Below are 57,671 nucleotides of genomic sequence, written 5' to 3' on the forward strand. Positions count from 1 at the left end.
TGAGATGCATGTAATCCGTTTGATTTTAGTAATGGATGATCCGCACCTTGAACGGCAATCAATACGTTACGCTCAAGATCTTTTTCAGCGACATACCATGGGTCTTCGTTACCGCCGCCACCTTTCTGGCCACCGATATGTAACCCTTTACGTTGACCTAACGTGTGGTACATCAGACCTTGGTGTTCACCAATGACTTTACCTTCCGGCGTTTCGATTTTACCCGGTTGTGCTGGCAAATAGCGAGACAAGAAGTCTGTAAATTTGCGCTCACCAATAAAACAAATACCGGTAGAGTCCTTTTTCTTCGCGGTGATTAAGCCTTGTTCTTCAGCAATGCGACGTACTTCAGGTTTCTCTAGCTCACCTACTGGGAACAAACTACGCGCCACTTGATCGTGGCTTAGGGTGTAAAGGAAGTAGCTTTGGTCTTTGTTACTGTCCAATCCACGAAGCATTTGCGGCTTGTCACCATTCTCTGGAAAAGTACGACTGACATAGTGACCCATTGCAATATAGTCAGCATCGAGAACTTCGTCTGCAAACTCCAAAAATGCTTTGAACTTAATTTCTTTGTTACAAAGGATGTCTGGGTTTGGTGTGCGACCCGCTTTGTATTCTGCTAAAAAATATTCAAATACATTATCCCAATATTCAGCAGCAAAATTGATCGTATGTAGGTGGATACCTAACTTATCACAGACCGCTTGTGCGTCGGCCAGATCTTCCGCTGCAGTACAATATTCCTCATTGTCATCTTCTTCCCAGTTCTTCATGAACAGGCCTTCTACTTGGTAGCCTTGCTGTTTCAGAAGGTAGGCAGAAACAGAGGAGTCTACACCGCCGGACATACCGACAATCACTTTCTTTTGGCTGTTATCAGACATGTTAAAATACCACCTATATCAATTGGACGCAGATTCTAGCAGAAACCGAAGGCGCAATACAGATCCGCGAACTAAATCACACTTTCTAAGCGCATGAATGTGTGTATCAGAATAGTAAAAAACAAGGGTTGAGATAAAAATATTACTGCGTAAACGATTGCTAAGGTTGCCTATGTTGCCGAGGTAAACTATACAGAGTTAGAATTGTCGCCTTACGTTTCCTGATACGAAGATATCCTTATGAAATTTCCCGGCCAAAGAAAATCGAAGCATTACTTTCCGGTTCACGCTCGTGATCCATTAGTCAGCCAATCTCAGACTAGTAAGAAAATGTCGAGAACCCATATTATTGGTATTGATCAAACTCTAGTTGATATAGAGGCACGAGTAGATAGTAGTGTGATCGAGAAATTTGGGCTGAGTAAAGGGCATTCATTAGTTATTGATGACCAAGCTGCAGAGAATTTGTATAACGAATTGAAACAACAAGAGCTTATTACAAATGAGTTTGCAGGTGGCACCATAGGGAATACATTACATAACTTCTCCGTCCTCGCGGATGATAAGTCGGTATTGTTAGGCGTAATGAGTGCTGATATTCGAATCGGTAGCTATGGATATCGTTACCTGTGTAATACCTCTAGTCGTATGGATTTAAACTATTTACAGGGTGTAGATGGTGCAATCGGACGCTGCTTTACATTAATTACTGAAGATGGTGAGAGAACGTTCGCAATTAGCGAAGGTCAAATGAACCAACTTCGTCCAGAGAGTATTCCAGAGAAGATTTTCAAGAAGGCATCAGCTTTAGTATTAACTGCCTATTTAGTACGTTGTAAAGATGGCGATCCAATGCCAGCAGCGACCATGCAGGCAATAGCGTATGCGAAGAAATATGATGTGCCAGTAGTATTAACATTAGGAACTCGTTTTGTTATTCAAGATGATCCGCAATACTGGCAAGACTTTTTGCAACAGCATGTTTCTGTTGTTGCTATGAATGAAGATGAAGCAGAAGCATTAACGGGTGAAAAAGATCCGTTAGCAGCGGCCGATAAAGCGCTGGATTGGGTCGACCTTGTTTTATGTACTGCTGGACCAATTGGTTTGTTTATGGCGGGATATACAGAGGATGCTGCAAAAAGAGAAACTTCTTTACCATTATTACCTGGATGTATTGCCGAATTTAACCGATATGAATTTAGCCGACCTGCTATAAAGTTGGCATGTGAAAATCCAACTAAGGTTTATTCACATATCGCACCATATATGGGTGGGCCAGAAAAAATTAAGAATACCAATGGTGCAGGCGATGCGGCCTTGTCAGCATTGCTTCATGATATGGCAGCGAATAAATACCATAAAGAAAATGTGCCAAACTCAAGTAAGCACCAGCATCAATATCTGACGTATTCATCGTTTTCTCAAGTCTGCAAATACTCAAACCGAGCGAGCTACGAAGTCTTGGTCCAGCATTCTCCGCGCCTTTCTCGTGGTCTACCAGAGAAAGAAGATAGTTTAGAAGAAGCATATTGGGAACGATAATAAAAAAAGCGCCGAAAGGCGCTTTTTTTATAAAACTGATATTATTTAATCGATATTAGATTTCAAATTCTTCGAGAGATTTACCAGCATCTAATGCACTTTGGATTGCTGAAGGTGTACGACCTTGGCCTGTCCAAGTTTTCTCTGCACCGCTAGCATCTACATATTTGTATTTTGCTGGGCGAGGTGCGCGTTTACTCTTCGCTTTACCTTTTGATTCGCCTGACAGGGCGGCAATTAGATCTTCAACATCAATACCGTCTTGAGCAATCATTTGCGCGTATTCGCTTAATTTAGCTTCACGTGCTTCTTTAACTGCTCTTTCTTCAGCTTCAGCTTCTTGTCTTTCACCAACAACAGCAGTTAGCTTTTCTAGCGCTTCTTCTAGTTGTTCTAAAGTAAGCTCACGAGCGAATGCACGTAGGCTACGAATATTTAGTAGAGTTTTGGTTAATTCAGACATGACAGTTCCCATGAGATTATTATTTGGTTCGGGTTAATAATAAACAGCAAATATTGAATTGACAATATTTTCTTGGTGGATAGTAGGAGAAATATAATAATTCTTACAAAATCCTGATAATAGGAGATGCTAGAAATACAAATTGGGAGATATAGAAGATGTAGTTGGAACTTTAATAATTGCTCAATCTTGATATGAACTACACAAAAAATCGTCATCGAGTGGATTTTGTTGCATATTGTACTCTGTATGGTTTGCGGCAATTATAGTTTATTTGTAAATACTGCAAAATTGCCTGAGATTGAATTAAGTGAACTTCTATAAAATTATGTTGTCATCGACGGTCGTTCAAAAAATGGTTATCTATGATGAGGTAATAACCAACAAAACCATTTGTTGTTAACCGTGTGTTCACGGTTTTTACAGCTTGATAGCAACATTCATGTTGCAATTGATGCTTTCGTAAGTACAATGAATTTTACCTAATGCAAAAGTAAGAACATTCTTTCAACATGCTAGTGCATATTAGTGAATGATTTTCTTTTGATGTAGAGGCGCGATTGCGAAAAGTCCTTGTCGTTGGGGTGATGCCAATGAACGACAACAAAAGGCGCTGTCGCCGAAGTGAGAGTTGAATATCAGCCACTCTCGCTGGGGTTGTCTCGGAAACGAACAACACTGCCATAGTCTATTATATTGTTAAACTATGGAGCGCTACTGTAGGGTTGGGTGAAGTGTTCACTTCCCTTTCGCTTAGTTCAACGTTTGCGTATGAACTTTTAGATACGCATGTCTGCAGTAGATCTCTAGCCATAATTAAAACTGGTTTTTGAAGATCATGAATTTAATCGATTTTGCTTCGTCACCAATATCATTGCTACCGCCGATCGTAGCGTTGAGCTTGGCGATTATTACACGTCGCGTCTTACTATCCTTAGGTGTAGGTATAGTGCTAGGCGCCTTTTTACTCACTGACTATTCGGTAGTGAGTGCTACTCAATACGTATATAACACCGTTTCCGGTGTTATTATTGAAGATGGCGGTCTTAACTTAGGTAATGTGAGTATTATCGGCTTCCTTCTTCTGTTAGGTATGATGACCGCATTGCTGACGCTTTCTGGTGGTACCAAAGCATTTGCAGAGTGGGCTCAAATCCGTGTTAAAAGCAAAAGGGGCTCTAAACTTTTAGCGGCATTCCTTGGTGTCTTTATTTTTGTCGATGATTATTTTAATAGCCTAGCCGTTGGTGCGATCTCACGCCCTGTAACCGACCGTTTTTATGTATCGCGCGCTAAACTTGCTTATATTCTTGATTCTACTGCTGCACCGATGTGTGTCTTGATGCCTGTTTCAAGCTGGGGTGCCTATATCATGACATTGGTGAGCGGTATTTTGGTCTCTCACGGTATCACGGAATATTCTGCCATCGGCGCGTACGTTCAATTGATCCCAATGAACTTTTACGCGGTATTTGCGTTGCTAATGGTGTTCACCGTGGCATGGTTCCAATTAGATGTGGGCTCGATGCGAAACCACGAATTGCGTGCTAAGCAAGGTATTGGCTTCGATAAAGATAATGAAAATGACTCTGCGCAAGCTCATGAATTGAATGAAGAACTGGATATCAAAGAAAGCGATTTTGGTTCTGTGTCTGACCTGGTGATGCCGATTATTGTGCTTATCGTTGCTATGGTTGCAGCGATGATCTTTACAGGCAGTCAAGCTCTTGCCGCCAACGGTGCTCCGTTCGATGTATTTGGCGCGTTCGAAAATACCAACGTCGGTACGTCACTTATCTATGGTGGCTCTGCAGGTCTTCTGACAGCTATCTATACTGTGGTAAAACAAAAACTGGCGCTTTCTGACATTGCAGCAACCATGTGGATTGGTGCTAAGTCGATGTTTGGTGCCATTCTTATTTTGTTCTTCGCATGGTCTATTGGTTCTGTTATCGGTGACATGAAAACGGGTGCCTACCTTTCTTCAACGGTACAGGGCAACATAGATGTTCATTGGTTGCCAGTGATCCTGTTTATGCTGTCTGGTATCATGGCTTTTTCTACTGGTACTTCTTGGGGTACGTTCGGTATCATGTTGCCTATTGCTGGCGATATGGCTGGGGCGACTGATATTGTAATGATGCTGCCTATGCTAGGCGCTGTTTTGGCAGGGTCAGTATTTGGTGACCACTGTTCACCAATCTCCGATACGACTATTTTGTCATCAACAGGTGCACGCTGTAACCACATTGACCACGTATCGACACAGTTACCATACGCGTTGTCAGTGGCATTGGTTTCGTGTATTGGCTTTATTACCCTAGGTATGACGACATCTGTTGCATTGTCATTTGGTGCAGCAACGGTGGCTTTTGTACTTGTGTGCTTCATTTTGTCTGTTTTATCGAAAGCGAGAATGACCAAAGAAGCGAACGCATAATCCTATCGTTTATGTATTAAGGAGCCTAATAAGGCTCCTTTTTTTATGTCTTCTCGAATATTTTTTGCCACAACGAGTCATAACCAACCGCATTGACGAGCGAGTGTTAAAAAAAAATGCAGCGATCTGTGAAATAGTGGTTGAAAATCGTAATCAGCTTCGTTAGTGTGAAGGTATAGACACAAAGGACCTAAACATAAGTATGCTAAATTTTGATATGAACATTCATCATCACCATCATCACCCAGCTTAATCTTTCGGGAGATGAACGCATACCCGAGAGATAGGTAAAACTCTCGGAGGTTCGATTTAAGATTTAAAGAATTAAACCCTCGGGAGACCAAAGCTCCCGAGGGTTTTTTCTTTTTATATTTTAAAAATCAATATCTTGCACAGGGATACAGCATGCAAACACAACGCCTAAGAATCGCTATTCAGAAAAAAGGTCGTCTTAGCAGAGAAAGCCAAGACCTTCTTAAAAAATGCGGAGTTAAATTCAATGTGATGGGTGAGCGTCTTGTTGTTCATTCATTAAATATGCCAATTGATCTCCTTCTAGTTCGTGACGATGATATTCCTGGTTTGATCATGGACGGTGTCGTTGATCTTGGCTTCATTGGCGAAAATGAACTTGAGGAAGTGCGCTTGGATCGAAAAGCGCTGGGGGAACCAAACGAATTTGTTACTCTTCGTCGCCTTGATTTTGGTGGCTGTCGCTTGTCAATTGCCATCAATAAGGACCAGACCTACAACGGCCCACAGGATCTTGCAGGCAAACGTATCGCAACGACTTACCCTCAATTGCTCAAAGCCTATATGGATGAGCAAGGCGTTGATTTCAGCACTTGTATGCTTACAGGCTCGGTAGAAGTCGCGCCTCGTGCAGGTCTTGCTGACGCCATTGCTGACCTTGTTTCCACTGGGGCAACATTAGAAGCAAATGGTTTAAAAGAAGCAGAAGTTATCTTTCGTTCAAAAGCGACATTGATTCAACGTAAAGGTGAATTCGACGCTGATAAACAGGCGTTGATCGAGAAGCTACTGACTCGTATGCAAGGTGTACAACAAGCGAAAGAGTCTAAATATATTATGCTACACGCACCAGTGGCCAAACTTGAGCAGATTAAATCACTACTGCCTGGTGCGGAAGACCCAACAGTGCTACCTCTGTCTTCTGACAAAGAGCGTGTAGCGGTTCACCTAGTTAGTACAGAGAATTTGTTCTGGGAAACGATGGAGCAGCTTAAAGAGCTCGGTGCAAGTTCTATTCTTGTGCTTCCGATTGAGAAAATGATGGGGTAAGGCCATGAGAACCGTAGTTTGGCAATCGTTAAGTCAGTCGCAACAAGAGTCTATTCTTGAGCGTCCTGCTATCGCTGAAGGTGCCAATATAACGTCGGCGGTATCGGCGGTTATTGATCAAGTAAGAAGTGAAGGCGATAAGGCACTGTTTGATCTGACAGAGAAATTCGATCGCGTACGTCCTGATTCTATTCGACTCTCCCCGAACGAGATTGAAGCGGCTTCATCACGCCTCCCTGTAAAGATGAAGCAAGCTCTCGAACAAGCGTACGCAAATATTGCTAAGTTCCACAAAGCTCAACGCCCAGAAGTGCTGAAAGTTGAAACTCAGCCCGGAGTGGTCTGCGAACAAGTCACACGTCCTATTAATACGGTGGGGCTGTATATTCCGGGTGGCAGTGCGCCATTACCATCCACGGTATTAATGTTGGGCGTCCCGGCGCAAATAGCGGGTTGTCGTAAAGTGGTTCTTTGTTCTCCTCCACCCATTGCTGACGAAATTCTCTACGTTGCAAAACTTTGTAAAATCGATGAAGTCTATAACGTGGGTGGTGGTCAGGCCATCGCTGCGATGGCATATGGTACGGAGAGCGTATCAAAGGTCGATAAAATATTTGGTCCAGGCAATGCCTACGTTACCGAAGCTAAGCGTCAAGTGAGTAATGATTTTCGAGGCGCTGCCATAGACATGCCCGCTGGCCCATCTGAGGTTTTGGTCATTGCAGATGATACGGCAGACGCTGATTTTGTTGCCGCGGATTTACTGAGCCAAGCTGAACATGGTCCAGATTCCCAAGTAGTACTCGTGACACCATCACCGATTCTTGCTGATCAAGTGACCGAGGCGGTAAATAGGCAGTTGAAACAGCTCTCTCGCGCCGATATTGCTCAGCAAGCCTTGGCTTCCAGTCTCATTATTATCGCTGAATCGATCACCCAGTGCGTGTCTATTTCTAACTACTATGGCCCTGAGCACCTAATTGTTCAGACTAAAGCGCCACGAGAACTGTTACCGCTCCTCGATAACGCGGGCTCTATTTTCTTGGGGAACTGGTCACCGGAATCTGCTGGCGATTATGCGTCTGGAACTAACCATGTCCTGCCAACTTATGGCTATACACGTACTTATTCGAGTTTAGGCTTAGCCGATTTTTCAAAACGAATGACAGTACAAGAACTGAGCGTTGAAGGTTTACGAAACTTGGCACCAACGGTCATCACAATGGCGGAAGCGGAAGGACTGGACGCTCACAAGCGCGCCGTTACTATCCGTGTTGAAAAGCTTACTCAGGAGAGTAACTAATGGAAAAGCTCGCACGTAAACAAGTTCAACAGCTAACACCTTATATGTCGGCACGCCGTATTGGCGGCTGTGGTGATATTTGGCTTAACGCTAACGAATCGCCATTCGATAATGAATACAAGACAGATTTTACGCGTTTAAATCGCTACAGTGAATGTCAACCTAAAGCTTTGATTGAAGCTTATGCGGCTTACGCCGGTGTAAAACCAGAACAAACGTTAACATCTCGCGGCGCTGATGAAGGCATTGAATTACTTATTCGTGCATTCTGTGAGCCGGGTGAAGATAGTATCTTATTTTGCCCTCCCACATATGGCATGTATGCGATCAGTGCTGAAACTATTGGTATTGATCGTAAAACAATACCCCTTACATCTGACTGGCAGCTTAACCTACCGGAAATAGAAGCAAACCTCGAAGGTGTAAAAGTACTATTCGTATGTAGCCCAAACAATCCAACGGGTAATCTAGTTAAACGTGAAGATATTATTACTTTATTAGAGATGACCAAAGATAGAGCCATTGTGGTTATGGATGAAGCGTATATCGACTTCTGTCCAGAAGCGTCAACGGTGGACTTATTGGCTCAGTATTCGAATTTAGCCATTTTAAGAACGCTATCCAAAGCGTTTGCTTTGGCCGGACTTCGCTGCGGTTTTACGCTCGCCAATGAAGCGTTAATCAACGTATTGCTCAAAGTTATCGCACCTTATCCTGTGCCAATCCCTGTTGCAGAAATCGCAGTGCAAGCTCTGTCAGAGCAAGGGTTGGCGCGAGCAAAGTTTCAGGTGCTGGATCTCAATGCAAATCGTGCTTATCTGCAAGCTGGCCTATCAATCTTACCCGGAGTGACCGTTTATGAAGGTTGGGGCAATTACTTACTAGTCGAATTTGCCAACGGTGATGATGTATTTAAAGCGGCGTGGGATACCGGAATTATTCTGAGAAACTCGCCGATAGAAAACTGCGTCAGGATCAGCGTTGGCAATCGCGACGAATGTGAAAAAACATTGTCATTCATCCGCAATCAATTAGAACAAACAGCAACTTAAGCTAGCCATCAAGAAAAGGATTTATCAAGTGAGCAACCAACAGAAAATATTATTTATAGATCGCGATGGTACGTTAATTGTTGAGCCACCTGTTGACTTTCAAGTTGACCGTTTGGATAAACTAAAACTCGAACCGTTTGTTATTCCGAGCTTATTAGCTTTGCAAGATGCAGGATATCGCCTTGTTATGGTGACTAACCAAGATGGCTTAGGTACCGATAGCTACCCTCAGGAAGACTTTGATGCTCCTCATAATATGATGATGGAAATCTTTGAGTCTCAAGGTGTTAAGTTTGATGATGTATTAATCTGCCCCCACTTTGATGGAGATAACTGCTCATGCCGTAAGCCAAAGCTTGGATTGGTGAAAGAGTACCTACAAAGCGGCAAAGTGGATTTCAAGACATCGGCGGTGATTGGTGATCGACAAACGGATCTTCAGCTAGCGGAAAATATGGCGATTCGTGGAATTCAGTACAACCCGCAGACCATGAACTGGCCGACAATCTTAAAAGACTTAACCGTAAAAGCACGTACGGCGGAAGTAATTCGTACTACCAAAGAAACGGATATCAAGGTATTTGTGAACCTTGATGAAGCGGGGGGTAATGAAATCTCGACAGGTATGGGCTTTTTCGACCACATGCTTGATCAAATCGCCACTCACGGCGGTTTCCAAATGAAGTGCATTGTGGATGGCGACCTGCACATCGATGATCACCACACCGTCGAGGATACCGCTTTGGCTCTTGGTCAAGCATTGAAAGAAGCGTTGGGAGACAAGCGTGGTATCGGTCGATTTGGCTTTAGCTTACCAATGGATGAATGCTTGGCGCAATGTGCATTAGACCTATCAGGGCGCCCATATCTTAAGTTCGACGCTCAATTCTCGCGCGAACAAGTGGGGGATTTGTCCACCGAAATGGTGGTTCACTTCTTCCGTTCGTTAACCGATACGCTGGCATGCACGCTTCACTTATCTTCTTCTGGCGATAATGACCACCACATCATTGAGAGTTTATTTAAAGCCTTTGGCCGCACGTTGCGTCAAGCCATTAAAGTAGAAGGTAACGAGTTGCCAAGTAGTAAGGGAGTCTTGTAATGGCCAACAGCAAACAAAATGTAGTCATTATTGATACCGGTTGTGCCAACGTGTCGTCAGTCAAGTTTGCTATACAGCGTCTTGGATATGATGTGGTTATTTCTAAAGAGCCTCAAGTGGTTCTGAGCGCTGATAAGCTGTTTCTTCCAGGTGTAGGTACGGCAAGTGAAGCGATGAAAAACCTTCAAGAGCGCGATCTAATCGAACTGGTCAAACAGGTCGAGAAACCAGTACTTGGTATTTGCTTAGGTATGCAGCTGTTGGGTAAGCTTTCACAAGAGAAAGGCCAAAAAGCTGACGAGCTTGTTGAATGTTTGGGTCTTTGTGAAGGTGAAGTAAAACGTCTGGAAACAGGAGACTTACCTCTTCCTCATATGGGGTGGAATACCGTTAAAGCGCAAGCCGGTAATCCGCTGTTTGCCGGCATTGAAGAAGGTGAGTACTTCTATTTTGTACACAGTTTTGGGATGCCCGTTGGCGATTACACCATTGCCGAATGTGAATACGGTCAACCGTTTAGTGCCGCGATACAAAGTGGCAACTACTACGGCGTACAGTTTCACCCGGAGCGCTCGTCCAAAGCAGGCTCAAAACTGATTCAGAACTTCCTAGAGTTAGTGTAATTCCTCACTAACAAGAGTTATCGATAGAATTTAGCAGCTTCACACGGTCGTGAGGCTTTGAAGGAAATGATTGTGATTATCCCAGCATTAGATTTAATAGAAGGACAAGTGGTTCGCCTTTATCAAGGCGATTATGGTCAGGTTACTGAATATAAGGTTGATCCGATTGAGCAGTTCAACCTCTACCATCAAGCTGGAGCAAATTGGCTACACCTTGTCGATCTGACTGGCGCAAAAGACACATCAGCGCGCCAGCTTGATTTAATTGCCAACCTACTAGCAGGAACGCCAGCAAACATACAGATTGGTGGTGGTGTGCGTACTGAGCAAGATGTAGTTGATCTGCTTGAGGCTGGTGCTCAACGTGTTGTTGTGGGTTCGACAGCGGTTAAGCAGCCAGAGTTGGTTAAAGGGTGGATGGAAAAATACGGCGCAGAGAAAATTGTGCTAGCACTTGATATCAACATCGATGAAACCGGTACGCGCAAAGTCGCTATCTCTGGCTGGCAAGAGGACTCTGGCGTCACTATTGAAGCGTTGATTGATGATTATCTCACCGTGGGTCTAAAACACGTGCTTTGCACAGACATCTCGCGCGATGGTACGTTGGCAGGCAGTAATGTTGAGCTTTATTTCGACCTATGCAAGCAATACCCACAAGTACAGTTCCAGTCCTCAGGTGGTATCGGTAGCCTTGCAGATATCGAAGCACTTAAAGGGACGGGTGTATCTGGCGTCATTGTTGGACGAGCATTGTTAGATGGTAAATTTACCGCAGAGGAGGCATTCCAATGTTGGCAAAGCGAATAATTCCTTGTTTGGATGTCCGTGACGGTCAAGTGGTGAAAGGCGTTCAGTTCCGAAACCACGAGATTATTGGTGATATCGTCCCGTTAGCTGCACGTTATGCAGAAGAAGGGGCGGATGAGTTAGTCTTTTATGATATCACTGCCTCAAGCGATGGCCGTGTAGTCGACAAAAGCTGGGTAGCGCGAGTGGCAGAAGTGATTGATATTCCATTCTGTGTCGCTGGTGGTATTAAGTCTGCTGAAGATGCAGCACGTATCTTAGAATTTGGTGCGGATAAAGTATCAATCAACTCGCCTGCTTTGGCTAACCCTGAATTGATTACCGAACTTGCCGACAAGTTTGGTGTGCAGTGTATTGTCGTTGGTATCGACTCCTATTTTGATAAAGAAACAGGTAAGTATCAGGTGTATCAATTCACCGGTGACGAATCACGTACTAAAGCCACTAAGTGGGAAACCCGCGATTGGGTGCAAGAAGTGCAAAAGCGTGGCGCAGGGGAAATCGTACTTAATATGATGAATCAAGATGGGGTGCGAAATGGCTATGACATCGAGCAACTTAATATGGTTCGTGAGGTGTGTAAGGTGCCTCTCATTGCTTCTGGCGGTGCGGGTGCAATGGCGCACTTTGCAGAGGCATACAACAAAACCAATGTTGATGGTGCGTTAGCCGCGTCCGTATTCCATAAGCAGATCATCAACATTGGTGAGCTTAAGCAATATCTAAAACAACAAGGTGTGGAGATCAGACTATGAGTGAAGCAGCAGTAGCGCTCACCGAGCGTATCGACTGGGAAAAAGTAGATGGTCTTGTACCTGCTATTATTCAGGACTTTCAGTCTAGCCAAGTTCTAATGATGGGGTATATGAACCCTGAAGCGTTGGAAAAGACCTTAGAAACTGAACAAGTAACCTTTTTCTCTCGTACCAAATCCCGATTGTGGACCAAAGGGGAAACGTCAGGCAACGTACTCCAACTTCGTAATATCGCTCTAGATTGTGATAACGATACGGTTCTTGTCAAAGTGGACCCAATTGGACCAACGTGTCACACCGGTACGACGACGTGTTTTGATGGTGATCCACAAGAAGAGTCTCAAATGGTGTGGCTTCATCAGCTTGAGCAATTGCTTGCCGCTCGAAAAGATGCGGATCCGCAATCTTCTTATACCGCGAGTCTTTATGCCCGTGGCACCAAACGTATTTCGCAGAAAGTGGGCGAAGAAGGCGTTGAGGTCGCGCTTGCGGCAACGTCGGGTGACAAGGCGGAATTAGTCTGTGAGTCTGCTGATCTCATCTATCACTTGATGGTACTGCTTCTGGATCAAGGATTATCTATGAACGAAGTCGTGAATAAACTTAAGGAACGACATAGCTAAACCATGGTTAAGCCTTAATAAACAATGAGCCTCAACGTCACTATCCATGTCGTTGAGGCTCATTATTTATATCACCAGAACTTTCAGATATTACCCTCGGTACCGATGCTTAGCTACGGTAAAATAAGTAAAATTTGTTATATCTGGACGATTGCACCACAATTCTAATTATCAATTACACAAACAAATGGTAAACCGCCGGCCTGTGTGATGTTTGAAGAAAGTGAATCGTTAGTACGAAATACTTCTCCATTTTTTGTCCAAAACTCACCGGAGTTAAGCTTTTTCGCTTGTTCCAGAAGACGATAGTCATCGCCTGTAGCAAGCTCCGAGCTAAAATTGTTTTGACAGAACTCGGATGCTTCTTGTCGAGTTGACACAAAAATAGGCCTTTGTTCATTATCTGTTCTGAGAACCGACAAGGTATAGTTTGCTGAGGAATCGACGTGCAAGAGCAAGTTTGAAACATAGTTATATTCATTATTAGGTTTACTTGTTTTCTTGACTTCCGGCTTTACGACGGGTTGTGTCGATACTGGTCTAGTTTTAGAGGCATTAGTCTGCTGTACTTCAGTTTTTCTAGTCTTAGAAACGTTGGCCTGTACTTCGTTTTGTCTTAAAGAATTAAAGGGAAAGTAGTAACTGCCAGATGGCTTGAACTTCAGCCTTAAACTTTGGTTTACGCCACTGTTTGAAGCTCTGACATTATAAATGCCGACATAGTCTCCAGTGATGGTTACATGTTTTCCTTGGCCAACTTTCTGATTGTCAATGTAGTAAATCGTATCAGGGCTGTTGGAGCGCAGCGAGAACTTAATGCTCTGCAATCCTAGCTCCTCTCGGATATCTTGGCTTATTGATTCTGAGTAGACTAGGTTATAGGAGATGGCTGCGTCATATTGAGTGATGCCTTGCAAATTTTGAGAAGCATCAATATATTCGAACTTCCTGATTTTAACAGTATCTATACTGCCTATGCCAAGTATAAATTCCCGCTTGATAGAGCTTTCAGCGCGTCTAAGGCAATCTTGCAAGGTTTCTGTGTTACCGCATTTTTGCTTGCCAGAAAAAGTATCTTCTATTGTCCTGTTTGCATTTTGAATCAAGCGATCCTTAACTTGCTTATATAGGCTTAAAAGGTCATCGCTTTTGACTTTCTCAATAGATGATAGTTCTTGTTTCTTTGTTGACAAAATACTATTAATTTCACCAAGCTTCGTATTCAAATCCTTGATGTTTAGATTGTATTCTTCAACGTTGCCAGCCATTTTTCTAAGAGACTCTGACAACGATTCGTCAAAGTCTCCTTGTATTAGTCTTTCGTTAAAAAGATGTGCGTCTCTTTTTATATTGGCTTCATTAATCAGAGCTTGAGCTTTGACGACACCAATTCTTGATTCGGTTGTATTGTAATCATTGAGAGCGTCATAAATGTTGATCTGCTGCAACCCTTTAGTATACTGAGTGTTTATCCCTTCTAGAGTCGCTGTTTCTCTCTGATTTAGAAGATTACTAGCTTGTACGTTTGTCGCTAACAGAAAACACAGCACTAGCAATTTTTTTCTAGAAACTATCATGTAATATTTTTTCCATTATTAATATTGACCCGAAATCAGTTGGCTCATAGGTAGTATATACAGTTTTTACATTATTGGGTACAAGCCCATTACCAAATCTGTGTGCTGTGTAACGACAGGTCGTTTTCAATTGCTCAAATTGATTAGATTTCTAAAAACGACCCTTGTGAAATGAATATATCTCAATAACAAGACTACCTAGATTCTAAATATTGGAGTCGTAAGGTGCACGTTTCGGGCAGGTTGCTAAAACTTCACGACGACCAGATTCTTTTACTTCCTCCAAGATGACATCAAAGCCCCAAAGCCTATAAAGGTGCCTAAGGACTTCCTCATAGCTGTTATCAAGAGGTATACGATGATGAGGTATGTGCTGCAATGTAAGTGAACGGTCTCCTCGAACATCCACATTATATACTTGAATATTTGGTTCTAGGTTACTCAAGCTATACTGAGCTGCTAGTTTTTCACGTATCTGACGGTACCCGAGCTCATCATGAATAGCTGAGACTTCGACGAAGTTCTTTCTATCATCATCTAGAATTGAAAAGAATTTAAACTCGCGCATAAGGTGTGGAGATAAATATTGACTAATAAAACTCTCGTCCTTGAAGTTGTGCATCGCAAAATGCAGGGCGTCTAACCAGTCACTGCCCGCCAATTCGGGGAACCACTCTTTATCTTCGTCTGTTGGTTCTTCACATATGCGCTTGATATCTCTAAACATAGCGAAGCCAAGAGCGTAAGGGTTTATACCATTGAAATAAGGGCTGTTATAGGGGGGCTGTGCAACAACACTGGTGTGGCTATGCAAGAACTCAAGTATGAACTTGTCAGACACGAAACCCTCATCATAGAGGTGATTTAGAATAGTGTAGTGCCAAAACGTTGCCCAACCTTCGTTCATCACTTGGGTTTGTTTCTGTGGATAAAAATATTGGCTGACCTTGCGCACGATTCGAACGATTTCGCGTTGCCAAGATTCCAGTAGTGGTGCATTTTTTTCAATAAAGTAGAGAATGTTTTCCTGAGGTTCACTAGGGAAGCGTGCCTTTTGGCCTTCTGCAGCGGTTCTATGTTTAGGCACGGTACGCCATAAGTCGTTGACCTGGGATTGCAAATAGGCTTCGCGCTCCTCTTGGCGAATTTTTTCTTCTGCAATCGAAATTTTTTCTGGACGTTTATAACGATCCACGCCGTAATTCATCAAGGCGTGACATGAGTCTAGAATTTTCTCGACTTCTTCTTCTCCGTACTTTTGCTCGCAGTCTGCAATGTACTTTTTAGCAAACAGTAGGTAGTCGATAATAGAACTGGCATCTGTCCAGGTTTGGAACAGATAATTGCCTTTGAAAAACGAATTATGACCGTAACAGGCGTGTGCCATAACGAGCGCCTGCATAGTCACTGAGTTCTCCTCCATTAGATACGCAATACATGGATTGGAGTTGATGACGATTTCATAGGCCAAACCCATTTGGCCGTGTTTATACCCCTGTTCCGTTTGAATAAATTTCTTTCCAAACGACCAGTGATTGTAGTTTATTGGCATCCCTATGCTCGAATATGCATCCATCATCTGCTCTGACGTAATGACTTCGATTTGATTAGGGTAGGTGTCGAGACGATAATGCTCTGCGACACGTTTTATTTCCTTGTGGTAGCGTTCTAAGATATCAAACGTCCAATCTGGACCGTCTGGCAGCACCTTAGACCTCATTGTCGTATCTGTCGTCATACGCACGTCTCCCTATACGGTCTCTTTTTGAAACAACTCCCTAAACACAGGGAATATGTCTTCAACAGAACGAATGTTCTTCATTGCAAAGTTATCAAATTGATTCTCTAACTTTTCATATTCGTGCCACAGTGTTTGGTGTGTCCTACGAGTAATTTCGATATAAGAGTAATATTGGCAAGCTGGTAGAAGCTTATTCACGAGTAACTCGCGACAGCGAGGTGAATCATCAGCCCAGTTATCACCGTCTGAAGCTTGCGCTGCATAGATGTTCCACTCACCCAAAGGATAACGGTCTTCAAAAATGTCCTTCATCAATTTGAGAGCACTGGAAACGATGGTTCCACCGGTTTCTTGAGAATAGAAAAACTCGTGCTCATCGACCTCTTTCGCTTGGGTATGATGGCGAATAAACACGACTTCTACGTTCTCATACGTGCGTGTCAAGAATAAGTACAGCAACACATAGAAGCGTTTCGCTATGTCCTTGGTCGCTTGATCCATGGAACCGGAGACATCCATCAAGCAAAACATAACCGCTTGGCTGGACGGAATAGGACGTTTCTCATAGTTTTTAAAGCGAAGATCGAAGGTGTCGATAAAAGGCACGCTGTCGATTTTCTTGCGTAGTTCAGCGATCTCTTGCTTCAATCGCATCTCTTCAGTAGGTTTTGCTGGTTCACTCATTTGAACGTCATCGAGTGCTTTACATAGCTCATCGAGCATACGCCGTTTGCCTGCCGTCATCGCGGTCCGTCTTGCAATTGACTGCTGTAAAGAACGAACGATAGCAATATTAGACGGCATCCCGGCAGTTTGATAACCTGAGCGATGTGTTTTCCACTCTTTAATTTTGTTTATTTGATTCTTTTTGAGGTTCGGCAGCGCGAGGTCTTCAAACAGAATATCGAGATATTCATCTTTGGAAATTTGGAAAACGAATTCGTCTTCACCTTCACCGTCAGGACTCGCGTCGCCCTGACCAGAGCCACCGCCTTGCCCACCTTTTGGTGGACGCTCAATTTTGTCCCCAGTGATGAATTGGTCGTTGCCAGGATGAACGCGCTCCTTCACACCGCCTTGGCCTTGATGGAAAATCGGTTCGCTAAGATCTTTTGCTGGAATCGAGACATCTTCTCCCGTTTCAGTATTAGTAATGGATCGGCGATTGACGGCATCGGTAACCGATTCTTTGATTTTTTGTTTATGCCTGCGTATGAAACGCTGCCTATTGACGGCACTTTTGTGTTTGCCGTTTAAGCGTCTATCAATAAATTGTGCCATGAGTTACTCCCTGTATTCCTCTCACCGAACAGCCTCCGAGCTAATGCCCGGGGCTGAGATAAACAGTCAGGTGCACTTATGAGGATTTTCGAACTCTTAAGTACCACTCAGACAGCAATCGTACTTGTTTCTCGGTGTAACCTTTTTCCATCATACGATTGACAAAATCGTCGTGTTTACGTTGATCTTCGGATGATGTTTTCGCATTAAATGAAATAACAGGCAGTAGCTCTTCCGTATTGGAGAACATTTTCTTCTCTATAACCGTACGAAGTTTTTCGTAACTGGTCCAAACCGGGTTCGACCCGTTGTTATTTGCTCGGGCCCGGAGCACAAAGTTAACGATCTCATTTCGGAAATCTTTAGGGTTACTAATACCAGCGGTTTTTTCTATTTTCTCTAGTTCTTCATTGAGTGAAGCGCGGTCGAATAGCTGACCGGTTTCTGGGTCACGATATTCTTGGTCTTGAATCCAGAAGTCTGCATAGGTGACGTATCGGTCGAAGATATTTTGACCGTACTCAGAGTATGATTCCAAGTAAGCGGTTTGAATTTCTTTACCAATAAACTCAACATAACGAGGTACGAGATAACCTTTAAGGAATTCTAAGTACTTTTCGCCCACTTCTTGAGGGAATTGCTCACGCTCAATCTGCTGTTCAATGACGTAGAACAGATGCACCGGGTTGGCTGCAACTTCAGATTGGTCGAAGTTAAACACTCTTGACAGGATCTTAAATGCGAAGCGGGTAGACAAGCCTGACATACCTTCATCAACGCCAGCATAGTCACGATATTCTTGATAACTTTTTGCTTTTGGATCGGTGTCTTTTAATGTCTCACCATCATAAACGCGCATTTTCGAGAATAGAGATGAGTTTTCTGGCTCTTTCAGGCGCGATAGTACACTGAACTGCCCCAACAACTCTAAGGTGCTTGGCGAACAAGGTGCTTTGGAGAGCTCACTGTGTTCAAGAAGTTTCTGGTAAATTTTAACTTCTTCAGAGACGCGTAAGCAGTATGGGACTTTAACGATGTATACGCGGTCCAAGAACGCTTCATTGTTCTTATTGTTGCGGAACGTTTGCCATTCTGATTCATTTGAGTGAGCCAAAATCATACCGTCAAATGGCAGGGCAGAGAGGCCTTCCGTACCGTTGTAGTTACCTTCCTGTGTCGCGGTTAAGAGTGGGTGCAAGACTTTAATCGGCGCCTTGAACATCTCCACGAACTCCATCAAACCTTGGTTCGCACGGCACAAGGCACCGGAATAGCTGTACGCGTCAGGGTCGTCTTGTGAGAAGTGTTCGAGTTGGCGAATATCTACTTTACCAACCAAAGCGGAAATGTCTTGGTTGTTTTCATCACCTGGCTCAGTTTTCGCGATCGCAATTTGGTCCAAAATGGATGGTCTGACTTTAACCACTTTAAATTTAGTGATGTCACCGCCAAATTCATGCAGGCGCTTGGCCGCCCACGGTGACATAATAGAACGTAGATAACGTTTCTCGATACCATATTCGCTTTTTAGTAGGTCGCCATCTTCAGACACATCAAACAAGCAGAATGGATGATCGTTGACCGGGCTGCGTTCGCCGTTGGCTGAAAGCACATAGATAGGCATTTGTTGCATTAGCGCTTTGAGTTTTTCTGCAAGCGATGATTTACCACCACCTACTGGGCCTAGAAGGTATAGTATTTGTTTTCTTTCTTCTAACCCTTGAGCGGCATGCTTGAGATAAGACACGATTTGCTCGATAGCATCTTCCATGCCGTAGAAATCTTCGAATGTTTTGTAGCGAGAAATAATACGGTTTGAAAAAATACGACTTAAACGAGGATCCTGTGCGGTATCAATAACCTCAGGTTCACCGATTGCGAGTAAAAGACGTTCTGCTGCATTGGCGTAAGCACTCTTGTCGTCTTTACATAGAGATAAGAATTCCTGGATAGACAATTCTTCATCTTTTGCGGCTTCGTAGCGCGCTTGATAATGATCGAAAATACTCATAGCTGATTCCCCTTAAACCTGCAAAGCTGACCATTGACAGATATACAATGCGACTCCATGTCATTTTTAAGACTAGTAGGGTTTTCAGATTTATGCTTATCAATTATGCATTTATTTACAAAACTTCCTCAGGTGACTGTGACGATTGACCCCTAGTCTCAACTTTATACGTGAGTCCAAACTATTAGATTAGACCGCCGGAAACTGGGAAATGTTGCATAAAAAAGGCCCTCTACCTGAGTTGATGGAGGGCTTTTTACTAACCGATTGTTTTAACGCGTTAAAGCTAAGCGTTAAAAATCTTTCTGAATTCAGCAGCTGATAAGTGGTACTGACGTGGGCAGTGTCTCCACGTTACTAGCATACGACGATACTTATCAAGCATAGGTACATGGCTATTGAAGTGATGATCGCCTTTGTCGAATTGAGGGTAAAGGCCTTCGCTATCAATCAGGAATCTGACGTAATTAACCAATTGCGCTTCGGTGGCAATATCAAACCCAAGGAATTGCAAGCGACGCTGATCCACATCTTTGCGGTCTTCTTCAGACAGCATCTTATTAGATTCTTGCATGGCGTGATACATTTCCATGATGTCGATGACTTCACGACATTCATCTTCAACTAAGCAGCCATACTCTTTGTTAATTTCACGCATTTGCAGTTCATAGCCACGCTCTACAATCGTTTGTAGACGTTTGTATTTTTCTGCATTTTCTGGCGTTAGCTTTGCCATTAGGTAATATTGATTAGATAGGATTAGACGCTGAGCATTTGTCATTTCCATGTTGAAAAGCCTCACTTAAAAGTCATCATTATAAGTTTACGAATGATTTCACTATACCGACAGGTTATCAGCTTCTCGACATTGTGTAACATGATCTCAACACGTATTTGTTACAAAAAACGCGCTTTCTAGCGCGTTTTTTTCGTGTCAAAAGATTTTTGAATCGTCGGTTAGTACCTCACATTATCCGTATATTGCAAAAGAATATTTTGAATGTTGTCCATCACTTCTTTTGTTGGAGGCTGGGTACCCTCAAGAGGATAGTCAAAGCCGAGTGCTTCCCACTTGTGAGCACCTAATTTGTGATACGGCAACAGTTCGACCTTCTCGATGTTGTCCATATCTTTAATAAACTCGCCAAGCATGTGTGCCGCTTCTGGGTCATCGGTATAGCCAGGGACGACGACATAACGAATCCAGGTCTTTTGGCCTATTTTGTGCAAATAACGGGCAAAGTCTAATGTGCGACGATTCGATACACCGATGAAATCTTGGTGAATTTCATCTTTCATATGTTTGATGTCCAGCATCACTAGATCTGTAGCATCCAAAACTTCGTCGATAACATCAGTGTGCTTGCGAATATAGCCATTGGTGTCTAAGCAGGTGTGAATTCCTTCTGCCTGAGCGGCGCGGAAGAAGTCACGAACGAACTCTGGCTGAAGCATCGCTTCACCACCAGAACAGGTAACGCCTCCACCAGATGCATTCATAAAGTGGCGGTAGGATTTCGCCTCGGCGATCAATTCATCTACGGAGACTTCTTTACCACCATGGGTATCCCAAGTATCGCGGTTGTGGCAATACATACAACGCATGAGACAGCCTTGAAGAAAGACAATGAAACGGATCCCTGGTCCATCGACCGTACCGCAGGATTCGAATGAGTGAATGCGACCAGTTGTTGACATAGCTCTTCTCTACTTACTTATTTTTAGCTGTCATTTTATTACAAAATAGGCCCCTGCAACAGGAAAAGTGATAGCCCATTCATAGTCTGTATCGATCTTAGCTGACGAGTGTTGCTCGGATTGGAATAATGTTATAGCGTTGTTAAGTGTATTGTTGGTTACACAGAGCATAGAGTGCTCTGATGATTATTTTAGACCAGTGTGAGCGGTAAAAATGCGTCATATCTGAGTATCAGTCAGGAGACGATACTTGTCGTTTAAAGGGGAACAACATGGAAGTTGCGTTATCACAGAAACAAAAAACGATTTTATCGCTACTCACGCTTTGGTCTGGGTTCGTCATTTTAGTGCTGTTTATTTTTAGCTCACTCTCTAGCCTCAATGCAAAATTCACCAGTAGTGGTGAAATGGAAAGAGCAAGTACTCATTTAGCCACCACCCAAGTACTTTTAATGGATACGGTTAATCGTCGGGCCACATTAACTTCAACGTCCATGGACTCGTTTGAAAATAGTATGGATAAGCTCGAAGACCAGTGCTGAGCAAGATTTACAATATTTGAAACAAGCTGGGCTTCACACCGAAAGTGATCGACTCGCGAATACACTGGATGCATTTATTTTCAATTTGAGCCCTTGGCTGACCATCAAATCAGAACTTGGCTTTTCGGTTAATGAAGGTCTGTTAAAGCAACTGCAACAAAATAATGCCAAGATTGATGCCGCAATTAAAGAAACAGGTATGGTGACATTAACGTCTGATTTTCAGTTGAGTTGGGTGATCTGTCAACACGACTTGCAGTCAGTAACAATCATCGCGACGAGTTTAATCAATTAAAACAGGCCATCAATGTCAGTTGTCAAAACCTTGGTGAGCTAGTAGATGAAGTGAAGAAGAATAGTCAGCATTTATCCAATAGTTCAGGGGAACTCGACAGTGGAATTCACCACCTCAGGCAGCATCAAACCCAGGTCATGGAGAAAGCGCAATTACTTGCTTCAGCTACCGAAGAGGTGAGCGTAACAACTCAGGAAATTTCGGGCTCTTTAGAGTATGTAGCAAGCATTAGCAAGACATCGTCAGAGTCGGCACAAACAGGCGGTGAGGTCATCGTCGAAACGATTGCCGCATTTGAACAAGTCGGCTCAATCTTAAAGGAGGCGACAACTCATATTGAGCAGTTAGAGCAAGCGTCTCAAAAAATTGATTCAGTCATGGATATCATTAATAGTATTGCTGAGCAGACTAACCTTTTAGCGCTAAATGCAGCGATTGAAGCTGCAAGGGCAGGGGAGCAAGGGCGAGGTTTTGCAGTGGTTGCTGATGAAGTGCGAACTCTAGCAGTGCGAACGGTACAAGCGGTTGAAGAGATTTCTTGCACAATTGACACCATGAAACAAGAAAGCGCTCAAGTGATTCAATTTATTGCTCAATCAGATAGCTCGATGCAGTCTGGCTGTGAGCAAGGAAACCAAGCAAAATTAGCTCTTGAACAGATAATGAATAGGGCCCAACAAGCGAGCTCGCAAACAGAAGTTATCTTTGCTTCTGTTAAGGAATTGGCAATAACGTCACAATCAATGGCGAGTAATATGGCTCAGATAAATGAGTCGATGAATGAACTCGAAGACAGCAGTCTGCACCTTAAAGGTACCAGTGATGGAGTGGATAAGCGTTCAACGGAACTCTATCAAGAGTGTGAGCGATTCAAAACTGCTTAACAGTGAACCTTGTAGAGTCAGGCACCTTTGGGGTGCCTGATTGGGTTTAGAAGAAGGCGAATAAAGATAATCCGCCATTACCGTAGATAGATTTTGATGCTTCTTTGTACTCAGCGGACTTAGTCCCCGCAAATACACTAATACCCACATAGGCGTTGTACCATGCTGCCCCCACGACAGCTTCACCCTGAAAAGACTCCAGTGTTACATGATAGGCATCACTTGGTTCTGGAATGCCAGGCCTATCACCTTCAATAGTGATGTCGTTAAAACGATAGCGAGCTTTGACACCCAAATAAGTGAACCAACCTTGATTAGATGCGCCAATCATCCCGGCTTTAAATGGATTTTCGGTACTGATATTCGCCGACCCAAAGTTACCGCCGAGGTCGGCACCTAACCGAAGCATCACACCCGTAGAAATATCACTTCTAAAGGTGCCGAGGTTGGCCTCAGTGACACTAGAAACATCCCAATCTGTATTGCCATATACAGGGGCACGTTTCATATTAAGGTGAGTTAAGTAACCCACGCTTCCGACCATTTTATCCTCAATTTGATACTCCCAACCTTTAGGCTCCTTCGAGCCGACAATCGAGTGCACCAACTGTTGAGCGTGATCTGCGAAAGAACCTTCACCGGTGCTGCCTAAAGTAAAATTAAAGCGCTGAGCCTGCTGCGGATGCAAGCTAATATAGTTGAGTTCGCCATGGAAGTAACCTGCGTAAGGGCGGTCGTTCGCTAATGGGACTGTCGCTTCGATATCGGATGGCGTCCACATTTTATGACCAAGTTGAAATTCAACCTTATCAAGGGAAGCGGAACCCCAATAAGAGAGACTGAGGGGTTTAAAAAATGCCCAAGGCTTAATCGCGCTCGTGGTGTAGGAGAGGAAAATACCGTTGGTATAGTCTTCATCGGTACCAAAGATACCATCGTTATCGAGTGAAAATGAGACAGTTGAACGTTCAGATGCCAAGGCAATACTGCTGACTAATAGTAGAGGTATTACGACAGGTAGTTTCATGATGTGTCACTCTCTTCAAATACGGCTAGTAGAGATTGGTTCATATGGAGTGTGACACGAACTAAAAAGCACAGTCAGTGATCTGTGAGTAAAAAAGTAGTTTTAATGTAGATAAATTGTAAATAATTCTTAAGCTATGAGAATTTCGAGCTGGCTTACCGACATAAAAAAACCTCGCCGAAGCGAGGTTTTTGTCTCAATCAATATAATTCGAGATTATAGAGATTCAGTGAACGTACGTGCGATTACGTCAGCTTGTTGCTCTGCAGTTAGAGAGTTGAAGCGTACAGCGTAACCAGATACACGGATTGTTAGCTGAGGATATTTCTCAGGGTGCTTAACTGCGTCTTCTAGAGTTTCACGGTTAAGAACGTTCACGTTTAGGTGTTGACCACCTTCAATGCCAGCTTCGTGGTGGAAGTAACCATCCATCAGACCAGCAAGGTTAGCGCGTTGGCTGTCCTCTTCTTTACCTAGTGCGTTTGGAACGATAGAGAAAGTATAAGAGATACCATCTTTAGCGTGTGCAAACGGTAGTTTACCTACAGACGTTAGAGAAGCTACTGCACCTTTTTCGTCACGACCGTGCATTGGGTTAGCACCAGGAGCGAAAGGAGCGCCAGCACGACGACCGTCAGGTGTATTACCAGTCTTCTTACCATATACCACGTTTGAAGTGATAGTTAGGATAGATTGAGTTGGTACTGCATTGCGGTAAGTTTTCAGTGAACGAATCTTGTTCATGAATACTTCAACTAGTTCACAAGCGATGTCATCTACGCGAGCATCGTTGTTACCGAATTTAGGATAATCACCTTCGATTTCGAAGTCGATAGCAACGCCGTCTTCGTCACGTACTGGTCGAACTTTCGCGTGCTTGATAGCAGACAAAGAGTCAGCAGCAACAGACAGACCTGCAATACCACAAGCCATAGTACGGTATACATCACGGTCCATAAGAGCCATTAGTGATGCTTCGTAGCTGTACTTGTCGTGCATGTAGTGGATGCTGTTTAGCGCAGTCACATATTGTGTTGCTAGCCAGTCCATGAAGTGGTCAAGTTTGCCCCATACATCGTCAAAGTCTAGGATCTCATCAGTGATCTTAGGCATTGCTGGACCAACTTGCATTTTAAGCTTCTCGTCCACACCGCCGTTGATTACGTACAGTAGCGTTTTTGCTAAGTTCGCACGAGCGCCAAAGAACTGCATGTGTTTACCAACAACCTGTGGAGAAACACAACATGCGATAGCGTAGTCATCGTTGTCGAAATCAGGACGCATTAGATCGTCGTTTTCGTACTGGATAGAAGAAGTATCGATAGATACTTTCGCACAGAACTTCTTGAAGCCTTCAGGTAGACGCTCAGACCAAAGTACAGTGATGTTTGGCTCTGGAGAAGGACCCATAGTGTATAGAGAGTTTAGGAAACGGAAGTTAGTACGGCTTACTAGCGTACGACCGTCAACACCCATACCACCCATAGATTCTGTTGCCCAAATTGGGTCGCCAGAGAACAAGTCATCGTACTCAGGAGTACGTAGGAAACGAACCATACGAAGCTTCATTACGAAGTGATCAATCATTTCTTGTGCATCAACTTCAGTGATCTTGCCTGCTGCGATGTCACGCTCAATGTAGATGTCTAGGAATGTAGAAGTACGACCTAGAGACATTGCTGCACCGTTCTGAGACTTAACTGCAGCTAGGTAGCCGAAGTAAGTCCATTGAATCGCTTCTTGTGCAGTTTCAGCTGGACGAGAAATATCGAAACCGTATTTCGCAGCCATTTCTTTGATTTGACCAAGAGCGCGGTGTTGCTCTGCAATTTCTTCACGAAGTTGCATAGTCATTTGAAGATCTTCGCCTTTCTCAAACTTCTCTTGTAGAGAGTTGAATTGAGCTAGCTTGTCTTTAAGAAGGAAGTCGATACCGTATAGTGCTACACGACGGTAGTCGCCGATGATACGACCACGACCGTATGCATCTGGAAGACCAGTTAGAACGCCTGACTTACGGCATTTCATGATGTCTGGAGTGTAGATATCGAAAACACCAGCGTTGTGGGTTTTGCGATATTCAGTGAAGATTTTGCTAACTTGTGGGTCTAGTTCGCGGTTGTACGCTTTGCATGAACCTTCGACCATACGGATACCACCGTTAGGGATGATTGCACGCTTAAGCGGCGCTTCTGTTTGAAGACCTACGATAGTTTCAAGATCTTTTTCGATGTAACCTGCATCGTGAGCAGTGATGGTAGAGATAACTGAAGTATCAAAATCAACGGGTGCGTGAGTTGAGTTTTCTAGCTTGATACCTTCCATTACCTTAGCCCAAAGCTTGTTAGTTGCTTCAGTACCTTCAGAAACTAGGAAAGACTCGTCACCTTCATATGGAGTGTAGTTCTTTTGAATGAAATCACGAACGTTAACGTCGTTTTGCCACTCACCTGCAGCAAAACCTTCCCAAGCTTTAGCAAATTGCTCTGCCATGACATACCTACCTCTTTAGTAGAAAAAACACGTACTGTACGTATTACGTAGACTCATCAGAGATGAACCAGTACACTTGAATAAAAATATCTATAACCACTTAGAGTTAGTGTGGACATAGATATGGTCATTCTCTACGTTAAAATCAAGCTTACACTAAAAATAATTTGCAAAACTTAAACTAAATCAATAAAAGTTAAAAAAGTTTGATAAAAATATGGGCAGTGAATGTCACTGCCCACATAATCAACCAGACGTTATAGGAATGCTGGAATACCGTACTGGCCTTCTAACATACCTACAGCTAGCATCGCTACTAAGCAGATAACGAACACACCCACAGGGATGACAATCTTATCTACAAAAGATAGACGAGAAGCACGTTCTTTGTCACCAATTAAGCCATTATTATCCAAGAACATGGTCAGGGCCCATGCTAGAACTGGGTTAGCAACGACTGATGCGAAGATACAGATACCTGCAGCTTGGGAGTCTTTAGTTTCTTTAACCATCTGCATACCTGCTTCAAGTAAAGGAAGGAATACACCTACAAGCAGTGCAACGCGCATTACTGGTGGCCATACCGCTACATCCATCGGGAAACCAAGAATGGCAACGATGATACAGAGAGAACCAAGCAAAATTGCACCGGCTGGAATTGGACGCTTAGCGATCGCTGCCGGGATCATGTACGTACCCCAAGAAGATGTGATGTTACCACCACCAACTGCTGTACCAACCATTTGACGGATCGAACACATAGTCATAGTGTCATCAACATCCATCAGTACTTTTTCAGTTTTGCGTGGGTAATTCAGTTCTTGGAAGATACGGTGACCAAGGAAGTCTGGTGACCACATCGCAACCGCTAGAATCGCAAACGGTAGCGAAGCAATGAAGTGTTGTAGGTTAGGAAGGCCTAGCATCCAACCTTCTTCTGTGCTGCCCCACCAGTAAACAGGATTTAGATTTGGAAGACCCATTTCAGTTTCGAATTTCAAGTCGAAGCCAGCACCTAGAGCAAGCGCAAGTAGAAGGCCCGTAATCGCACAAACGGGGATTGCCAGCCAGCGCATATTGATCTTCGCTAAGTAGGCATAAACTGCGATATTAATACCCAAAACAATAAGGCCAATATAGCCCATGCTGCCTGGTTCAACTGTTGCAGATTGCAAACCAACCGCCCATTCCTGAATAGAACCGATTTGGCTCATGGTGCCTGTAAAGCCTAGGAAGATTAATAAGCCGCCCGCCGTACCTTGTGACGTCAGGTTTACCAGCTTAGAACCACCTTTAAAGTAGCTGAGCAATAGACCAAATACACCAAGAAGGAGTGCAAGAGCAAGAGGGTGAGCACCAGCAAGCGCAATAGAACCGATGAGTGGAATCATCGGACCGTGGTTACCAGCAAGGTTAGCTCTTGGGTTAATGAAACCTGATGCGAGAATACAGAACAGAAGCGCTGGAATCAGCATTTCTACACGTGCTACTTCAATCGCAAACTCTTTGCCTAAGTTTACGTGATCCCAAGCAGCGGTAAGACCATCAGCCCATGACATCATTACCGCAGAATACATTGCAATAATGCCAATAGTACCGGCAAGGGCTGGTACTAAATCTTCTAACTCAAAACGGAAATCACGGCCGGGCAAGTTTAAAGCGAAGCGGCGTGGTTTCATGATTTGAAGTTCGTGGTCTAGGTATTCAGAGCGGCTGGCAAACTCAGATGCTGGACGATGAAGCTCTTGATAGCTTTTAGTCTCAATATCTGAATCAGAATGCGCTTTGTTAACTGCGTCTGACATAGATTCCTCATATATATATAAAGTTAGTCGTTTGGCTTGATAAACGAACTGGTTCACACCGACTTGGCTAGGTTGCTGCACGTCATTGACGTGCTTAGAATGGACGAGATTCCTAATAATGGGGTGAATAATTCGTGCTATATCAATGGAGCCGAGTCTAACAAGCAACTCTAAGACCTTGATTGATCTTGATCACTTTAAGAAAAAATGTGAAAGAAAACTACAACAGTTGTTTGAATCAGCGCACTTTATTAACAGTAAACGTAAGCGACTTTCAATGTGCACATTTTATGAACAATAATGGGTGAAGCGAGGGACATGAAAAAACGGCGGAACGGAAGCACTAAAACAGAAGTATGAAAAAATGCAACAGTGACCATATAAAAATCAAAGACTCTTCCTAGTGAGTGGCCGAATGATTCATCTTCAACAAAAATTATGCCATGTCGTATAGGCAACAATTCCACGTTAGCGCACATTTATGATCTAACTATCAAAACACTCAACTAGATTATAACTTCCACTAATGTCCCATTAGATAGTCTTATGTACTGTCTGGGTAGTTGGTATTGGTTATAACAACTAAATGAGATGTACTTTGCGTAACAAATGCGCAATAAATTCTGTTTTAGTATAAAAATCCAATGGTGACTAATCTTGCAGAGTTTGGTAAATATTATTCACATTTGTAAGTCATAAACTCTTTAATTTGCATAATTTGTCAGATACAATCCCTGTTTAGTAAATGAAAATAGGTTAATGGTTTGTTGCAAACCGCACATTGTAGTGCTAGCTTGTAGCGAGCAATGAAAAGGTCGGAGTACCTTTTGCCTCCACGAATAGGCATAGCAGTCAATAATATACAGGGAGCACGAGCGCATGAATGATGTACCAGCGCTGGACATAAAAGAACTGCACAAGACCTTTGGTCAAAATGAAGTTTTAAAGGGGATTTCCCTTTCCGCACACAAAGGTGATGTCATCTCAATTATTGGCTCATCGGGTTCAGGAAAAAGTACCTTCCTTCGTTGTATCAACCTTCTTGAAACACCCACCGAGGGCGAAATTTGGGTTAACGGTGAGTTAATCGAAATGAAACGTAATCGAACGGGTGAGTCTCTACCAGCCAATGAAAAGCAAGTCCAACGAATCCGTTCTCGTTTGGCTATGGTATTTCAAGGTTTCAATCTTTGGTCTCATATGACAGTGCTTGAGAATATTATTGAAGCACCTGTTCACGTACTTGGTGTGCCCAAAGCTCAGGCTATTGAGAACGCAGAGCTGCTTTTAAAGAAAGTAGGGCTGTATGAGAGAAAAGACTACTACCCCGGACATCTATCAGGTGGTCAGCAACAACGTGCTGCCATTGCTCGAGCGTTAGCTGTCGAGCCGGAAGTCATGTTGTTTGATGAGCCGACGTCAGCGTTAGACCCCGAACTCGTCGGTGAGGTCTTAGGGGTAATGCAAGATCTCGCAGAAGAAGGTCGCACCATGTTGGTGGTCACGCACGAGATGGCCTTTGCTCGCGACGTTTCGAACCATGTCATGTTTTTGCACCAAGGTTTAGTCGAAGAGCAGGGCGACCCAGCCAAGCTATTCACCAATCCGGAGTCTGAGCGATTACAACAATTTATTTCATCTATCTACTAATCTAGAGGGTGGCCTTTCAGAACCCTAGTTTTGAAAACAACGACACAAACACAACATTAATAACAAAAATCTCAATCACAGGAGTATGGAAATGAAAAAGTGGTTAATGGTAGCAGCACTTGCAGCAACAGCGGCAACTGGAGTAGCACAAGCTAAGGAATGGAAAACAGTGCGCTTTGGTATTGAAGGTGCTTATCCTCCTTTTAGTTGGACAGAAGCTGACGGTTCATTGAAAGGTTTCGACGTTGACATGGCAAATGCACTTTGTGAAGAGCTTCAAGCGAAGTGCGTGATTGTACCTCAAGATTGGGATGGCATTATACCTTCACTACTTGCTCGTAAATATGATGCAATCATCGCTGCGATGTCTATTACCGAGGAGCGTAAGAAGAAAGTTGACTTTACTGGGAAATACGCGCAAATCCCTAACAAGTTTATCGCTAAGAAAGGTGCTGGCTTGGACTTTGATAACCTAAATGGTGCGAAGATCGGTGTACAGCGTGCAACTACGCACGACAAGTACCTAACAGATAACTACGGTGACCAAGTAGAAATCGTTCGTTACGGCTCTTTCGATGAAGCATACTTAGATCTAGCAAACGGTCGTATTGTTGCTGTTCTTGGTGATGCATCAGCGCTTGAAGAAGGCGTAATCAATAAAGATGGTGGTGAAGCGTACGAGTTCGTTGGCCCTTCTTTAACCGATCCGAAATGGTTTGGTGAGGGTATGGGCATTGCAGTTCGTAAACAAGACAAAGACCTAACTAAGCAACTTGATGCGGCTATTAAATCTCTACGCGAGAAAGGTAAGTATCAAGAGATTGCAGCCAAATACTTCAACTACGATGTGTATGGCAAGTAATTACTCTGCTTTCTAAAACGACAGGGCTTGAGCTGGTCTCAAGCCCTTTTACTAAAGAACGTGTCACAGGTGTTTTTTAGTGTGACTTACCAACAAATTTGCTGTGCTGTTGGAAGGACTTATGCTCGATCTTCAAGGATATGAAGCCTCAATATTAAAAGGGGCCGTGCTAACTATAGAAGTAGCGTTATTGTCACTGCTGCTCGCTATGGTGTTAGGTATGTTAGGTGCATTGGCGAAGCTTGCTCCCTATAAGTGGGCGCGTGCGATTGCGACACTTTACACAACTATTATTCGAGGTATTCCAGATCTCGTTTTAATGATGCTTATCTTTTTTGGTGGACAAATACTGCTCAATAACAGTTTGTACGCCGTCAACGAATGGCTCAATAACTGGTTTATGTCCAGTGACCCGAATCATGAATGGACATCATACTTACCTGATTATATTGATGTGTCTCCATTTATAGCCGGGGTATTAACTATCGGATTTATCTTTGGTGCTTATATGGCCGAAACCTTCCGCGGGGCAATTATGGCGGTGGATAAAGGTGAAATGGAAGCAGCGAAGGCTTATGGTATGAGCTCTGTATTAGCTTTTAGACGTATATTACTGCCTCAAATGATCCGCCACGCGTTGCCGGGATTTGGTAACAACTGGCTTGTGCTGCTCAAGACCACTGCACTCGTCTCTATCATCGGTTTGGAAGATATGGTGCGCGTGAGTTCGTTAGCGGCGGGATCGACCAAGATGCCATTCACTTTTTATATGTCAGTGGCGATTATCTTCCTTCTGTTCACCAGTATCTCAACCGGTTTCTTAAAGCTGGTGGAGCGCAAATTTAGTATTCATGTGAGGTAGATATGGACTTTTCATTGATCGTAGAAAGTTTCCCTGTCTATCTAGATGGCTTATGGACGACAGTATGGCTAGTGTCTCTGGCTTTGGTGATTGGTCTATGCGTGGCAATACCTTTGGCGGTAGCACGAAATAGCACAAATTATCTATTTAGCTTACCTTCGTGGGGGTTTATCTATTTCTTTCGTGGTACACCACTATTGGTACAACTTTATCTTATTTACTACGGAATGGACCAATTCTTCCCGGTAAAAGACACGCTTTGGGAAAATGCTTGGTTCTGCGCACTGGTAGCGTTTGTGCTAAATACCTCCGCGTATACGGCAGAGATTATTCGTGGTGCGATAAATGGTTTACCAAAAGGTGAGGTTGAAGCGGCAAAAGCTTATGGTATGAGCCCTTGGAAAACTTACCGTCGTATTATTCTGCCAAGCGCGTTGCGCAGAGCATTACCCGCATACAGTAACGAAGTTATCTTCATGCTTCACGGCTCAGCGGTAGCGGGTATCGTTACCATTATGGATTTGACAGGCGCTGCCCGACTAGTGAACTCCCGTTATTATGCGCCATTTGAATCATTTCTGACTGCAGGCTTATTCTATATGGGACTGACGTTCATGATTCTTTGGGTATTTAAGAAAGCAGAGAAACGATTCCTAGCGTATATGCGGCCACTTGAGTCGCAATAAAGTAGTCTTTTTAGAAGAAACAATAATTAGAATTATGGTCCCCGATGGTTGCGAAAGTGATAATCGGGGATTTTTTGCGCTGTGCTTTGGGTACATTCCTGCTCTAGGCAGGAATGATGGTATATTTGCTCGAACCAAACCTTAACCTAGCCAAACACAGACCAAATTGGCGCGTGATCAGAGGGTTTCTCGATTCCGCGTAGTTCGTAATCAATACCTGCCTGTGAACACGTATCTGCAAGGCTCTTTGTCGCCAAAACCACATCAATTCGAAGACCACGGTTATCATCAAAGCCACGTGAGCGATAATCAAACCACGAGAACTGATCATCGACTTCGGGGTGCAGTTGACGGAAGGTATCCACGAAGCCCCAATCTAGCAGAGTCTGTAGCCACTCACGCTCAATAGGTTGGAAGGAACATTTTCCAGTTTTCAGCCAGCGCTTGCGATTAGGCTCACCGATGCCGATATCTAGGTCAATCGGACTGATATTGATATCACCCATTACGATAAGCTTTTCATCGTTACTATGGTGGTCATTCAAATAGGTCATAAGATCTTTATAGAACGCTTCTTTGTATGGGAACTTAGTCTCATGACTAATGTTATCCCCTTGCGGGAAGTAGCCATTTAACACCGTCACTTTGTCACCATTTGCGTCTTCGAATGTAGCCATGATCATCCGCTTTTGATGATCTTCGTTGTCGGTTGGAAAACCTTCTTGAATCGAGATAGGCTCTTGCTTACAAAGCATTGCGACACCATAGTGCGCCTTCTGACCGTGAAAATAGACGTTATAGCCCATCGCTTCGACGGCATCGACTGGAAAAGCCTCGTCATGAACCTTGATTTCCTGCAACCCAATGACATCTGGTTGGTGCTTATCAATCAATGCTTGAAGCTGATGAAGGCGCGCGCGCAGGCCGTTGATATTAAAACTGATGACTTTCATTTCTCACTAATCCTGTGATTTTTATATCAGGGTCAAAATACTAGCATTGAGCATCTAGAACGCACAACGCTTCAGTTGAGCTGTAGATGTAAAAGTGATGTAATAAATCGCTAAATAAAATCGAATAAACGTCGATAAAAATAGATATTGGCCCCCGTTTGCAAAAAGGATGTACTATGCGAACTCTCTCCGTGCAGTGGAAAATTACGGTTTTAGCAGGCTGCTGCTTGGTATTTACCTCTTTAGCTTTGATTGGCTTTTCTCTCTATAATGCCATCAACAGCCAAAAAGCAATTCAAACCCTTAGCTCTGAATCGGTTGTCGAAAAGTCACAAGCACTCCTAGAAGCTCGTGCTGACATTAATGCTCGTGAAGTTAAAGACTATTTTAACGAAGCAATCTACCGTGCCGAAATGCTGATTGCGAATGCCAAATTCCAGAAATTTAATGCCGAAGAGAATTTTGTTCCCAGCGAAGATCTTCGTACTGCACTGGATGAAATGATTCGTCAGGCTGTGATTGAGTTCCCTTCGATCCAAGGGGCTTATTTGGTTTTCAAACCCAATATGCTCGACGGTGAAGATGCAAACTATAAAGGGGCTGATTATGTAGGTTCCAATGAGAACGGCCAGTTTGCAACCTACTGGCAAATCACTGAGACAGGTGAAAATGCGGTTCGCGATGTTTTGAGCAAACGTAGGCTCGATGCTTTGGAAGATGGGGAGCGATTTTATTGTCCTCTTGCTACCGAAGCGTCTTGCGTTAGCACGCCACGGCTCACTACTATTGGTGAGCAACAACACCTAACGTCTTCGCTTTCCATCCCTATTGTCGTAGACAATATGTTAATTGGTTTTCTTGGTATCGATCTGAAGCTGACAGAACTGGCTAACACGGTCAGTGAATCCGATGCTAGCCTCTTTAACGGCAGTGGGCATGTGAACATCATTAGCTTAGATGGAAGCGTCATTGCTAGCGATGATCCTAACGTGAAAGCCGGCTCGCCTTATCAAAGTGCCGTTTTATCAACTGAACAAATTACTGACCTGATGTTTGGAGAAGAAGCCAGCGCACTTTGGAGTGACGATGGTCAATGGTTAACCGTATTTAACCCTATCACCATCGCTAACCAAACATGGGGTGTATTCTTTGATATGCCGCGCAGTAGTGTCTTTAGTGATGCTATTGAGCTAAATAGCATCATCTCTAAGCAATTAGAAGAGGGCATTATATTTGAAGTCTTGGTCGGTACTGGCTTTGTCATAATTGGGCTGACTATTATCGCGCTAGTGTCATTGCGTTTGGTGAAACCAATAAAAGAGGTTGTCCTTCGCTTAGAGGACATTGCGAGTGGAGAAGGGGATCTTACTCAGCGGTTAGAGGTTAAGTCTGGTGATGAAATAGGTCAACTTGCGCAACAATTCAATGCGTTTTTAACCAAGTTGCAAACCACTATTCAACAGGTAGCGATAACCACCGAACGTATCGCAGGAACGGCTGAAAGCGCCAACGCTACGGCGGTGGCAACACGTGAGAGCAGTGAGGCGCAATTTAGAGAGGTGGATCTGGTTGCTACCGCTTCAGAAGAAATGACACAAACGGCGTCACTTGTGGTGCAAAATGCTGAGGTTGCGTTGCAAGCGGCGGAGTCGGCTAATGAGTCAGCAAGTCAAGGGCAAGAGGTGGTTGAGTTGTCCGCCAGCGAAATGGTTCGTCTTGTTGAGCAAATGAAGGCCACCGTGCCTGTGGTAGAAGAACTAGCGAGAAACAACACCAATATCACAGAGATCCTTGCTGTGATAGAAGGTATTTCAGAGCAAACCAATCTTCTTGCTCTCAATGCAGCTATAGAAGCTGCGCGAGCAGGAGAGCAGGGGCGTGGATTTGCGGTAGTGGCAGATGAAGTCCGCAATTTGGCGAGTCGCACCCATGACTCAGTGGGTGAAATTCAACAAGTGATAGAACGTGTTCAGCAAGGGACCAGTAACGTCGTCAGTGCTATCCAGCAAGGGTCACAACTTGCAGACTCCACAGCGACGCATGTACAGCAAGCCGCTGCTGCTTTGAGCAGTATTTTCGAGTCTATCTCCGCGATCAACGATATGAATAGTCAGATCGTTAAAGCCGCAGAGGAGCAGCAATCTGTATCTGCAGAAGTTAACCAAAATGTGAGTAACATTCGTGACTTAAGTGCGCAAATCTTAGAAAAAGCAGCAGATTCCGAAAAAGTCGGGAAAGAAATTAACCAACTTTCCGGCGATCAGCAGGGTCTAATGAGTCAATTTAAGGTCTAAACACTCACTGATAGATGTGTTGGGTAATTGGTTACTTGATGAATTAAGATAAGAGCTGAGAACAAAAAAACGCGACCCAATGTGGTCGCGTTTTTATTGATTAAATCAGCGCAGAAAACTACGATGCTTGTTCTTCATTCACATGCCCAAACATCTTCGCTGCATAGGCGACGCGCTCTTCTGGAGAAGGGTAGGTGAACGGGTTTGGTTCACCTAAAGATTCAATATGTCTAAGTCGAGGCAATAGACCGGAGCCATTAGCAATTTGAATCGCGAGACCAGGACGAGCGTTGAGCTCTAACACCATAGGTCCTTCTTCTTTATCGAGCACCATGTCGGTCCCCATGTAACCGAGTCCGGTCATCTCATAAGCACTTGACGCAAGAGTCAGTAGACGATCCCAGTGAGGCACAGCAAGGGTAGCGAGCTCTTTCCCGGTATCAGGATGGTGAGTTACCGGTTGGTCAAATTGAACCGCTCGAATCGCTTTACCTGTGGCGATATCAATACCAACACCAACGGCTCCTTGGTGAAGGTTAGCTTTACCATCGGATGCTGATGTAGAAAGACGCATCATAGCCATCACAGGGTAACCTTGGAATACGATAATTCGCACGTCCGGCACCCCTTCGTAACTGAAGCCTTCAAAACAGTCATCAAACTTGATGAGGTTTTCGACAACCGCTACATCGTTTTTACCACCTAATGAAAACAATCCCGCCAACGCATTACTGATATGACGTTCCACGTCTTCTTTGTTAATCGTGGATCCAGATGGCTTGGTGTAGACACCGTCTTTGTGCTCAGTAACGACTAAAATACCTTTGCCACCACTGCCTTGTGCCGGCTTAATGACGAAGCCAGGCCAATCTTTTACCATCTCATGGATGGTTTTTACTTCAACTTGACTGCGAATAACGCCAATCAAGGCTGGCGTGGTAGCGCCAGCTTTCTCTGCGATGATTTTGGTTTTAAGTTTGTCATCAACCAACGGATATTTAGAACGATCATTGTAGCGACCAATGTAACTATGGTTACGCTGGTTCATACCCATGATGCCGCGTTCACGTAACTTAAAAGGACTGGTTAGCTTTCCTAGCATAAATTAGTCCTCCGTCAGAGGTTTGAAACGGCGTAGCTCAGTCAGACGATAGCCTGTGTAAGTACCTAGCATTAGGATACCGCCAAGGATAACAAGTTGCAGACCGATAAAGTTAAACGTTAGGTGCTGAACGTAAGGGTTGGTCATTGCTAGATAAACCAGTACAGCCGTCAGTAGTGAACCACCACCTTGCAACACAACTTCTTTCGCGCCTTCCTCTTCCCAAAGGATCGACATACGTTCGATAGTCCAAGAAAGAATGATCATTGGGAAGAAGGTAATGGATAGACCTTCGGTAAGACCAATCTTAAAGGCAACGACGGTAAACACAGAAATAATCAAAATAACGGTAATGATAACCGCAGATATCCTAGCGACTAACAACAGGTTGAGTTTAGAGAGATAACTTCGAATAACTAGACCTGTGCCGACAATCAATAGGAAGCCAACAATACCTGTGACTAACTGAGTCTGAACAAAGGCAACGGCAATCAGAACCGGCATAAAGGTACCAGAAGTCTTAAGGCCTATCAGTATTCTCAGGAACACAACTATCAATGCGCCAATCGGGATCAGCATAATGGTTTTGAACATAGCTTGTTCTTCGAGCGGTAAGCTATGAATTGAAAAGTTTAACAAGCCGTCGGCATCGACTTTGCTGTTGGTCGCCTCTTGAGGTGACACCTCTTGCGAAATCATGGTGAAGTGAACTTTACTGTCTTTACCACCAATCACATCAAGTAATGACACGTTGGATTCGTCCCAAACCAGTAAGTTCTGTTGTTTTTTACCTTCGGCGGATTCAGGAGAGAAAATTTGCCACTTCTTACCATCCCAAACTTGCAGCATTTGTTGACTTGACTGACGACGACGGCCATCTTCAAGTTCAATTACCCCAACGACTTTGCTCGGCACGCCTGCGTATGCAAGTAGCTTCGAAGCTGCTTCTAACTTAGTCATACTATTGAGAATCAGTGCAGAGTTTTGGCTGTCACTGTCATTGAGGGCTTTGATAAGTTCGCGAGTAAAGGTGACATTGTCAGAAGAACGGGTGGTTGCGCGATCAACTAGAGCAATGGCGGCGGCTTCTTCAGGGCCATCAAAGGTGGGTTTGGTGATTTCTTCGGTTGGCGGTGTCGAGTTAGCTAGTGCTTGGTCATCGACAAGAAATTGAGTTTTATAATAGATGGTTTGTGGGCCTTGCGCATGGCGGATTGACCACTCGGCTCGACGTCCAGCATCAGAGTCTACGTAAGAAACCCCATAACCTGGTGATGATGCAGACTCACCAATTAATGTGAAACCTTCTTGTGTATACGGTGCCGCTAACGAGACTTTTGCGGGCTTGCCAATGGCGTTAAATTCAACTCTGGCTTCGATATCCCAGACTTGGCGCGTTTCGCCGGGAGTCCATGGAACGCCGTATGTCTCGTGCCTAATGACACTAAGCGCAATACCTACGGCAATCAGTAAGCCTACTGATAAGTAAAATGGAATACGTGAAGTCATAAACAACCTTATTATTGTAATTGCTTTCCCTGAAAGTGTTATTCAAAAGAGATTTATTTGTTAGATGAAAGTATATATTGCTGACTTACATCCACTAAAGCAATATCTTTAATAAATTCTCTTCCTAATAGTATAGGGTGGGTCATTTGCGAGCGATCCGCCAGTGTAAATTGCGCTTTTTCATGGATTTTTCCTACACGGATCCACAATTCAATTACCGCTCTTCGTTCCATTTCATCGCTGGTAGATTGGCGAATTTTAACGTATCGAAGAACAGGCGCTTCAATCCAGCGTTTTTCTTCTTCTTTGACCTTGTCATTGACTAAATGAAATTTCACCCATTGCTTGCCATCTCGCTCAAACGCCTGAATATCCGCAGCATTTAAAGAAGACGTTGCAGCGCCAGTATCAACACGAGCGTCAAGCGTTTGCTTTAAAACATCAAGTTTTACTTTTTCAACCGAACCCAATATCACCGGACTGGATATTGACGGTACAGCAACGATAGCTGGCAGAGGCTTAGATTCATCCATCTTGTCTAATCCTGCCGCTTGATTGGTCTCAAGAACTTTAATTTGTTGGTTAAGAGCGATGATTTCAGATTCCAAACTGTCGATGTAGTCAGTTTGGTTGCTCAACTGCAGGTCGATATTGGTGAGACGATTCTCAAGACGCTGCTCAGATTTTTCGATTGCGTTGAGTGTACTTTGGTGAAGTTCTTGGTGATTGATTGTGGAACAGCCGGAAAGTAAACCGATGGCGACAAGTGGTGCCAAGCGTTTGTACATCTTAAACCCTAAAACAGTAAATAATGGAACAGGAAGTGGCATGAATTTTAGCTGATCAATAAGGGAGTATGATACTCCCTATTGTCAGAGCTACGTTAGAGTTATAAACGTCATGTCAAAACTCAATAAAGTGAGACGTATACAACACTAACAACTGATTAATTACTCGGATTATCAGCGACTAAGATTGCACGACGAGGGGCAGGGTAACCCTCGACAGTTTTACTTGGATCGTTCTGATCTAGGTACTCAGGTAATGAGTTATGTGTCATCCATTCAGTCGTGCGTTGCTCGCCAATCGTTGTGACGTTCTCATCAACAATACGTACATTTTCAAAGCCGACTTTTTCTAACCACACTTTCAATGCGCGTGCTGATGGGAAAAAGTAAACATTGCGCATTTGTGCGTAGCGATCGTGCGGAACCAGCACCGCGTTCTCATCACCTTCGATGACTAAGGTTTCTAGAATTAGCTCGCCACCAGGTACTAACTGATTCTTTAATTGGATAAGATGGTCGAGCGGCGAACGGCGGTGATACAACACACCCATGCTGAATACCGTATCAAACGCTTGCAGCTCTGGAAGCTGCTCAATACCTAACGGCAGAAGATGAGCACGTTGGTCGTGGCCCATCATTTTCCGAATCGCTTCAAACTGAACTAAGAACAGGTGTGATGGATCGATACCTACGCAAAGACGCGCACCTTCACCTAACATGCGCCACATGTGATAACCGTTGCCACAGCCAACATCAAGCACTGAGCGATTTTTTAACGGTGAAATATGCGGTAGCACTCGGTCCCATTTCCAATCAGAGCGCCACTCTGTATCAATATGAATACCATGAACATGGTAGGGACCTTTACGCCAAGGGTGGAAAGTGCGCAGCAAACTCTCAAGCTTTTTCATCTCACCAGTAGAAAGTGGCTCAGAGTTTGAAATGGTTACACTGTCTTTCAGCTCAACGTTGTCAGGCTGTCCCAAATCAATCTTTGCTAACGCTCTTAACCAACGATCAAAATCGCCGTGCTGAGCGTTTTGCCAGTCTGTCAGCTGTTGAGGCAACACATTAAGCCAAGGTTGTAGGCGTGTGTCTTGAGCAATAAGTTGGTAGAAATCTGCAAAATTGAACATGGGATTCTCTAATTTTTTAACTTAGCGATCTCTCGCCAAAGGTATATCTGGATAAAGGTGGTACTACGCTACTTGATAGCAAACATAGAGCCGAAGTTGAAACATTGGAACCAAACTTCACAACTGCTAAAGCCGATCTCTTCAAAGCGTGCTTTGTGCGTTGTGATTGAGTCTGGTCGCATGACGTTTTCGATCGCGCTACGTTTTTGGCTAATTTCAAGTTCGCTATAGCCATTGGCGCGTTTGAAGTCATGATGTAAATCGATCAACAGCTCATTGGCAGTGTCGTCTTCGAAAACATATTTCTCGGATAAGATCAAAATACCGCCCGGGCGCAAACCAGCGTATATTTTCTCAAGTAGGGCACGACGATCTTGTGGCGATAAAAACTGAAGTGTGAAGTTCAAAACCACAACAGAAGCGTCAGTGATATCGATATCACGAATGTCCGCTTCAACGACATTCACCGGTGTATCAGAGCGGTAAGCATTCACATGAAGTTTGCAGCGCTCAACCATGGCTGATGAGTTATCGACGGCAATGATTTGGCAGCCTTCTTGGGTAATGTTGCGACGCATCGAAAGCGTAGCAGCGCCCAACGAACAGCCTAAGTCATAAATTGTCGAGTGAGGCTTTGCGAAGCGTTCAGCCAGCATACCAATAGCAGAAATAATATTGCTATAACCTGGTACACTACGTTGAATCATATCTGGGAAGACTTCCGCTACGCGTTCGTCGAAGGTAAAGTCACCAATTTTGTCGATAGGTGCAGAGAATATCGTATCTTTGTTCTGCATATCATTGTTCCCCATGCGGTCTCACTCAGTCCTAAACTTGGTTCAGCCTATGGCTAAGTACAAGTTCAGACGCGATAAAAAAGGCGCGCATTTTACGTTATTTATCAAGAAATGTCATCCCGCGTGGTGATGTCGTAACTTGTGTTAAGTCAAAGCGGTTAGAGATAAAAACGGCAGCAATGAATTAGAACATGGAAATTTGCTGGTCGTCACGCAGTACAGGGATTGTGTTGAGCGGGGAAAGCGTGGTTTGCAGCGTCGCCATATGCTGGTTTAAGGCGTCATAAAGCTTAATGGCAAGCTCAGGGGCTTGGATATTATCAGGAGTATGAATCATAACGTACGGCTGTTTGCCTTGTTGAATCCACTCGACAAGTTTGTTTTTCCAAGGATTAAAGAAGCGCAAATTTTGTTCCATGTCGGGGTGACCAATAAAGCGAATCATGGGATGTTGTGCGGTGGCGATGGCATGAACGGGTACCTTAGGCTTCTTTTCATGCGCATCAATGACGGCAGGAGTATCAGGTTTAGCGGCAAAAACGGGACGACTGTCCATAATAATGCGGTCGATATTTTGTTCCATTAGCCATTGATTGAAACGTCGCTCATCATCGGACTTATTGAAAAAACCTAGATGGCGCACTTCGACCCCCAACTGCATATCACTAGGGAACCACTGACAAAACGATTGCAGTGATGCGAGATGTTCCGGTGCAAAACTGCTTGGAAGCTGAATCGTCCACATACCAATTTTCGAGTGCAGCGGTTCCATAACTTTGAGGAAGTTGGTGAGCTCTGGTCGGCATTGAGTGAGCATTTGTTCGTGGGTGATCAGCTTTGGAAGTTTGAAGGTAAAGCGAAAATCGTCTGGGGTCGCATGATTCCAGCTATTGACGGTAGCGCTACTGGGGGTCGCGTAAAAAGTGGTATTGCCTTCTACGGTATGAAATACAGACGCATAGCGCTCCAAGCGTTCATTTGGTTTGGTTCCTTTGCCATAGAACGAGTGTTGCCAGTCGCTGTGTGACCACATGGTTAACCCCAATCGCAGTTTAAGCTCACTCATCTTTTTTCCTTGCTTTCGCTTGTGCCTATGGCATTTGGTGTATCTATTGCAACGTTGAGGTAGATCGTATCAACAGGATTTGTTGATATTTTATCCATTTCAAGAGTTCTAGCGTCGCAACTGGCAATTAAACACAACAATTCTGTCAAATTAGGTCGATTTTAGACGATTTTCCGAGTATAAATGAACCTTTGTTTTTATGGGTGTAATGTAAGTTGGCTAGAGAATAGTCACTCGCCCATACTATACGTTTCATTATCACTATTGGAAATTGGGAAATTCACTATGCGTAGCCATTACTGTGGTCACCTGAACAAGTCCCTTGCAGGACAAACTGTAGAACTGTGCGGCTGGGTAAACCGTCGCCGAGATTTAGGCGGTCTTATCTTTATCGATATGCGAGATCGTGAAGGTATCGTTCAGGTAGTTGTTGATCCAGATATGGCGGATGCTTACGAAGTGGCAAACCAGCTTCGCAACGAATTCTGCATCAAGCTAACTGGTGAAGTTCGTGTTCGTCCAGAGAGTCAAGTTAACAAAGACATGGCAACTGGCGAAGTTGAAATCTTGGCGACAGGCCTTGAAATCATCAACCGTAGCGATGTATTGCCGCTAGACTTCAACCAAACCAATACTGAAGAGCAGCGCCTTAAGTATCGCTACATCGATCTTCGTCGTCCAGAAATGAGCGATCGTATTAAACTGCGCGCTAAAGCTTCAAGTTTTGTTCGTCGTTTCCTTGACGACAATGGCTTCCTAGACATTGAAACACCAGTACTAACCAAAGCGACGCCAGAAGGTGCTCGTGACTATTTAGTTCCTAGCCGTGTTCACAAAGGCTCGTTCTACGCTCTACCTCAATCACCACAGCTATTTAAGCAGCTGCTGATGATGTCTGGTTTCGACCGTTACTACCAAATCGTTAAGTGTTTCCGTGACGAAGACTTGCGTGCTGACCGTCAACCTGAATTTACTCAAATCGATATCGAAACCTCTTTCATGTCTGCCGAGCAAGTTCGTGAAGTGACAGAAAAAATGGTTCGCGATATGTGGCAAGAGCTATTGAACGTAGACCTAGGTCAGTTCCCGGTAATGCCTTTCTCTGAAGCGATTCGTCGTTTTGGTTCTGATAAGCCAGACCTACGTAACCCGCTAGAACTAGTGGACGTTGCTGACTTAGTAAAAGACGTTGAGTTTAAAGTGTTCTCAGGCCCAGCTAACGATGAGAAAGGTCGCGTAGCGGTTATTCGTGTCCCAGGTGGTGCTGCTTTAACTCGTAAACAAATCGATGACTATGCAGCCTTCGTTGGTATTTACGGCGCGAAAGGTCTTGCGTGGATGAAGGTTAATGACCGTGCGGCAGGCATGGAAGGTATCCAATCTCCAGTGGCTAAGTTCCTAAACGAAGACGTGATCAACGGTATTCTTGAGCGTACTGAAGCGGAGTCTGGTGACATCATTCTATTTGGCGCAGACAAAGCGAATACGGTTGCTGAAGCAATGGGCGCACTTCGTCTTAAGATTGGTAAAGATCTTGAGCTTACCGATGAGTCTAAATGGGCACCTCTTTGGGTTGTGGACTTCCCAATGTTCGAAGAAGACGACGAGGGTAACCTGCATGCGATGCACCACCCATTCACATCGCCTCTAGGTATGACAGCTGAAGAGCTAAAAGTGAACCCAGCATCGGCAAATTCAAATGCTTACGACATGGTTCTCAACGGCTACGAAGTGGGCGGCGGCAGTGTTCGTATCCACAACGCAGAAATGCAAGCAGCGGTATTCGAAATTCTTGGTATCGATGCAGAAGAGCAACGTGAGAAGTTCGGCTTCCTACTAGACGCACTTAAGTTTGGTACACCACCACACGCAGGTCTAGCATTCGGTCTTGACCGTCTTGTGATGCTACTTTGCGGTACGGAAAACATCCGTGACGTTATCGCGTTCCCGAAAACAACCGCAGCAGCATGTCTATTGACAGATGCCCCAAGCGCAGCAAACCCAGCAGCACTTGAAGAGCTAGCGATTGCAGTAACGGCAGCGAAAGAGAAGAAAGACTCTTAAAGTACGACGTGATTTTTTAGTTTGGTCGTACGACTTGGGTAGATTTTAAAAGCAATCACCAAAACTAAAAGCCAAGATCACAACCTACCCCAAAACTCCCGCAATAGCGGGAGTTTTTGTTTTCAAAATCTGTATAGTTATACCAACATAAAAGGTAATCCAACTTCATAGAACTCAAAGGATTTGTTATGGCAGGTCATAGTAAATGGGCGAACATTCGTCATCGGAAAGCAGCGCAAGATGCCAAGCGCGGCAAAATCTTCACTAAATTAATTCGCGAAATTGTTGTTGCCGCTAAAGAAGGTGGCGGTGAGCCTGAGAATAACCCCCGTCTTCGCGCTGCAATTGATAAAGCGCTCTCCAATAATATGACTCGTGACACCGTCAATCGTGCCGTCAGTCGTGGTGCGGGTGGAGAAGGCGATGACAACATGGAAACGGTCATCTATGAGGGTTACGGCCCCGGAGGCACCGCTGTCATGGTGGAATGCATGACCGACAATCGTAATCGAACCGTATCTGGTGTTCGCCATGCATTTTCTAAAGCAGGGGGCAACCTTGGTACTGACGGTAGTGTGAATTACCTATTCGATAAAAAGGGCGTCATCTCTTATGCACCAGGTCTCGATGAAGACGAGGTGATGGAGGTCGCGCTAGAAGGTGGTGCTGATGATATTGAAACCGCTGACGATGGGGCGATTGATGTTTACACCACGCCTGCTGACTTTGGCGCAGTGAAAGATGCGCTAGATAAGGCGGGTTATCTAGCCGCTAATGCGGAAGTCACTCTGGTACCGTCGACCAAAGCTGAGTTAGATGAGACGACCGCACCTAAACTGCTGCGTTTGATTGACGCACTTGAAGACCTTGATGATGTGCAAGAGGTCTATAACAACGGTGATATCTCTGACGAAGTTGCAGCAAGCCTTGAGTAATTAACGAGAAATCATGTCAATAATACTAGGAATTGACCCTGGATCGCGAATCACCGGATATGGTGTGATTCGTCAGCAGGGTCGTCATTTACAATACCTTGGCAGTGGCTGTATCAGAACGTCGGAAGCGGAACTACCAGGTAGACTCAAACAAATATACGCTGGCGTGAGTGAGATCATTACGCAATTTCAACCAGACGTGTTTGCCATAGAGCAGGTGTTCATGGCTAAAAATGCAGATTCAGCGCTTAAGCTTGGGCAAGCCCGTGGCAGCGCGATTGTCGCTGCCGTAAATAATGATTTGCCCGTTTACGAATACGCAGCACGTTTAATTAAACAAGCGGTTGTGGGGACGGGGGGCGCGGATAAAGCGCAAGTTCAACATATGGTAATGGCGATGCTGAAATTGCCGTCTCGACCTCAAGCCGATGCCGCAGATGCTTTAGGTGTCGCCATCTGTCATGCGAACACCAATAAAACGCTGGTGGCGTTAGCAGGTAAAGCCACAGGCACAAAAAAAGGTCGTTATCGTTAAATAAATCAATCGCCTTCAGTCAACACGACCTGTTGGCGATATCAGCGCCATAGCGATAATTTTAACGATAGACAGTCCACATTTTTAGAGCTTTTCGCCTAAAGTGCCTTGTTAAACATTTGTTGACTTCCTAATATTGGTCCGATGTGTGAATTCAAAGGACCAAATGTCCGAATAATCAAATAATAAGGAACTCCAACGGCATGTCGCACTATTTTATCAACAACTCGGATAATCTCTCACGTAATACACTCCGCAAAGCAGAAATCACCGCAGTCTTCTCAGTTATCGCTCTACTCGTGGGTATATACAGTGCGCTCAAGTGGCATTCTAATGGTCATGCATCGCTATTTATGACATCTATTGCATTGATAGTGGTTGAGATTGTTGCGTTAGCTGTCCTGCGTTTTAGCAAGATGATTACTTTGGCGCTGAATATAGGTTTCTTCGGCATGGTGCTCCATGCGGTGAATATTATTTTCCAAAGTGGTGGCATTGTTGATTCCACACAAGCGTTTTGGGCACCGTTGTTGATGGTTGCTTTCTATCTTTCTGCATCTCGTATTATGGCGTTAACGTGGAGTATCGGTATTCTTGCGGCTTCTGCAGTAATGACCTATTTGCACACCACAGGTTATTCGTTCCCGACGATTCACCTCTCAGAGTCGAAGCAGAACATCGAGATTTGGTCTGGAATGCTACTGCCGCTGTTTGTTATTTGTTTTGCGCAAAGCTTTACATCCAAACAGAAAGAGAGCGCCATTTCACGCGCTGAAAAAGCGCAAAAAGAGAGCGCGTTACAAGCAGAAAAAGCCTCTGAGGGTGAGAAGAAGCTTGATAGTATGCTACTGGCGGTTAACGAAAGTGTTCAAGAGTTAGACCAAGTGATTCATCAAGTGAACACACAGTCAACACAACTGACCAGCAACGTACAGTCACTTAGCCTTAACAGCGTCTCTCAAGCTAGCGCCGCCGAAGAAATGAGCCAGCAATTGGAACAGTTATCGTCATTCACTCAAGAGTCGGTGAACTTTATGGATCAGGTGATTACCCAAACTGATTCGATAAAACAGCAAGCGGAAAGCAGTTCAGAAATGCTTAATGCGTCAACACAAGCCATCACCAATATTGACAACAGTAACCAAAAAGTCGTGTTGGTGATTGAGCTGATTACTTCGGTTGCAGAACAAACTAACTTACTTGCGTTAAACGCAGCGATTGAGGCTGCAAGGGCTGGTGAACATGGTCGTGGTTTCGCTGTCGTAGCAGAGCAAGTTAGAGAGCTGTCATCAAAAACCAGCAACTCCGTCGATGAGATTCGCACGCTTATCAATAATAGCCAGCAAGAAATTAATTCGGGACAAAAAACCATTCAAACCACAGTCTCAGAATTGAGTAGGATGATTGAGCAGGTGCAGACCATCTCATCAGAAATTACCGAGCTTAGTGAGCTAGTCAGTCAACAGAATTTAGCCATCGGTGAATTAGACCAAGCCAGCAGTGATGTAGCTAAGTCTGTGGTTGGTAGTAAGGCTATCGCGGATGACATTCAAACCATCAGCGAGCAGCTTGGTCAACAAATCCATGAGGGCACGGAACTCTCCGAACGCCTACGCTCTGTCATGCCTTAAATTTTACTTAGAATAACTGGATACCTATCCAGTTATTCTATATCCTAAGCCCTATTGCAACTTACATGAGACATTGAACTGTGATAGGACGATTACGTGGAACTCTAATCGAAAAGCAACCGCCAGAACTGTTAATTGAAGTGGGCGGCGTTGGCTATGAAATTCAAATGCCAATGAGCTGTTTCTACGAACTACCAGAAATTGGCCAAGAAGCGATCATCTATACCCATTTTGTCGTGCGTGAAGATGCGCAACTGCTCTATGGCTTTAATAGCGTCCGTGAACGAGCTCTTTTCAGAGAAGTGATCAAAGCCAATGGTGTCGGTCCAAAACTTGGGCTGGGTATCCTATCTGGTATGTCCGCTACTCAGTTTGTTGCTTGTGTTGAACGTGAAGATATTTCGACCTTGGTGAAGCTGCCAGGTGTCGGTAAAAAAACCGCTGAGCGTCTGGTTGTAGAAATGAAAGACCGCCTCAAAGGTTGGGGTGCAGGTGACTTGTTTACTCCGGCGACTGACGCTGCGCCTGTCGACAGTATTGGTGCGATGAAAGCCGATGGTGCCGAAGAGGAGGCCGTAAGTGCACTACTGGCGTTGGGCTATAAGCCGACACAGGCATCGAAAGTGGTGTCTCAAGTAGCGAAACCAGATATGACCAGCGAAGCGCTGATTCGTGAAGCACTGCGTGCTATGGTTTAAGTGGTAGGTATTACACCCCACCTTGATTACATAAGCTGAATGAATAGCAAAGAGACAGCGTGACATGATTGAAGCCGATCGCCTAATAGCGCCCGAAAATCCTGTATTCAAAGATGAAGACGTCATTGACCGAGCAATACGTCCTAAAAAACTTGCTGACTATGAAGGTCAAGAGCATGTGAGCGACCAGATGGAGATTTTCATCAAAGCGGCACAACTACGCAGTGAGGCGCTTGATCACCTGTTAATATTTGGACCTCCTGGCCTAGGTAAAACAACCTTAGCCAATATCGTTGCTAACGAAATGGAAGTGAATATTCGCACCACATCGGGTCCGGTACTTGAGAAAGCTGGGGACTTGGCGGCACTTTTGACCAACCTCGAAGAAAATGACGTGTTGTTCATTGACGAAATACATCGTCTTAGCCCGATGGTTGAAGAGGTGTTATATCCGGCTATGGAAGATTACCAACTGGATATCATGATCGGTGAAGGCCCTGCGGCGCGCTCTATCAAGATTGATTTGCCCCCCTTTACCTTGATTGGTGCGACAACCAGAGCGGGTTCATTAACATCTCCGCTTCGAGATCGTTTCGGTATTGTTCAGCGTTTGGAGTACTACAAAATAGCCGATCTGCAAAAGATCGTTCAGCGTAGTGCTTCCTGCCTAGGCTTGTCGATGGAACCGGATGGGGCGTTAGAGATCGCCCGTCGCGCCCGAGGTACACCTCGTATCGCCAACCGATTGTTGCGACGCGTACGAGATTATGCAGAAGTGAAAGGTAATGGTCATATTTGTTCTGATATTGCTGACAAAGCGCTAAACATGTTAGACGTTGATCATCAAGGCTTTGATTACATGGATAGAAAACTTCTGTTGGCTATTATGGAAAAGTTTGCTGGTGGTCCTGTAGGACTTGATAACTTAGCGGCAGCCATTGGCGAAGAGAAAGACACCATCGAAGATGTTATCGAGCCGTATTTGATTCAACAAGGCTATTTGCAGCGAACACCTCGAGGTCGTATTGCTTCCGATAGGGCGTATTTACATTTTGGTATTGATAAACATTGATAATTACCACACTTACTGTAGATAGTTACTAATGGCGAATAATAATTAAGCTGCATTATTGTAAATTTATATTGCAAATATGTGGCTTTTTTTTATTTGTTATATCAATAACTTTGTGTGATTTGAAATCCATATTTGTTTCATATAACTAACATTTCACGCTATAATCCCTTGCTACCAAAGGGGTATTCTCGATTGTTCCTTTCCCTCATACTTCAGTTAATTTGCTTACCTACATTCATTAAAATTGATCTCCATCAATGTGATTAAGGATTGCACAGTTCACTCCTTGTGTTTGTTGATGTAAATCAAAGCAACGCTGTAAATAAATCTTTTGAAACCGACTCAATTTCCCAGTAATATTAGCGCCAGCTACATTAGCGCAAGCTTAACAATTAACTAACCATTGAGGTACATTTTTGCAACAAGGATTGCGATTTGCTCAACAAGTTTAATGTCTATTAAACAAAGTCCTTGGAGCTAAATGTAGAAAGTGTCGTTCAGCTGACACAAAAGGAGTTACCATGATAGACGTTGTTGATCTGTCGAGACTGCAATTCGCACTCACGGCAATGTATCACTTCTTGTTCGTTCCATTGACTCTCGGTATGGCTTTCTTACTAGCCATTATGGAGTCCCTCTACGTAATGACCAATAAGCAAATCTACAAGGACATGACCAAGTTCTGGGGTAAGCTGTTTGGTATTAACTTCGCTCTAGGTGTTGCCACTGGTCTAACGATGGAATTCCAGTTTGGTACCAACTGGTCTTACTATTCTCACTATGTTGGTGACATATTCGGTGCTCCGCTTGCTATTGAAGCCCTCGTAGCCTTCTTCCTCGAATCCACCTTTGTCGGACTCTTCTTCTTCGGATGGGATAGGCTTTCAAAACGTCAACACTTGGCTGTTACGTGGTTAGTAGCACTTGGTTCGAACTTCTCTGCACTATGGATCCTAGTTGCAAACGGTTGGATGCAACATCCAGTGGGCGCTGAGTTCAATTTCGAAACCATGCGTATGGAAATGGTGAGCTTTGCTGAGGTGGTACTCAACCCAGTAGCTCAGGTTAAGTTTGTTCATACAGTCGCATCAGGCTATACAACGGGTGCAATGTTCATCCTTGGTATCAGCTCATACTACCTACTTAAAGGCCGTGATGTTGCATTTGCTCGTCGTTCGTTTGCTATTGCAGCATCGTTCGGTATGGCATCTATCCTATCGGTCATCGTACTGGGTGATGAATCAGGTTACGAGCTGGGTGACGTTCAAAAAGTGAAACTCGCCGCTATCGAAGCAGAGTGGCACACTGAGCCAGCACCAGCTGCGTTTACCCTCTTTGGTCTTCCGAACCAAGAAAAAATGCACACGGACTACGCGGTTAAGATCCCATACGTAATGGGTATCATCGCTACGCGTTCGTTGGATACGCCAGTAACGGGTCTTCGTGATTTACGTGAAGAGCACGTTGATCGCATCCGTAACGGTATGTACGCGTACGAACTTCTTGAAAAACTTCGCGCAGGTGACCGCAGTGAAGCTAACGTTGCTGCGTTTGACGAAGTGAAAGATGACCTTGGTTATGGTCTACTTCTTAAGCGTTACACAGACAATGTTGTTGATGCTACTGAAGACCAAATCCAAGCGGCAGCGGATGATTCTATCCCTAAAGTTTGGCCGCTATTCTGGTCATTCCGTATCATGGTTGCCTGTGGCTTTGTCATGCTATTCGTATTCGGTGCCGCGTTTGTACAAACATGTCGCCAAAAAATCGAACAGAAGAGATGGATTCTCAAAGCAACGCTATTCAGCATCCCACTTCCTTGGATCGCTATCGAAGCAGGTTGGTTTGTTGCTGAATACGGACGTCAGCCGTGGGCTGTTGGTGAAATTCTACCAACTCACGTAGCCGCGTCAGCGTTAACGGTAGGCCAGCTATGGTCTTCACTGTTCGCTATTATCGCCCTCTATACTGTGTTCCTAATTGCTGAAGTTTACTTGATGGTGAAATTCGCACGTAAAGGTCCAAGTAGCTTGAAGACGGGTCGTTACCATTTCGAACAGAATGACGAAACGGTAGAGACTAAAGTTAGTCGTCAAGTAGAAGCGTAAGCAAGGAGAAAAAGAATGTTTGATTACGAAGTCTTACGACTTATTTGGTGGATTCTGATCGGCGTACTATTAGCTGGTTTTGCTATCACCGATGGATTTGATATGGGCGTAGGTGCTTTAGTGCCTATCCTAGGTAAAACGGACAGCCAACGCCGTGTAATGATCAACTCAATTGCCCCTCACTGGGATGGTAACCAAGTATGGTTGATCACAGCGGGTGGTGCGTTATTCGCAGCATGGCCATTGGTTTATGCAACGTCGTTCTCTGGTTTCTATTTTGCGATGATTGTGACGCTAGCAGCACTATGGCTACGTCCGATCGGTTTGGACTACCGCTCAAAGCTTGAAGACACTAAATGGCGTAACGTTTGGGATATCGCTATTTCAATCAGTGGTTTTGTTCCACCAATCATCTTTGGTGTGGCGTTTGGTAATTTGCTACAAGGCGTACCGTTCCAACTGAGTGAATTCATGATGCCAACGTATCACGGTTCGTTCTTTGGCCTGCTAAACCCATTCGCGCTACTTTGCGGTCTAGTGAGCTTGTTCATGATTTTGCTACAGGGCTCAACTTGGCTACAAATGAAGACCACAGGTGATGTCCATACACGTGCTCGCAACACAGCGCAGTTAATGGGTCTACTGGTTGTTGCCGCTTTCGTAGCAGCAGGTTTCTGGATTCAGAATATCGATGGTTACACGATTGTGAGCGCAATCGACGGCAATGCTGCATCGAACCCACTCAATAAAGAAGTGGTTCGTGAGGCGGGTGCGTGGATGGCGAACTTTGAGAAATACCCACTACTTTGGATTGCTCCAGCGTTAGGCGTGGTAATGCCACTACTAGCAGTACTAGCGTCTCGTTTAGAAAAATGTGCTGTGTCGTTCATTGCGTCTTCTCTAGCGAACGGTGGCATCATCTTTACGGCTGGTTTTGCAATGTTCCCATTCGTAATGCCAAGTAGCCTGAACCCGAACCATAGCTTGACTATGTGGGATGCAACGTCAAGTGAGTTGACACTGAACCTGATGACGGCAGTAGCGTTCGTGATGGTTCCAGTAATTCTTAGCTACACAGCTTGGACTTACTACAAGATGTTCGGTCGTCTTGACGACAAGTTTATCGAAGAAAACAAAAATTCACTTTACTAAGGAGCATTGGATATGTGGTATTTCGCTTGGATTTTAGGTGTATTACTTGCGTGTGCATTTGGCATCATCAACGCTCTTTGGCTAGAGCACAGTGAGATGATGGACAAAGACAGTGAGTAAGCTTAACCAACAGTTAGAGCAACTCCACAAACCAGTAGATAAGACGCTGTTGCGCGTCTTATCCCTGATACTCGGCTTTGTTAATGTCGGTTTGTTTATGTGGAATCCAGACCAATACGCTGACGCCATTGGTGGCTTTTCGCCAGTCCTAGGGTTGTTATTTGTATTGTCTGTGTGTGCCAGCATGGTATTTGGAGTCGGATTCCGACCGAGATTCTGGCTCTGGCAAGCGGTGTTCAGTCCGTACTTGTCACTAACTGTGTTGAGTTACCTAACGTTAATGTACGTTATCTAAACAAAACCCGAGCTTTGCTCGGTTTTTTTACCTTTTGAAACAAACAAACGTTCGAAACTGCCAATTACTTCATCAGTTGAGTGTAAATTTTGGCACTTTATTCAAAATTTTTTGTCAGCTCTGATAACAAACACAATCACTTGCGTTATATTAGACCGCAGTATTCATTAGGAAGTTACCAGTTTGTCTCAGTTATCACCGTATTTCGAATTCCCCGTCACCGTCTATTATGAAGATACCGACGCAGGGGGCGTGGTCTACCATTCGAATTATCTCAATTTCTTTGAACGCGCAAGAACCGAGTTGCTTCGTAGCAGAAACGTACACCAACGTCAGCTGCTTGAACAACAAGTTGGCTTCGTCGTTCGTCATATCGATATTGATTTTATCCGCGGAGCACGACTAGATGACCACCTCACAGTGAAGACACATATTTCTGAATTCAAACGAGCGTCATTAACATTTCAACAAGAAATTGTTGATGAGCAAAATGTGACAATTGCCAAGGCTCTCGTTAAAGTGGCATGTATCGATAATATAAAAATGAAGCCGAAGGCTTTTCCTTCGACTACCTTATTGGAGTTAAAAAACAGTGACGGCTGATATTTCGTTTGTGGACCTCATTCTAGAGGCAAGTCTACTGGTTCAATTGGTAATGTTGATTCTGCTTGGGATGTCAGTCGTATCTTGGGCGATGATCATCAAACGCAGTAAGGTACTAAAACAGGCAACTAAAGACTCAGACGAGTTTGAAGATAAGTTCTGGTCAGGTGCCGATCTTTCGCAGATCTACCAAGATGTGAAAAAAAGAAAAGACGACCTTTCTGGTACCGAGGAGATTTTCTATAGCGGCTTCACTGAGTTTTTAAGACTTCGTAAATCTAACGCAGAATCGCCAGCGTTCATTATGGAAGGAACGGGGCGTTCGATGCGTGTCGCGGTGTCTCGCGAAGTAGAGGATCTTGAAACGAACCTACCATTTTTAGCAACCGTTGGTTCTATCTCTCCGTATATCGGTCTGTTTGGTACCGTGTGGGGTATTATGCATGCGTTTATTGCCCTGGGTGAGGTAAAACAAGCCACACTAGCGATGGTCGCTCCTGGTATCGCCGAAGCATTGATTGCAACGGCAATGGGTCTGTTTGCCGCTATCCCTGCGGTAATGGCTTATAACCGACTCAGCAATAAAGTGGGCAAATTAGAGCATAACTACGCGACCTTTTCAGAAGAGTTCCACAGTATCCTGCACAGACAAGCAATGGCGAGTAGGGAACAGTAATGGCTGGCTACCAACCAAAGAAACGTAAGCTGACATGTGAAATTAACGTCGTGCCTTATATCGACGTTATGCTAGTTCTACTAATTATCTTTATGGTGACCTCACCTTTTGTTACTCAAGGTGTGGATGTAGAGCTACCAAAAACGTCCACCGCTAAACCAGCAACGGAATTAGCCGGCGATAGTGACGCAAGTTTTATCATTGTTGAAGTCGACCGCGATGGTAATTTTGGTTTGAGTGTGAATAACGAAGACATGCAACGAGGTCTAAGCTTACAAGATATTATTGTTCGCGTTAGAGCAGAGCTTTCGCTTAATCCAAATTCGCCAGTCGCAGTAGGCGGCGATGCAGCTACCCCTTACGCAGAGGTAGTGTTGTTGTTAGATGAGTTAAGTCAGGCCGGTATTCCAAAAGTGGGCCTACTAACCGATATCAGGGAATAGTCATCGCAACGGTATGAAAAGCAATAAGAAGAATAACTCAAGCTACGGAAAGCCAATAGCGATCTCTTTGTTTGCTCACTTGATGCTGGTTGTTGCTTTATTGTGGGGGACAGACTTCACAATGAATAAAGCGGAACCAACAGGCATGGTGCAAGCGGTGGTCATCGACCCTGCTAGAGTGCGTCAACAAGCACAAGAGATTCGTAAACAGCGCGAAACCGCGGCGAAAAAAGAACAAGATCGCTTGGATAAATTACGTCGTGAAAGTGAACAGCTGGAACGTAATCGTAAAGCGGAAGAAGAGCGTATTCGTAAGCTGAAACAGCAACAAGCGAAAGATGCTCAAGCCGCACGTGAGGCAGAGAAACGCCGCGAAGTCGAAAGACAACGCGCTGCTAAAGCCGAAGCCGAGCGTAAAGCCAAAGAAGAAGCCGTTCGTGTTGCTGAGCAGCAGCGAATTGCTAAAGAAGCGGCGATTGCTAAAGCGGAGAAGGAGCGTTTAGAGAAAGAACAAGCGCTCAAAGAAGCACAGCAAAAAGCTCAGCGTGAGAAAGAAGCGGCCGAGCGTGCCGAAAAAGAAAGAGTAGCGCGAGAGAAGGCCGCCGAAGAAGCACAGCAAAAAGCTCAGCGTGAGAAAGAAGCCGCCGAGCGTGCAGAAAAAGAACGCATTGCTAAAGAGAAAGCCGCGAAAGAGGCTGCAGAGAAAGCCAGAATAGAGAAAGAGCGTTTGCAGCAACTTGAGCGTGAACGCAAGGAGCAAGAAGCGGCTCTCGATAACATCTTCTCTGGCCTTGAAAGTGAAGCCGCACTGAATACCAGTGCGCGTTCAAAACACGTTGCATCAGAAGTGCAACGTATGGGCGCAATCTACACTCAGTTGATTCAACAAAAGCTGCTGTTAGAGGACAGCTTTCGGGGAAAGCAATGTCGAGTTAACTTGAAACTGATACCTGCGGGTAACGGTGCTATCGCCGGTCAAGTTGCCGTACTCGATGGAGATAGCAGACTTTGTGCCGCGACAAAACGTGCGATAGCTCAGGTTGGTACCTTCCCGCTTTCAAAAGAAGCGGATGTGAACCAACAACTTAAGAACATTAATCTGACCGTAGTTCCAGAGTAAAAAGGAAGACCTTGTGATTAAGCGAATACTATTAGGAATGGCATTAGTGCTGAGCTTCGCTGCTCAGACTGCAAATGCCGCTTTAGAACTTGTCATTACCGACGGTATTGATTCCGCAAGACCTATCGCCATTGTCCCATTTAAGTGGGAAGGTGAGGGAAAACTTCCTCATGATGTTTCGGCTGTGATTGCATCAGACTTACAACGAAGTGGTAAGTTTAGTCCTGTAGCAACCAGCAAAATGCCGCAAACGCCTTACGATGCGTCAGACATAAACTTCGAGGCGTGGACATCAATTGGTGTTGATTCGTTGCTAACGGGTACCATCGCGAAAAACGCAGAAGGTAACTACGAAGTGAGCTACCAACTGGTTGATGTAGTACGCGGTCAATTGACTGGGGGCAAATCAAAGGCTCTAAGTGATGATGGCCAACTGGTTCTGTCGAACGATCACGTCCTATTCAAGAAGAAAGCAACCGTTCCAGGTAATCGCCTACGTGAATATGCTCACCGCATTTCTGACCTTGTTTATGAAGAACTAACTGGTGAGCGTGGCGCATTCTTAACTCGAATTGCTTATGTCGTTGTTAATGACAAAGATCAGTACCCATATCAAATGCGTATTGCTGACTATGATGGCTATAACGAGAAGCTTGTTCTACGTTCTAAGCAGCCACTAATGTCTCCGGCTTGGTCTCCAGATGGGAAAAAACTTGCCTATGTAAGTTTCCAAAATGGACAAGCTGAAATCTTCATTATGAATATCTACACAGGTAAGCGTGAAAAGATTACGTCATTCCCACGTCACAATGGTGCGCCAAGATTTTCTCCTGATGGCAAGACGTTAGCGTTAACACTATCAAAGACTGGGCAACTGCATGTATATACGTTAAATCTTGAAACAAGAAAACTGCGTCAAATTACTAGTGGTAGGTCAAATAATACGGAACCGTTCTGGAAACCAGACGGCAAATCCCTTATTTTTACCTCGGACAGGGGTGGTAACCCTCAGATTTATGAAGTAAATTTGTCCGACGGTCAAACCAAGCGTATCACATGGCAGGGTAGACAAAACCTCGGTGGGCAGATCACCCCTGACGGTCGCTACCTCGTGATGGTAAATCGCTCGAACTCTGGATTTAATCTTGCAAAACAAGACTTAGAGACAGGTTCAGTGCAAATCCTCACGAAAACCCTGCTAGATGAGTCACCAAGCATCGCACCAAATGGTGGCATGGTGATATACAGCTCTATTTATAACAAAACTAACGTCCTTTCTATGGTCTCCATCGATGGACGATTTAAAGCTAGATTACCGGCTACAAATGGGCGTGTAAGAGCCCCAGCATGGTCACCGTTTTTATAGCAATTAAATTTTTAGGTTAAGGAAATAACAATGCAATTAAACAAAGTTTTTAAGGGGTTGCTAATCGCACTGCCAGTTCTTGCGATGACAGCATGTAGCTCAACTGATGACGCTGCGTCATCAACAGGTGCAGAAACTTCTAACCAACAACAGCAAGAAACTGTTGTTGCTACTCCAATCGATGAGAATGCACAACTTTCTGAGCAAGAGCTAAAAGAAAAAGCGCTTCGTGAAAACCAAACTATCTACTTTGCGTTCGATAACTCTACAATTGCTGGTGACTACGAAGATATGCTTGCAGCACACGCAGCATACCTAAGCAAAGACCCATCACTAAAAGTGACTATCGAAGGTCACGCTGATGAGCGCGGTACACCTGAGTACAACATCGCACTAGGCGAGCGTCGTGCACAAGCTGTAGCTAAGTATATCCAAGCTCTTGGCGTACAAGCTGACCAAATCTCTATCGTAAGCTACGGTGAAGAGAAACCACTAGTACTAGGTCAATCTGAAGACGCGTACGCGAAAAACCGTCGCGCAGTTCTAGTTTACTAATTCAATCTGCTTAAGATTGTTGAGTCGCAGCCCTTGCGCTGCGACTCATTGTTTTAAGCCACGGCAATTGAGGTAATAACCTTTATGAACAGTAACATTAAGCGCGTTGTTACGCTTACGTTACTAGCCGGCGCAGCAAGCACAGCTTACGCGACAAAAGCACCGGTTACCGACTTGAGCGCAACATCTTCCTCGGCAACTGCTGCCTCTATTTCAGCAGCCCATGCTGCAACCAATGAAACTGACGTTCAACGTTTAGAGCGCCTGCTTCAAAACCGAAACCGAGTCCAGTTGCAAATGCAGCAGCAACTTGATGATATGACGCAAGAAA

General features: G+C 44.4%; 53 protein-coding genes, 1 riboswitch and 1 other annotated feature (2 of these 55 cut by a window edge). Of the genes, 35 read left to right on the plus strand and 18 right to left on the minus strand.

Going from position 1 to position 57,671, the window contains the following annotated elements; all coding sequences use genetic code 11:
* Window positions 1–887: the 5' portion of a tRNA 2-thiouridine(34) synthase MnmA gene (mnmA, locus tag VTH8203_RS03565; RefSeq protein ID WP_096992419.1), read on the minus strand. Its footprint begins 223 nt before the window's first position; only the first 887 of its 1,110 coding nucleotides appear in the window; its start codon is at window positions 885–887; the stop codon falls past the left edge of the window.
* Window positions 888–1,127: 240 nt separating this feature from the next.
* Between mnmA and VTH8203_RS03570 the strand changes: the two genes are divergently transcribed.
* Window positions 1,128–2,432: an inosine/guanosine kinase gene (locus VTH8203_RS03570; RefSeq protein WP_096992420.1), complete on the plus strand. Its 1,305-nt coding sequence runs from the start codon at window positions 1,128–1,130 to the stop codon at window positions 2,430–2,432.
* A 55-nt stretch (window positions 2,433–2,487) separates the two neighbouring features.
* Here VTH8203_RS03570 and VTH8203_RS03575 read toward each other — a convergent pair whose 3' ends face one another.
* Window positions 2,488–2,895, minus strand: a complete 408-nt coding sequence (locus tag VTH8203_RS03575) for an H-NS family histone-like protein (protein ID WP_096992421.1) — start codon at window positions 2,893–2,895, stop codon at window positions 2,488–2,490.
* Window positions 2,896–3,436: 541 nt separating this feature from the next.
* Window positions 3,437–3,620, plus strand: a riboswitch (Lysine riboswitch).
* Window positions 3,621–3,733: 113 nt separating this feature from the next.
* Between VTH8203_RS03575 and VTH8203_RS03580 the strand changes: the two genes are divergently transcribed.
* From VTH8203_RS03580 to hisIE, 9 genes are all read left to right on the plus strand, one after another.
* Entirely contained in the window at window positions 3,734–5,335 is a 1,602-nt protein-coding gene (locus VTH8203_RS03580; protein ID WP_096992422.1) for a Na+/H+ antiporter NhaC family protein, read from the plus strand.
* A 228-nt stretch (window positions 5,336–5,563) separates the two neighbouring features.
* Window positions 5,564–5,700: a sequence feature (His leader region), on the plus strand.
* Window positions 5,701–5,740: 40 nt separating this feature from the next.
* Window positions 5,741–6,637 carry an ATP phosphoribosyltransferase gene (gene hisG / locus VTH8203_RS03585; protein ID WP_096992423.1) on the plus strand — a complete coding sequence of 299 codons (897 nt, stop codon included), beginning with the start codon at window positions 5,741–5,743 and terminating at the stop codon, window positions 6,635–6,637.
* Window positions 6,638–6,641: 4 nt separating this feature from the next.
* Window positions 6,642–7,940 carry a histidinol dehydrogenase gene (gene hisD / locus VTH8203_RS03590; RefSeq protein WP_096992424.1) on the plus strand — a complete coding sequence of 433 codons (1,299 nt, stop codon included), beginning with the start codon at window positions 6,642–6,644 and terminating at the stop codon, window positions 7,938–7,940.
* Window positions 7,940–8,992 carry a histidinol-phosphate transaminase gene (gene hisC / locus VTH8203_RS03595; RefSeq protein WP_096992425.1) on the plus strand — a complete coding sequence of 351 codons (1,053 nt, stop codon included), beginning with the start codon at window positions 7,940–7,942 and terminating at the stop codon, window positions 8,990–8,992. Before hisD ends, hisC begins: the two co-directional genes overlap by 1 nt.
* Window positions 8,993–9,020: 28 nt before the next feature.
* Window positions 9,021–10,094, plus strand: a complete 1,074-nt coding sequence (gene hisB / locus VTH8203_RS03600; protein WP_096992426.1) for a bifunctional histidinol-phosphatase/imidazoleglycerol-phosphate dehydratase HisB — start codon at window positions 9,021–9,023, stop codon at window positions 10,092–10,094.
* Window positions 10,094–10,717, plus strand: coding sequence for an imidazole glycerol phosphate synthase subunit HisH (gene hisH / locus VTH8203_RS03605; RefSeq protein ID WP_096992427.1), 624 nt, complete (start codon window positions 10,094–10,096; stop codon window positions 10,715–10,717). Before hisB ends, hisH begins: the two co-directional genes overlap by 1 nt.
* Before the next feature lie 72 nt (window positions 10,718–10,789).
* Window positions 10,790–11,527, plus strand: a complete 738-nt coding sequence (gene hisA, locus VTH8203_RS03610) for a 1-(5-phosphoribosyl)-5-[(5-phosphoribosylamino)methylideneamino]imidazole-4-carboxamide isomerase (protein WP_096992466.1) — start codon at window positions 10,790–10,792, stop codon at window positions 11,525–11,527.
* Window positions 11,509–12,282: an imidazole glycerol phosphate synthase subunit HisF gene (hisF, locus tag VTH8203_RS03615; protein ID WP_096992428.1), complete on the plus strand. Its 774-nt coding sequence runs from the start codon at window positions 11,509–11,511 to the stop codon at window positions 12,280–12,282. The genes hisA and hisF overlap by 19 nt, the downstream gene beginning before the upstream one ends.
* On the plus strand, window positions 12,279–12,905 hold the full coding sequence (gene hisIE, locus VTH8203_RS03620; protein WP_096992429.1) for a bifunctional phosphoribosyl-AMP cyclohydrolase/phosphoribosyl-ATP diphosphatase HisIE: 627 nt from the start codon (window positions 12,279–12,281) through the stop codon (window positions 12,903–12,905). Before hisF ends, hisIE begins: the two co-directional genes overlap by 4 nt.
* A gap of 164 nt (window positions 12,906–13,069) precedes the next feature.
* On the opposite strand, the gene VTH8203_RS03625 is transcribed toward hisIE, so the two are convergent.
* The 6 genes from VTH8203_RS03625 to pflA form a co-directional block, all read right to left on the minus strand.
* Window positions 13,070–14,482, minus strand: a complete 1,413-nt coding sequence (locus tag VTH8203_RS03625) for a hypothetical protein (RefSeq protein ID WP_096992430.1) — start codon at window positions 14,480–14,482, stop codon at window positions 13,070–13,072.
* Between the two features lie 205 nt (window positions 14,483–14,687).
* Window positions 14,688–16,220: a SpoVR family protein gene (locus VTH8203_RS03630; RefSeq protein WP_096992431.1), complete on the minus strand. Its 1,533-nt coding sequence runs from the start codon at window positions 16,218–16,220 to the stop codon at window positions 14,688–14,690.
* Window positions 16,221–16,232: 12 nt separating this feature from the next.
* Window positions 16,233–17,504: a YeaH/YhbH family protein gene (locus VTH8203_RS03635; protein WP_096992432.1), complete on the minus strand. Its 1,272-nt coding sequence runs from the start codon at window positions 17,502–17,504 to the stop codon at window positions 16,233–16,235.
* A 76-nt stretch (window positions 17,505–17,580) separates the two neighbouring features.
* On the minus strand, window positions 17,581–19,515 hold the full coding sequence (locus VTH8203_RS03640; RefSeq protein ID WP_096992433.1) for a PrkA family serine protein kinase: 1,935 nt from the start codon (window positions 19,513–19,515) through the stop codon (window positions 17,581–17,583).
* A gap of 286 nt (window positions 19,516–19,801) precedes the next feature.
* The gene (locus tag VTH8203_RS03645; RefSeq protein WP_096992434.1) at window positions 19,802–20,302 is read right to left on the minus strand and encodes a YfbU family protein; all 501 of its coding nucleotides are present in this window, start codon (window positions 20,300–20,302) and stop codon (window positions 19,802–19,804) included.
* Between the two features lie 170 nt (window positions 20,303–20,472).
* Window positions 20,473–21,213, minus strand: coding sequence for a pyruvate formate lyase 1-activating protein (gene pflA / locus VTH8203_RS03650; RefSeq protein ID WP_096992435.1), 741 nt, complete (start codon window positions 21,211–21,213; stop codon window positions 20,473–20,475).
* Window positions 21,214–21,485: 272 nt separating this feature from the next.
* Here pflA and VTH8203_RS25655 point away from each other — a divergent pair, with 272 nt between their 5' ends.
* From VTH8203_RS25655 to VTH8203_RS25665, 3 genes are read left to right on the plus strand one after another with little or no spacing between them, the layout of a single operon-like run.
* Window positions 21,486–21,755: a hypothetical protein gene (locus tag VTH8203_RS25655; RefSeq protein WP_417892016.1), complete on the plus strand. Its 270-nt coding sequence runs from the start codon at window positions 21,486–21,488 to the stop codon at window positions 21,753–21,755.
* Window positions 21,718–22,050 (plus strand): hypothetical protein, encoded by a 333-nt coding sequence (locus tag VTH8203_RS25660; protein WP_417892017.1) that lies wholly within the window; start codon window positions 21,718–21,720, stop codon window positions 22,048–22,050. The genes VTH8203_RS25655 and VTH8203_RS25660 overlap by 38 nt, the downstream gene beginning before the upstream one ends.
* Window positions 22,051–22,100: 50 nt before the next feature.
* A complete protein-coding gene (locus tag VTH8203_RS25665) occupies window positions 22,101–22,934 on the plus strand; it encodes a methyl-accepting chemotaxis protein (RefSeq protein WP_417892018.1) in 834 nt (277 codons plus the stop codon).
* Between the two features lie 46 nt (window positions 22,935–22,980).
* On the opposite strand, the gene VTH8203_RS03660 is transcribed toward VTH8203_RS25665, so the two are convergent.
* The 3 genes from VTH8203_RS03660 to VTH8203_RS03670 form a co-directional block, all read right to left on the minus strand.
* Window positions 22,981–23,961, minus strand: coding sequence for a lipid A deacylase LpxR family protein (locus VTH8203_RS03660; RefSeq protein ID WP_096992436.1), 981 nt, complete (start codon window positions 23,959–23,961; stop codon window positions 22,981–22,983).
* A 216-nt stretch (window positions 23,962–24,177) separates the two neighbouring features.
* A complete protein-coding gene (gene pflB, locus VTH8203_RS03665) occupies window positions 24,178–26,454 on the minus strand; it encodes a formate C-acetyltransferase (RefSeq protein WP_096992437.1) in 2,277 nt (758 codons plus the stop codon).
* A gap of 257 nt (window positions 26,455–26,711) precedes the next feature.
* The gene (locus VTH8203_RS03670) at window positions 26,712–28,259 is read right to left on the minus strand and encodes a DUF3360 family protein (RefSeq protein WP_096992438.1); all 1,548 of its coding nucleotides are present in this window, start codon (window positions 28,257–28,259) and stop codon (window positions 26,712–26,714) included.
* A gap of 879 nt (window positions 28,260–29,138) precedes the next feature.
* Between VTH8203_RS03670 and VTH8203_RS03675 the strand changes: the two genes are divergently transcribed.
* From VTH8203_RS03675 to VTH8203_RS03690, 4 genes are all read left to right on the plus strand, one after another.
* The gene (locus tag VTH8203_RS03675) at window positions 29,139–29,909 is read left to right on the plus strand and encodes an ABC transporter ATP-binding protein (RefSeq protein ID WP_096992439.1); all 771 of its coding nucleotides are present in this window, start codon (window positions 29,139–29,141) and stop codon (window positions 29,907–29,909) included.
* A 91-nt stretch (window positions 29,910–30,000) separates the two neighbouring features.
* Window positions 30,001–30,771, plus strand: coding sequence for an L-arginine-binding protein AotJ (gene aotJ / locus VTH8203_RS03680; protein WP_167385783.1), 771 nt, complete (start codon window positions 30,001–30,003; stop codon window positions 30,769–30,771).
* A 121-nt stretch (window positions 30,772–30,892) separates the two neighbouring features.
* On the plus strand, window positions 30,893–31,633 hold the full coding sequence (locus VTH8203_RS03685) for an ABC transporter permease (RefSeq protein ID WP_096992441.1): 741 nt from the start codon (window positions 30,893–30,895) through the stop codon (window positions 31,631–31,633).
* A 2-nt stretch (window positions 31,634–31,635) separates the two neighbouring features.
* On the plus strand, window positions 31,636–32,319 hold the full coding sequence (locus tag VTH8203_RS03690) for an ABC transporter permease (protein WP_096992442.1): 684 nt from the start codon (window positions 31,636–31,638) through the stop codon (window positions 32,317–32,319).
* Window positions 32,320–32,465: 146 nt separating this feature from the next.
* Here the strand turns inward: VTH8203_RS03690 and xthA are convergent, their stop codons facing one another.
* Window positions 32,466–33,272 carry an exodeoxyribonuclease III gene (gene xthA / locus VTH8203_RS03695; RefSeq protein WP_096992443.1) on the minus strand — a complete coding sequence of 269 codons (807 nt, stop codon included), beginning with the start codon at window positions 33,270–33,272 and terminating at the stop codon, window positions 32,466–32,468.
* 176 nt (window positions 33,273–33,448) lie between these two features.
* On the opposite strand from xthA, the gene VTH8203_RS03700 reads away from it, so the two are divergent.
* Window positions 33,449–35,566, plus strand: a complete 2,118-nt coding sequence (locus VTH8203_RS03700; RefSeq protein WP_096992444.1) for a methyl-accepting chemotaxis protein — start codon at window positions 33,449–33,451, stop codon at window positions 35,564–35,566.
* Between the two features lie 118 nt (window positions 35,567–35,684).
* Here the strand turns inward: VTH8203_RS03700 and VTH8203_RS03705 are convergent, their stop codons facing one another.
* From VTH8203_RS03705 to VTH8203_RS03730, 6 genes are all read right to left on the minus strand, one after another.
* Window positions 35,685–36,668: an alpha-L-glutamate ligase-like protein gene (locus tag VTH8203_RS03705; protein ID WP_096992445.1), complete on the minus strand. Its 984-nt coding sequence runs from the start codon at window positions 36,666–36,668 to the stop codon at window positions 35,685–35,687.
* A gap of 3 nt (window positions 36,669–36,671) precedes the next feature.
* Window positions 36,672–38,177: an inactive transglutaminase family protein gene (locus VTH8203_RS03710; RefSeq protein WP_096992446.1), complete on the minus strand. Its 1,506-nt coding sequence runs from the start codon at window positions 38,175–38,177 to the stop codon at window positions 36,672–36,674.
* 53 nt (window positions 38,178–38,230) lie between these two features.
* Window positions 38,231–38,965, minus strand: coding sequence for an ATP-dependent zinc protease family protein (locus tag VTH8203_RS03715; RefSeq protein ID WP_096992467.1), 735 nt, complete (start codon window positions 38,963–38,965; stop codon window positions 38,231–38,233).
* A gap of 158 nt (window positions 38,966–39,123) precedes the next feature.
* Window positions 39,124–40,101 (minus strand): tRNA 5-methoxyuridine(34)/uridine 5-oxyacetic acid(34) synthase CmoB, encoded by a 978-nt coding sequence (gene cmoB / locus VTH8203_RS03720; protein ID WP_096992447.1) that lies wholly within the window; start codon window positions 40,099–40,101, stop codon window positions 39,124–39,126.
* A 68-nt stretch (window positions 40,102–40,169) separates the two neighbouring features.
* Window positions 40,170–40,898 (minus strand): carboxy-S-adenosyl-L-methionine synthase CmoA, encoded by a 729-nt coding sequence (gene cmoA, locus VTH8203_RS03725; RefSeq protein WP_096992468.1) that lies wholly within the window; start codon window positions 40,896–40,898, stop codon window positions 40,170–40,172.
* A 184-nt stretch (window positions 40,899–41,082) separates the two neighbouring features.
* Entirely contained in the window at window positions 41,083–41,964 is an 882-nt protein-coding gene (locus VTH8203_RS03730) for a DUF72 domain-containing protein (RefSeq protein WP_096992448.1), read from the minus strand.
* Window positions 41,965–42,249: 285 nt separating this feature from the next.
* On the opposite strand from VTH8203_RS03730, the gene aspS reads away from it, so the two are divergent.
* The 17 genes from aspS to ybgF all read left to right on the plus strand — a co-directional run.
* Window positions 42,250–44,028 (plus strand): aspartate--tRNA ligase, encoded by a 1,779-nt coding sequence (gene aspS / locus VTH8203_RS03735; protein ID WP_096992449.1) that lies wholly within the window; start codon window positions 42,250–42,252, stop codon window positions 44,026–44,028.
* 188 nt (window positions 44,029–44,216) lie between these two features.
* Window positions 44,217–44,963 (plus strand): YebC/PmpR family DNA-binding transcriptional regulator, encoded by a 747-nt coding sequence (locus VTH8203_RS03740; protein WP_096992450.1) that lies wholly within the window; start codon window positions 44,217–44,219, stop codon window positions 44,961–44,963.
* A gap of 13 nt (window positions 44,964–44,976) precedes the next feature.
* Window positions 44,977–45,498: a crossover junction endodeoxyribonuclease RuvC gene (ruvC, locus tag VTH8203_RS03745; RefSeq protein ID WP_096992451.1), complete on the plus strand. Its 522-nt coding sequence runs from the start codon at window positions 44,977–44,979 to the stop codon at window positions 45,496–45,498.
* Window positions 45,499–45,701: 203 nt separating this feature from the next.
* Window positions 45,702–47,129, plus strand: a complete 1,428-nt coding sequence (locus VTH8203_RS03750; RefSeq protein ID WP_096992452.1) for a methyl-accepting chemotaxis protein — start codon at window positions 45,702–45,704, stop codon at window positions 47,127–47,129.
* Window positions 47,130–47,209: 80 nt separating this feature from the next.
* The gene (ruvA, locus tag VTH8203_RS03755) at window positions 47,210–47,827 is read left to right on the plus strand and encodes a Holliday junction branch migration protein RuvA (protein WP_096992453.1); all 618 of its coding nucleotides are present in this window, start codon (window positions 47,210–47,212) and stop codon (window positions 47,825–47,827) included.
* Window positions 47,828–47,891: 64 nt separating this feature from the next.
* Window positions 47,892–48,899: a Holliday junction branch migration DNA helicase RuvB gene (gene ruvB, locus VTH8203_RS03760; RefSeq protein WP_096992454.1), complete on the plus strand. Its 1,008-nt coding sequence runs from the start codon at window positions 47,892–47,894 to the stop codon at window positions 48,897–48,899.
* 524 nt (window positions 48,900–49,423) lie between these two features.
* The gene (cydA, locus tag VTH8203_RS03765; protein WP_096992455.1) at window positions 49,424–51,010 is read left to right on the plus strand and encodes a cytochrome ubiquinol oxidase subunit I; all 1,587 of its coding nucleotides are present in this window, start codon (window positions 49,424–49,426) and stop codon (window positions 51,008–51,010) included.
* A gap of 15 nt (window positions 51,011–51,025) precedes the next feature.
* The gene (gene cydB, locus VTH8203_RS03770; RefSeq protein WP_096992456.1) at window positions 51,026–52,162 is read left to right on the plus strand and encodes a cytochrome d ubiquinol oxidase subunit II; all 1,137 of its coding nucleotides are present in this window, start codon (window positions 51,026–51,028) and stop codon (window positions 52,160–52,162) included.
* A gap of 12 nt (window positions 52,163–52,174) precedes the next feature.
* Entirely contained in the window at window positions 52,175–52,282 is a 108-nt protein-coding gene (gene cydX, locus VTH8203_RS03775; protein WP_000270284.1) for a cytochrome bd-I oxidase subunit CydX, read from the plus strand.
* Window positions 52,275–52,577, plus strand: coding sequence for a cyd operon protein YbgE (ybgE, locus tag VTH8203_RS03780; RefSeq protein ID WP_096992457.1), 303 nt, complete (start codon window positions 52,275–52,277; stop codon window positions 52,575–52,577). Before cydX ends, ybgE begins: the two co-directional genes overlap by 8 nt.
* Window positions 52,578–52,760: 183 nt before the next feature.
* Entirely contained in the window at window positions 52,761–53,180 is a 420-nt protein-coding gene (gene ybgC, locus VTH8203_RS03785) for a tol-pal system-associated acyl-CoA thioesterase (protein ID WP_096992458.1), read from the plus strand.
* Entirely contained in the window at window positions 53,170–53,856 is a 687-nt protein-coding gene (gene tolQ, locus VTH8203_RS03790) for a protein TolQ (protein ID WP_096992459.1), read from the plus strand. Before ybgC ends, tolQ begins: the two co-directional genes overlap by 11 nt.
* Window positions 53,856–54,299, plus strand: a complete 444-nt coding sequence (locus VTH8203_RS03795) for an ExbD/TolR family protein (RefSeq protein ID WP_096992460.1) — start codon at window positions 53,856–53,858, stop codon at window positions 54,297–54,299. Before tolQ ends, VTH8203_RS03795 begins: the two co-directional genes overlap by 1 nt.
* A 13-nt stretch (window positions 54,300–54,312) precedes the next feature.
* Window positions 54,313–55,419: a cell envelope integrity protein TolA gene (gene tolA / locus VTH8203_RS03800; RefSeq protein ID WP_096992461.1), complete on the plus strand. Its 1,107-nt coding sequence runs from the start codon at window positions 54,313–54,315 to the stop codon at window positions 55,417–55,419.
* Window positions 55,420–55,456: 37 nt separating this feature from the next.
* Window positions 55,457–56,785, plus strand: a complete 1,329-nt coding sequence (gene tolB / locus VTH8203_RS03805) for a Tol-Pal system beta propeller repeat protein TolB (RefSeq protein WP_370739197.1) — start codon at window positions 55,457–55,459, stop codon at window positions 56,783–56,785.
* A 30-nt stretch (window positions 56,786–56,815) separates the two neighbouring features.
* Window positions 56,816–57,340, plus strand: coding sequence for a peptidoglycan-associated lipoprotein Pal (pal, locus tag VTH8203_RS03810; protein WP_006075298.1), 525 nt, complete (start codon window positions 56,816–56,818; stop codon window positions 57,338–57,340).
* An 84-nt stretch (window positions 57,341–57,424) separates the two neighbouring features.
* On the plus strand, window positions 57,425–57,671 hold the 5' portion of the coding sequence (gene ybgF / locus VTH8203_RS03815) for a tol-pal system protein YbgF (RefSeq protein ID WP_096992463.1). Its footprint extends 542 nt past the window's final position; 247 of the gene's 789 nt are visible here — the first part of the coding sequence; its start codon is at window positions 57,425–57,427; the stop codon falls past the right edge of the window.

The sequence above is a fragment of the Vibrio thalassae genome (assembly GCF_900089835.1).
In the GTDB taxonomy this organism is placed as follows: domain Bacteria; phylum Pseudomonadota; class Gammaproteobacteria; order Enterobacterales; family Vibrionaceae; genus Vibrio; species Vibrio thalassae.

Excerpts from the sequence above, each read along its gene's own strand:
- VTH8203_RS03570 (WP_096992420.1), top strand. The coding sequence starts at position 1,128 with ATGAAATTTCCCGGCCAAAGAAAATCGAAGCATTACTTTCCGGTTCAC.
- VTH8203_RS03575 (WP_096992421.1), bottom strand. The coding sequence starts at position 2,895 with ATGTCTGAATTAACCAAAACTCTACTAAATATTCGTAGCCTACGTGCA.
- VTH8203_RS03580 (WP_096992422.1), top strand. The coding sequence starts at position 3,734 with ATGAATTTAATCGATTTTGCTTCGTCACCAATATCATTGCTACCGCCG.
- hisG (WP_096992423.1), top strand. The coding sequence starts at position 5,741 with ATGCAAACACAACGCCTAAGAATCGCTATTCAGAAAAAAGGTCGTCTT.
- hisD (WP_096992424.1), top strand. The coding sequence starts at position 6,642 with ATGAGAACCGTAGTTTGGCAATCGTTAAGTCAGTCGCAACAAGAGTCT.
- hisC (WP_096992425.1), top strand. The coding sequence starts at position 7,940 with ATGGAAAAGCTCGCACGTAAACAAGTTCAACAGCTAACACCTTATATG.
- hisH (WP_096992427.1), top strand. The coding sequence starts at position 10,094 with ATGGCCAACAGCAAACAAAATGTAGTCATTATTGATACCGGTTGTGCC.
- hisF (WP_096992428.1), top strand. The coding sequence starts at position 11,509 with ATGTTGGCAAAGCGAATAATTCCTTGTTTGGATGTCCGTGACGGTCAA.
- hisIE (WP_096992429.1), top strand. The coding sequence starts at position 12,279 with ATGAGTGAAGCAGCAGTAGCGCTCACCGAGCGTATCGACTGGGAAAAA.
- VTH8203_RS03625 (WP_096992430.1), bottom strand. The coding sequence starts at position 14,482 with ATGATAGTTTCTAGAAAAAAATTGCTAGTGCTGTGTTTTCTGTTAGCG.
- VTH8203_RS03630 (WP_096992431.1), bottom strand. The coding sequence starts at position 16,220 with ATGACGACAGATACGACAATGAGGTCTAAGGTGCTGCCAGACGGTCCA.
- VTH8203_RS03635 (WP_096992432.1), bottom strand. The coding sequence starts at position 17,504 with ATGGCACAATTTATTGATAGACGCTTAAACGGCAAACACAAAAGTGCC.
- VTH8203_RS03640 (WP_096992433.1), bottom strand. The coding sequence starts at position 19,515 with ATGAGTATTTTCGATCATTATCAAGCGCGCTACGAAGCCGCAAAAGAT.
- VTH8203_RS03645 (WP_096992434.1), bottom strand. The coding sequence starts at position 20,302 with ATGGAAATGACAAATGCTCAGCGTCTAATCCTATCTAATCAATATTAC.
- pflA (WP_096992435.1), bottom strand. The coding sequence starts at position 21,213 with ATGTCAACAACTGGTCGCATTCACTCATTCGAATCCTGCGGTACGGTC.
- VTH8203_RS25655 (WP_417892016.1), top strand. The coding sequence starts at position 21,486 with ATGGAAGTTGCGTTATCACAGAAACAAAAAACGATTTTATCGCTACTC.
- VTH8203_RS03660 (WP_096992436.1), bottom strand. The coding sequence starts at position 23,961 with ATGAAACTACCTGTCGTAATACCTCTACTATTAGTCAGCAGTATTGCC.
- pflB (WP_096992437.1), bottom strand. The coding sequence starts at position 26,454 with ATGGCAGAGCAATTTGCTAAAGCTTGGGAAGGTTTTGCTGCAGGTGAG.
- VTH8203_RS03670 (WP_096992438.1), bottom strand. The coding sequence starts at position 28,259 with ATGTCAGACGCAGTTAACAAAGCGCATTCTGATTCAGATATTGAGACT.
- VTH8203_RS03675 (WP_096992439.1), top strand. The coding sequence starts at position 29,139 with ATGAATGATGTACCAGCGCTGGACATAAAAGAACTGCACAAGACCTTT.
- aotJ (WP_167385783.1), top strand. The coding sequence starts at position 30,001 with ATGAAAAAGTGGTTAATGGTAGCAGCACTTGCAGCAACAGCGGCAACT.
- VTH8203_RS03685 (WP_096992441.1), top strand. The coding sequence starts at position 30,893 with ATGCTCGATCTTCAAGGATATGAAGCCTCAATATTAAAAGGGGCCGTG.
- VTH8203_RS03690 (WP_096992442.1), top strand. The coding sequence starts at position 31,636 with ATGGACTTTTCATTGATCGTAGAAAGTTTCCCTGTCTATCTAGATGGC.
- xthA (WP_096992443.1), bottom strand. The coding sequence starts at position 33,272 with ATGAAAGTCATCAGTTTTAATATCAACGGCCTGCGCGCGCGCCTTCAT.
- VTH8203_RS03700 (WP_096992444.1), top strand. The coding sequence starts at position 33,449 with ATGCGAACTCTCTCCGTGCAGTGGAAAATTACGGTTTTAGCAGGCTGC.
- VTH8203_RS03705 (WP_096992445.1), bottom strand. The coding sequence starts at position 36,668 with ATGCTAGGAAAGCTAACCAGTCCTTTTAAGTTACGTGAACGCGGCATC.
- VTH8203_RS03710 (WP_096992446.1), bottom strand. The coding sequence starts at position 38,177 with ATGACTTCACGTATTCCATTTTACTTATCAGTAGGCTTACTGATTGCC.
- VTH8203_RS03715 (WP_096992467.1), bottom strand. The coding sequence starts at position 38,965 with ATGTACAAACGCTTGGCACCACTTGTCGCCATCGGTTTACTTTCCGGC.
- cmoB (WP_096992447.1), bottom strand. The coding sequence starts at position 40,101 with ATGTTCAATTTTGCAGATTTCTACCAACTTATTGCTCAAGACACACGC.
- cmoA (WP_096992468.1), bottom strand. The coding sequence starts at position 40,898 with ATGCAGAACAAAGATACGATATTCTCTGCACCTATCGACAAAATTGGT.
- VTH8203_RS03730 (WP_096992448.1), bottom strand. The coding sequence starts at position 41,964 with ATGAGTGAGCTTAAACTGCGATTGGGGTTAACCATGTGGTCACACAGC.
- aspS (WP_096992449.1), top strand. The coding sequence starts at position 42,250 with ATGCGTAGCCATTACTGTGGTCACCTGAACAAGTCCCTTGCAGGACAA.
- VTH8203_RS03740 (WP_096992450.1), top strand. The coding sequence starts at position 44,217 with ATGGCAGGTCATAGTAAATGGGCGAACATTCGTCATCGGAAAGCAGCG.
- ruvC (WP_096992451.1), top strand. The coding sequence starts at position 44,977 with ATGTCAATAATACTAGGAATTGACCCTGGATCGCGAATCACCGGATAT.
- VTH8203_RS03750 (WP_096992452.1), top strand. The coding sequence starts at position 45,702 with ATGTCGCACTATTTTATCAACAACTCGGATAATCTCTCACGTAATACA.
- ruvB (WP_096992454.1), top strand. The coding sequence starts at position 47,892 with ATGATTGAAGCCGATCGCCTAATAGCGCCCGAAAATCCTGTATTCAAA.
- cydA (WP_096992455.1), top strand. The coding sequence starts at position 49,424 with ATGATAGACGTTGTTGATCTGTCGAGACTGCAATTCGCACTCACGGCA.
- cydB (WP_096992456.1), top strand. The coding sequence starts at position 51,026 with ATGTTTGATTACGAAGTCTTACGACTTATTTGGTGGATTCTGATCGGC.
- cydX (WP_000270284.1), top strand. The coding sequence starts at position 52,175 with ATGTGGTATTTCGCTTGGATTTTAGGTGTATTACTTGCGTGTGCATTT.
- VTH8203_RS03795 (WP_096992460.1), top strand. The coding sequence starts at position 53,856 with ATGGCTGGCTACCAACCAAAGAAACGTAAGCTGACATGTGAAATTAAC.
- tolA (WP_096992461.1), top strand. The coding sequence starts at position 54,313 with ATGAAAAGCAATAAGAAGAATAACTCAAGCTACGGAAAGCCAATAGCG.
- tolB (WP_370739197.1), top strand. The coding sequence starts at position 55,457 with ATGGCATTAGTGCTGAGCTTCGCTGCTCAGACTGCAAATGCCGCTTTA.
- pal (WP_006075298.1), top strand. The coding sequence starts at position 56,816 with ATGCAATTAAACAAAGTTTTTAAGGGGTTGCTAATCGCACTGCCAGTT.